Origin of the sequence: Nocardia donostiensis (genome assembly GCF_002081715.1) — a bacterium.
GTDB lineage: Bacteria > Actinomycetota > Actinomycetes > Mycobacteriales > Mycobacteriaceae > Nocardia > Nocardia donostiensis.
In genome coordinates this window covers 1-57,671 of record NZ_MUKP01000023.1, presented here as the reverse complement: position 1 = coordinate 57,671, position 57,671 = coordinate 1, and the positions used below count along the sequence as shown (strand labels likewise).

Annotated in this window: 47 protein-coding genes (1 of these 47 running past the window's edge); 20 read left to right on the top strand and 27 right to left on the bottom strand. The window is 67.2% G+C overall.

The genetic code is table 11. The annotated features are described in order from the left end of the window. Positions 1-1,919, bottom strand: partial view of a leucine--tRNA ligase gene (gene leuS, locus B0T44_RS16390; RefSeq protein ID WP_077120573.1) — the 5' portion only. The gene continues 913 nt to the left of window position 1, outside the view; the window shows 1,919 of its 2,832 coding nt (coding positions 1-1,919); it begins with the start codon at positions 1,917-1,919; its stop codon lies beyond the left edge, outside the window. 218 nt (positions 1,920-2,137) lie between these two features. Here leuS and B0T44_RS16385 point away from each other — a divergent pair, with 218 nt between their 5' ends. Next, the gene (locus B0T44_RS16385) at positions 2,138-2,548 is read left to right on the top strand and encodes an SdpI family protein (RefSeq protein WP_077120488.1); all 411 of its coding nucleotides are present in this window, start codon (positions 2,138-2,140) and stop codon (positions 2,546-2,548) included. Between the two features lie 4 nt (positions 2,549-2,552). Here the strand turns inward: B0T44_RS16385 and B0T44_RS16380 are convergent, their stop codons facing one another. The 4 genes from B0T44_RS16380 to B0T44_RS16365 all read right to left on the bottom strand — a co-directional run bounded on the left by B0T44_RS16380 (position 2,553) and on the right by B0T44_RS16365 (position 6,855). Beyond that, the gene (locus B0T44_RS16380; RefSeq protein WP_081512209.1) at positions 2,553-3,602 is read right to left on the bottom strand and encodes a 3-oxoacyl-[acyl-carrier-protein] synthase III C-terminal domain-containing protein; all 1,050 of its coding nucleotides are present in this window, start codon (positions 3,600-3,602) and stop codon (positions 2,553-2,555) included. Further along, positions 3,602-4,255, bottom strand: a complete 654-nt coding sequence (locus B0T44_RS16375; protein ID WP_077120484.1) for a DUF8713 domain-containing protein — start codon at positions 4,253-4,255, stop codon at positions 3,602-3,604. Before B0T44_RS16375 ends, B0T44_RS16380 begins: the two co-directional genes overlap by 1 nt. Beyond that, positions 4,252-5,952: a thiamine pyrophosphate-binding protein gene (locus tag B0T44_RS16370; RefSeq protein WP_077120482.1), complete on the bottom strand. Its 1,701-nt coding sequence runs from the start codon at positions 5,950-5,952 to the stop codon at positions 4,252-4,254. Before B0T44_RS16370 ends, B0T44_RS16375 begins: the two co-directional genes overlap by 4 nt. Before the next feature lie 252 nt (positions 5,953-6,204). Then, entirely contained in the window at positions 6,205-6,855 is a 651-nt protein-coding gene (locus B0T44_RS16365) for a YqgE/AlgH family protein (protein WP_077120480.1), read from the bottom strand. 124 nt (positions 6,856-6,979) lie between these two features. Between B0T44_RS16365 and B0T44_RS16360 the strand changes: the two genes are divergently transcribed. Then, a complete protein-coding gene (locus B0T44_RS16360; protein ID WP_077120478.1) occupies positions 6,980-7,741 on the top strand; it encodes a lysophospholipid acyltransferase family protein in 762 nt (253 codons plus the stop codon). A 1-nt stretch (position 7,742) separates the two neighbouring features. Here B0T44_RS16360 and B0T44_RS16355 read toward each other — a convergent pair whose 3' ends face one another. Continuing rightward, the gene (locus tag B0T44_RS16355) at positions 7,743-8,054 is read right to left on the bottom strand and encodes a GNAT family N-acetyltransferase (RefSeq protein ID WP_077120476.1); all 312 of its coding nucleotides are present in this window, start codon (positions 8,052-8,054) and stop codon (positions 7,743-7,745) included. 119 nt (positions 8,055-8,173) lie between these two features. Here B0T44_RS16355 and B0T44_RS16350 point away from each other — a divergent pair, with 119 nt between their 5' ends. Both B0T44_RS16350 and B0T44_RS16345 read left to right on the top strand, forming a co-directional pair. Next, positions 8,174-9,757 carry an alpha/beta hydrolase gene (locus B0T44_RS16350; RefSeq protein WP_254854236.1) on the top strand — a complete coding sequence of 528 codons (1,584 nt, stop codon included), beginning with the start codon at positions 8,174-8,176 and terminating at the stop codon, positions 9,755-9,757. Positions 9,758-10,101: 344 nt separating this feature from the next. Further along, the gene (locus B0T44_RS16345) at positions 10,102-11,223 is read left to right on the top strand and encodes a glycerate kinase (protein ID WP_077120474.1); all 1,122 of its coding nucleotides are present in this window, start codon (positions 10,102-10,104) and stop codon (positions 11,221-11,223) included. A gap of 232 nt (positions 11,224-11,455) precedes the next feature. Here the strand turns inward: B0T44_RS16345 and B0T44_RS16335 are convergent, their stop codons facing one another. Next, entirely contained in the window at positions 11,456-11,806 is a 351-nt protein-coding gene (locus B0T44_RS16335; protein ID WP_077120472.1) for a winged helix-turn-helix transcriptional regulator, read from the bottom strand. A 146-nt stretch (positions 11,807-11,952) separates the two neighbouring features. Between B0T44_RS16335 and B0T44_RS16330 the strand changes: the two genes are divergently transcribed. Next, positions 11,953-12,831 (top strand): NAD(P)-dependent oxidoreductase, encoded by an 879-nt coding sequence (locus B0T44_RS16330; RefSeq protein ID WP_077120470.1) that lies wholly within the window; start codon positions 11,953-11,955, stop codon positions 12,829-12,831. Between the two features lie 217 nt (positions 12,832-13,048). Further along, entirely contained in the window at positions 13,049-13,861 is an 813-nt protein-coding gene (locus tag B0T44_RS16325) for an ArsR/SmtB family transcription factor (RefSeq protein ID WP_077120468.1), read from the top strand. Positions 13,862-13,921: 60 nt separating this feature from the next. Here the strand turns inward: B0T44_RS16325 and B0T44_RS16320 are convergent, their stop codons facing one another. The 4 genes from B0T44_RS16320 to B0T44_RS16305 all read right to left on the bottom strand — a co-directional run bounded on the left by B0T44_RS16320 (position 13,922) and on the right by B0T44_RS16305 (position 17,225). After that, positions 13,922-14,677: a hypothetical protein gene (locus tag B0T44_RS16320; RefSeq protein ID WP_077120466.1), complete on the bottom strand. Its 756-nt coding sequence runs from the start codon at positions 14,675-14,677 to the stop codon at positions 13,922-13,924. 505 nt (positions 14,678-15,182) lie between these two features. Next, positions 15,183-16,283 (bottom strand): zinc-binding dehydrogenase, encoded by a 1,101-nt coding sequence (locus B0T44_RS16315; RefSeq protein WP_077120464.1) that lies wholly within the window; start codon positions 16,281-16,283, stop codon positions 15,183-15,185. A 133-nt stretch (positions 16,284-16,416) separates the two neighbouring features. Further along, on the bottom strand, positions 16,417-16,764 hold the full coding sequence (locus B0T44_RS16310; protein ID WP_077120462.1) for a DoxX family protein: 348 nt from the start codon (positions 16,762-16,764) through the stop codon (positions 16,417-16,419). Positions 16,765-16,865: 101 nt separating this feature from the next. Further along, positions 16,866-17,225, bottom strand: a complete 360-nt coding sequence (locus B0T44_RS16305) for an Rv2640c family ArsR-like transcriptional regulator (RefSeq protein ID WP_077120460.1) — start codon at positions 17,223-17,225, stop codon at positions 16,866-16,868. 98 nt (positions 17,226-17,323) lie between these two features. On the opposite strand from B0T44_RS16305, the gene B0T44_RS16300 reads away from it, so the two are divergent. Then, complete coding sequence (locus tag B0T44_RS16300; protein ID WP_077120458.1) at positions 17,324-17,809, top strand: ArsI/CadI family heavy metal resistance metalloenzyme; 486 nt, start codon at positions 17,324-17,326, stop codon at positions 17,807-17,809. Between the two features lie 306 nt (positions 17,810-18,115). Further along, positions 18,116-18,562, top strand: a complete 447-nt coding sequence (locus B0T44_RS16295) for a nitroreductase/quinone reductase family protein (RefSeq protein WP_077120569.1) — start codon at positions 18,116-18,118, stop codon at positions 18,560-18,562. 31 nt (positions 18,563-18,593) lie between these two features. Here the strand turns inward: B0T44_RS16295 and aroQ are convergent, their stop codons facing one another. Continuing rightward, on the bottom strand, positions 18,594-19,067 hold the full coding sequence (gene aroQ, locus B0T44_RS16290) for a type II 3-dehydroquinate dehydratase (protein WP_077120456.1): 474 nt from the start codon (positions 19,065-19,067) through the stop codon (positions 18,594-18,596). Positions 19,068-19,387: 320 nt separating this feature from the next. Here aroQ and B0T44_RS16285 point away from each other — a divergent pair, with 320 nt between their 5' ends. Continuing rightward, positions 19,388-21,064: an NTF2-like N-terminal transpeptidase domain-containing protein gene (locus B0T44_RS16285; RefSeq protein WP_077120567.1), complete on the top strand. Its 1,677-nt coding sequence runs from the start codon at positions 19,388-19,390 to the stop codon at positions 21,062-21,064. Positions 21,065-21,076: 12 nt separating this feature from the next. On the opposite strand, the gene B0T44_RS16280 is transcribed toward B0T44_RS16285, so the two are convergent. From B0T44_RS16280 to B0T44_RS16270, 3 genes are all read right to left on the bottom strand, one after another. Beyond that, the gene (locus tag B0T44_RS16280; protein WP_077120453.1) at positions 21,077-21,445 is read right to left on the bottom strand and encodes a DUF3054 domain-containing protein; all 369 of its coding nucleotides are present in this window, start codon (positions 21,443-21,445) and stop codon (positions 21,077-21,079) included. Positions 21,446-21,541: 96 nt separating this feature from the next. Next, complete coding sequence (locus B0T44_RS16275; RefSeq protein WP_077120451.1) at positions 21,542-22,630, bottom strand: lysylphosphatidylglycerol synthase transmembrane domain-containing protein; 1,089 nt, start codon at positions 22,628-22,630, stop codon at positions 21,542-21,544. Positions 22,631-22,637: 7 nt separating this feature from the next. Beyond that, positions 22,638-24,161: an adenylate/guanylate cyclase domain-containing protein gene (locus tag B0T44_RS16270; protein ID WP_077120565.1), complete on the bottom strand. Its 1,524-nt coding sequence runs from the start codon at positions 24,159-24,161 to the stop codon at positions 22,638-22,640. Between the two features lie 100 nt (positions 24,162-24,261). Between B0T44_RS16270 and B0T44_RS16265 the strand changes: the two genes are divergently transcribed. After that, positions 24,262-25,503, top strand: coding sequence for an AI-2E family transporter (locus B0T44_RS16265; RefSeq protein ID WP_077120449.1), 1,242 nt, complete (start codon positions 24,262-24,264; stop codon positions 25,501-25,503). 145 nt (positions 25,504-25,648) lie between these two features. After that, on the top strand, positions 25,649-26,308 hold the full coding sequence (locus tag B0T44_RS16260; protein WP_139347970.1) for a DUF1707 SHOCT-like domain-containing protein: 660 nt from the start codon (positions 25,649-25,651) through the stop codon (positions 26,306-26,308). A gap of 15 nt (positions 26,309-26,323) precedes the next feature. On the opposite strand, the gene B0T44_RS16255 is transcribed toward B0T44_RS16260, so the two are convergent. The 4 genes from B0T44_RS16255 to B0T44_RS16240 all read right to left on the bottom strand — a co-directional run bounded on the left by B0T44_RS16255 (position 26,324) and on the right by B0T44_RS16240 (position 32,835). Then, on the bottom strand, positions 26,324-29,830 hold the full coding sequence (locus tag B0T44_RS16255; RefSeq protein ID WP_077120445.1) for an MMPL family transporter: 3,507 nt from the start codon (positions 29,828-29,830) through the stop codon (positions 26,324-26,326). After that, a complete protein-coding gene (locus tag B0T44_RS16250) occupies positions 29,830-30,558 on the bottom strand; it encodes an NYN domain-containing protein (protein WP_175648116.1) in 729 nt (242 codons plus the stop codon). The genes B0T44_RS16255 and B0T44_RS16250 overlap by 1 nt, the downstream gene beginning before the upstream one ends. After that, a complete protein-coding gene (gene trmB, locus B0T44_RS16245) occupies positions 30,558-31,274 on the bottom strand; it encodes a tRNA (guanosine(46)-N7)-methyltransferase TrmB (RefSeq protein ID WP_438269027.1) in 717 nt (238 codons plus the stop codon). Before trmB ends, B0T44_RS16250 begins: the two co-directional genes overlap by 1 nt. 196 nt (positions 31,275-31,470) lie before the next feature. Beyond that, entirely contained in the window at positions 31,471-32,835 is a 1,365-nt protein-coding gene (locus B0T44_RS16240) for a lipase family protein (RefSeq protein ID WP_081512206.1), read from the bottom strand. 189 nt (positions 32,836-33,024) lie between these two features. Between B0T44_RS16240 and B0T44_RS16230 the strand changes: the two genes are divergently transcribed. From B0T44_RS16230 to B0T44_RS16210, 5 genes are all read left to right on the top strand, one after another. Beyond that, positions 33,025-33,807, top strand: a complete 783-nt coding sequence (locus tag B0T44_RS16230; RefSeq protein ID WP_077120438.1) for an SDR family oxidoreductase — start codon at positions 33,025-33,027, stop codon at positions 33,805-33,807. Positions 33,808-33,877: 70 nt separating this feature from the next. Continuing rightward, entirely contained in the window at positions 33,878-35,014 is a 1,137-nt protein-coding gene (locus B0T44_RS16225) for a hypothetical protein (RefSeq protein ID WP_077120437.1), read from the top strand. 238 nt (positions 35,015-35,252) lie between these two features. Continuing rightward, complete coding sequence (locus B0T44_RS16220) at positions 35,253-36,743, top strand: amino acid adenylation domain-containing protein (protein ID WP_081512219.1); 1,491 nt, start codon at positions 35,253-35,255, stop codon at positions 36,741-36,743. A gap of 279 nt (positions 36,744-37,022) precedes the next feature. Further along, on the top strand, positions 37,023-38,864 hold the full coding sequence (locus B0T44_RS16215; protein ID WP_077120435.1) for a phosphoenolpyruvate carboxykinase (GTP): 1,842 nt from the start codon (positions 37,023-37,025) through the stop codon (positions 38,862-38,864). 283 nt (positions 38,865-39,147) lie between these two features. Further along, on the top strand, positions 39,148-39,363 hold the full coding sequence (locus B0T44_RS16210; RefSeq protein WP_077120433.1) for a hypothetical protein: 216 nt from the start codon (positions 39,148-39,150) through the stop codon (positions 39,361-39,363). 30 nt (positions 39,364-39,393) lie between these two features. On the opposite strand, the gene B0T44_RS16205 is transcribed toward B0T44_RS16210, so the two are convergent. Then, positions 39,394-40,839: an aldehyde dehydrogenase gene (locus B0T44_RS16205; RefSeq protein ID WP_077120431.1), complete on the bottom strand. Its 1,446-nt coding sequence runs from the start codon at positions 40,837-40,839 to the stop codon at positions 39,394-39,396. A 208-nt stretch (positions 40,840-41,047) separates the two neighbouring features. Here B0T44_RS16205 and B0T44_RS16200 point away from each other — a divergent pair, with 208 nt between their 5' ends. Beyond that, a complete protein-coding gene (locus tag B0T44_RS16200) occupies positions 41,048-41,341 on the top strand; it encodes a hypothetical protein (protein ID WP_077120557.1) in 294 nt (97 codons plus the stop codon). 5 nt (positions 41,342-41,346) lie between these two features. Here B0T44_RS16200 and B0T44_RS16195 read toward each other — a convergent pair whose 3' ends face one another. Beyond that, on the bottom strand, positions 41,347-42,069 hold the full coding sequence (locus B0T44_RS16195) for a class I SAM-dependent methyltransferase (protein ID WP_077120555.1): 723 nt from the start codon (positions 42,067-42,069) through the stop codon (positions 41,347-41,349). Positions 42,070-42,591: 522 nt separating this feature from the next. On the opposite strand from B0T44_RS16195, the gene B0T44_RS16190 reads away from it, so the two are divergent. Continuing rightward, positions 42,592-43,758 carry a glycosyltransferase family 4 protein gene (locus tag B0T44_RS16190; protein ID WP_077120429.1) on the top strand — a complete coding sequence of 389 codons (1,167 nt, stop codon included), beginning with the start codon at positions 42,592-42,594 and terminating at the stop codon, positions 43,756-43,758. 66 nt (positions 43,759-43,824) lie between these two features. On the opposite strand, the gene B0T44_RS16185 is transcribed toward B0T44_RS16190, so the two are convergent. Then, on the bottom strand, positions 43,825-45,843 hold the full coding sequence (locus tag B0T44_RS16185) for an MmpA family trehalose lipid delivery protein (RefSeq protein ID WP_176219224.1): 2,019 nt from the start codon (positions 45,841-45,843) through the stop codon (positions 43,825-43,827). 71 nt (positions 45,844-45,914) lie between these two features. On the opposite strand from B0T44_RS16185, the gene B0T44_RS16180 reads away from it, so the two are divergent. Then, positions 45,915-47,402, top strand: a complete 1,488-nt coding sequence (locus tag B0T44_RS16180) for a polysaccharide biosynthesis protein (RefSeq protein ID WP_245839677.1) — start codon at positions 45,915-45,917, stop codon at positions 47,400-47,402. A gap of 364 nt (positions 47,403-47,766) precedes the next feature. On the opposite strand, the gene pgfA is transcribed toward B0T44_RS16180, so the two are convergent. Then, positions 47,767-48,927, bottom strand: coding sequence for a cell envelope lipid trafficking protein PgfA (pgfA, locus tag B0T44_RS16175; RefSeq protein ID WP_077121913.1), 1,161 nt, complete (start codon positions 48,925-48,927; stop codon positions 47,767-47,769). A gap of 222 nt (positions 48,928-49,149) precedes the next feature. On the opposite strand from pgfA, the gene B0T44_RS16170 reads away from it, so the two are divergent. Next, a complete protein-coding gene (locus tag B0T44_RS16170) occupies positions 49,150-50,337 on the top strand; it encodes an acyltransferase family protein (protein ID WP_081512204.1) in 1,188 nt (395 codons plus the stop codon). 186 nt (positions 50,338-50,523) lie between these two features. Here B0T44_RS16170 and B0T44_RS16165 read toward each other — a convergent pair whose 3' ends face one another. The 4 genes from B0T44_RS16165 to B0T44_RS16150 form a co-directional block, all read right to left on the bottom strand. Next, positions 50,524-54,720 carry an alpha-(1->3)-arabinofuranosyltransferase gene (locus B0T44_RS16165; RefSeq protein WP_081512216.1) on the bottom strand — a complete coding sequence of 1,399 codons (4,197 nt, stop codon included), beginning with the start codon at positions 54,718-54,720 and terminating at the stop codon, positions 50,524-50,526. A 352-nt stretch (positions 54,721-55,072) separates the two neighbouring features. Continuing rightward, on the bottom strand, positions 55,073-55,243 hold the full coding sequence (locus B0T44_RS16160) for a DUF2613 domain-containing protein (RefSeq protein ID WP_077120553.1): 171 nt from the start codon (positions 55,241-55,243) through the stop codon (positions 55,073-55,075). A 117-nt stretch (positions 55,244-55,360) separates the two neighbouring features. Continuing rightward, the gene (locus B0T44_RS16155) at positions 55,361-56,395 is read right to left on the bottom strand and encodes an isochorismate synthase (RefSeq protein WP_245839679.1); all 1,035 of its coding nucleotides are present in this window, start codon (positions 56,393-56,395) and stop codon (positions 55,361-55,363) included. A gap of 576 nt (positions 56,396-56,971) precedes the next feature. Next, on the bottom strand, positions 56,972-57,439 hold the full coding sequence (locus tag B0T44_RS16150; protein WP_077120549.1) for a universal stress protein: 468 nt from the start codon (positions 57,437-57,439) through the stop codon (positions 56,972-56,974). Between the last annotated feature and the right edge of the window lie 232 nt (positions 57,440-57,671).

Genomic DNA, 57,671 nt, shown 5'->3' with positions numbered 1-57,671 from the left:
AGATGCAGCACCGCGTGCTCGACCCCGCCCACATACAGGTCGACACCGCCGGGATCGTCGGCGCCGTGCTCGGCGGGGCGCGGGCCGAGCCAATACCGTTCGTTCTCCGCGGCGCAGAAGGTCTCGGTGTTGGTCGGGTCGGCGTAGCGCAGCTGGTACCAGGAGCTGCCCGCCCAGTTGGGCATGACATTGGTGTCGCGCCGGTAGCGTTTCGGCCCGTCGCCCAGGTCCAGTTCCACATTCACCCAGTCGGTGGCCTTGGCCAGCGGGGGCGACGGTTCGGAGTCGGCGTCGTCGGGGTCGAAGGTGACCGGTGCGAAATCGTCCAGCTCCGGCAGCCGCACCGGCAGCATGGATTCCGGCAGGGCGTGCGGAGTGCCATCTTCGTCGTAGACGATGGGGAACGGCTCGCCCCAGTAGCGTTGGCGGGCGAACAACCAGTCACGCAGCTTGTACTGGACGGTGCCCTCACCGTGGCCGTCGGCTTCCAGCCGCGCGATCACGGTTGCTTTGGCCTCCTCGACCGACAGCCCGTTCAGGTAGTCGGAGTTCACCAGTTCGCCGTCGCCGTTGTAGGCGGCGGTCTCGAGATCACCGCCGGAGATGACTTCGACGATCGGCAGCCCGAACTCGCGCGCGAACTCCCAGTCGCGCTGATCGTGGCCGGGCACCGCCATGATCGCGCCGGTGCCGTAACCACTCAGCACATAGTCGGCGATGAAGATCGGCACCTGCGCGCCGTTGACCGGGTTGGTGGCGTAGCTGCCCAGGAAGACGCCGGTCTTCTCCTTGCTCTCCTGGCGTTCCAGATCCGATTTGGCCACGATCGACCGACGGTAGGCGGCCACGGCTTCCGCGGGGGTCGCGCTGTTGCCGGTCCAGCGCACGTCCAGGTCGGCGGGCCAGGTGGGTGCGGTCAGCTCGTCGACCAGTTCGTGTTCGGGAGCCAGCACCACGTAGGTCGCGCCGAACAGGGTGTCGGGGCGGGTGGTGAACACCTCCAGTTCGTGGCCGTCGGCGGGGAACCGAACCCGCGCGCCACGAGAGCGGCCGATCCAGTTGCGTTGCATCGTCTTGACGTTTTCCGGCCAGTCCACCTGGTCCAGATCGTCGATCAGCCGGTCGGAGTAGGCGGTGATCCGCATCATCCACTGCCACAGGCGTTTCCGGAACACCGGGAAGTTGCCGCGCTCACTGCGCCCGTCGGCGGTGACTTCCTCGTTGGACAGCACGGTTCCCAGCCCGGGGCACCAGTTGACCATCGAATCGGTCTGATACACCAGCCGGTGGGAGTCGATCACAGCACTGCGTTCGGCCGCCGACATCGTTGCCCAGTCCTTGCCGTCGGGCGCGGGCCGGGCACCGGAGGCGAACTGGTTCTCCAGTTCCGAGATGGGGCGCGCCCGGTCGGCTTCCTGGTCGTACCACGCGTTGTAGATGCGCAGGAAGATCCACTGCGTCCACTTGTAGTACTCGGGGTCGGTGGTCGCGAAAGAGCGGCGGGGATCGTGGCCCAGGCCCAGCCGGTCCAGCTGCCGCTGCATGGTGGCGATATTGGCTTCGGTGGTGTCGCGCGGATGCGCGCCCGTCTGCACCGCGTACTGCTCGGCGGGCAGGCCGAACGCGTCGTAGCCAAGGGCGTGCAGCACATTGCGGCCGTGCATGCGGTGGTAGCGGGCGAATACATCGGTGGCGATATAGCCCAGTGGATGACCCACGTGCAGTCCCGCGCCGGACGGGTACGGGAACATGTCCTGCACGAACAGCTTGTCGGCGGGGGTGGCACCGGCCAGCGGGCCGACCGGGTTCGGGGCGTGGAAGGTGCCGCGCTCGTTCCACTGCTGCTGCCACCTGCGTTCGATCCGGGCGGCGAGTTCGGCGGTGTAGCGGTGCGCATATGCCGAAGTGTCACTGGTCACCGAGTCCTGCCCGGCGGTGTCGGTTGCGCGGGTGTCCTGCACGGGCCTGCCTTCTTTGCTGCCGATCCGGAGAGATTACGTCGTCGAACAGGGTAAGACGTACGCGCTGACTAGCCCAAAAAGGGTGTACGGGTCGCGCGGCGTGATCGGCGCCACGAAGTGGGCTTTCACCGGGTGCGGGGCGGTGGGGCCGAACAGCGCTGGGGTAGCCTGCACAGGTGTTCGTTGTCGCTCTTCTGTTGTTCGCGCTGGCGGTCGTGGCCCTGGCGACGGGAGCGCTCGGACTGACCGGCCGCCTACCACGTAACCGTTTCGTCGGCGTGCACACCGAGGCCGCGCTGCGGGACCCGGCAGCCTTCCGCGCCGCGAACCGTGTCGCCGCGCCCACCTCCATCGCCGCGGGCGCCCTGCTGTCCGCCGGTGCGCTGGTCTCCCTCGCCGCCGACGGTGTCGTCGCCGTCCTGGTCGCGGTAGTCGTCGCCGCGATCGCCCTGTTCACTTTGGGCGCCGGAGCCGACGCAGGCGCCCGTGCGGCCGCCGCCATCGCCCCGCCCCCGGAAGATATCGGCGGCTGCGGTCACTCCTGCGGCGCCTGCTCCCTGCGCGATACCTGCCAGCCGGCTACCTGAGCGCTCACCCCGCCGGATCCACCCGGCCCGTCGGCGCTGCCCCCCATCGCACCGCTGCGGCGGCCGCGAAATCACCGGCGTGCGCGAACGCCGACAGCAACACCACCGACCCGTTGCGTAACCGGCCTGCCCGGTTTTCGGTATCGAGGGTCACCGGAATAGCGGCGGCGAACAGATTCCCGCACCGGTCGAAGGTGTCAGGATGCCGTTCCGGCGGCAGTTCGAGCGCGTCGTGCCAGTTGCGCAGGAACATCCGGTTGGGCTGATTGGTGACGAAGTAGTCGATATCGCGGCTCTTCACCCCGATGCGTTCGCATACCGCCGCCGCGACCTCGGGCACCAGGCGGTTGCCACGCGCGAACACCTTCATCACCTTCGATTCGGTGAAATTCACGCAGACCTGCCCCTGGCCGGGCTCCCAGTACCGCCGGTCGCCGCCGAAAGTGGAAAACGACATATCTCCGGCGCATTCGGGATAGGTGCGGCATTCGATATCGAGAATCGGGGCGCTGTCGTCGCGGACCAGCAGCCCGACACCGCAACCGTCGCCGGGAACCGGGGCCTGCGCGAGCTTGCGGATCTCGGGTTGGGTGAACACCGGACCGGCGCAGTTCTGGGTCGCCGCGATCAGCGCGGTACGCGCCCCGGTGGACTGCAGCAGTATCCGGGCCAATGCCATCATGTGCACGAATGCCGCACATCCGCCGTTGTGGATGTCGAACACCCACCCTGGCCGCATACCCAGCCGCCGGGCGACTTCCGGGCCGCAGCCGAGCACCGGGAAGTCCGGCAGCTGGGTATGGGTTATCAGAACGTCGATATCGTCGAAAAGCCCCGCACCGTGCCGGGCGGCCAGCGGCGCGACGGCCTGTTCCACCATGTCCACCGCGGTTTCTCCGCGCCGCACGTGATGGCGAGTGTCGGGTGCACGGAACATCACGTGCCGGGCCATCCGCTCCGAACGCGAGAACCGGGTGAAGTAATCGGTGCCGATCGGTTCGCCGGGTAGGTAGCTCGCCACGTCCACCAGGCTCACCGTGCCCGGATCCGCCATCACCGCATCCAGTCCGGTCTGATCGGCAGCCCGTGCGCGGCACGGTATTCACAGATCGCTTTCAGATTGTCGAGTTCCAGGCGGTGCCCGGCGGCGAACATTTCCCAGAAATCACCGACCCACACCGGCCGTCCCGGCGGCGCGGTCTGCGGATACGGGTTCTGGTCGTAGAACGGGTGCTTGCAGTTGGTCCACAGCACCACCGACCCGGGCTCGTGCACGACGAGCTGCGCGTCGACAACCCGCATCAGGTAGATCATCCACAGGTGCTGTCCCTGATCCCAGGCGCAGTGATAGTCGATGGTCATGGCGTCGGGGTTGGCGACGGTACGGGCGTAGATCTTCGTCGTATCACCGAGCCGGTCGTGCGCCACCCACAGTCCCGGTTCGTCGGTCTCGGTGAAACCGCGCAGGCTGTAGGTCCATTCCTCCAGTGACCTGGTATCAGCCAGATAGTCGAATACTTCGCGGGGCGGTGCGGCGATGTAATCCTGTACGGGGCAGAATTTTCCGTAGATCTGGTCGTGCGGATACACCGACCGCAGCATGTCCATGATGACCGGTGTGGTGGCTTCCCGGTCGGAGTTCTCGATGCGCAGCAGCCCGGGCAGCGCCGGGATATCGCTGAGTGCGGGCAGGGTGCTGGTGGTCACGGTGCGCTCCTCAAAAACGGCGAGAACGGGGGTATTTCGTCGGCAGCACAGTCGACTTCGACCAACGACGGGCCTACACCGCCGAAGGATCCGGCCAGCGCCGCGGCAAGCTGATCCGGTGTGTGCACCGAACGCACCCGCAGTTCGGGGAACATGGCCGCCAGCCCCGCGCCGAGCCGGGCCGGGCGGAACCTGTTGAAGCTGTAGCGGCCCTGGTAATAAAGCTGTTCACGGGACACGCACATGGCGTGGGCGTTGTTGTTGCAGATGACGAAGGTGACCGGCAACCTGTGCTCGACCGCCGTGTGCACCTCCATACCGTGCATATAGAACGCCCCATCGCCTGCGATGACCACCGTGCGCCCACCGGTCGCGAACGCAGCGCCGATCCCGGCCCCGAACGCGTACCCCATGCCGCCCATGCCCAACGCGACCACGAACCGCCCACCACGCGGCACCCGTAGATGATGCACCACCGCGGCGCCGGTGTTCCCCGCGTCGGCGAACACCGCCGTACCAGCGGGCAAGGCGGAACCGATCGCCTCGACCAGGGGCCCGTACCGCACACCGGGACCGTGTGCTTCCGGGACCCGCAGCGAGGTCAGCATGCTGTGTGCCCGGCCGTCGTAATCGGGGTTCGCGGCGTGTGTCGACGCATCGTCCGGCGCTTGCGGCTGGGCGGTCCCGGTGTGCGCCGGATCGAGTTCGGTGGCGAGCCTGCCGAGGCTGTCTCGCAGATCGGTGCAGGTGGCGTGCACGGCCGGCGGATACGGTTGCGCGAGGCCGATACCGGCCACTGTGGTGTCGGCGAGCAGTTCGTCGAGGCCGGTGCGGGCGGTGACCGGCAGCGGGGTGCCCACCAGTAGGCACAGGGTCGCCGAGCGCAGCGCAGCGGTCAGTTCGGGATGCCCCATTGTGCCCGCGACGCCGCAGAACGCCGGGTCACGGTTGTCGTAGGTATCCTTCGCATCCGGCGCGACCCCGACCGCGGCGTCCAGTACGGCGGCCAGCCGGGCCAGTTCGGCGCGGGCGTCGTCCCTGGCTATCTGGTCGCCCGCAATGATCACGATCTTGCCGGTGCGCCTGGCCTCGGCGAGCATCGCGCGTACCCGCGTGTATTCGCTGTCGTCGCACCAGTGCAGTGGTTCGGGCGGCTGGAACGCGGCGACCTCACCCATCGCGGCCTGTTGCACGTTCTTGGGTAGTAAGAGGACGGCGGGTCCGCCGCGTCGCGCGGCACGGACCGCGCGCGCCAGCCGTTCGGGTAGTTCGGCGGCGGATTCCACGCGAGTGCAGTACCGACTGATCGACCCGAACAGCCGGATCGCGTCGATGGCGCCCGATTTACCACTGGAATCCTGGAAGGCGCCGTGCCCTTCCACTGTGGTGGGCGGCTGGCCGACCAGGGCGAGTACCGGGACCCGCGACGCATACGATTCGGCGAGCCCGGCGACGAGATTCATCGCACCACCACCGGAGGTTGCGGCCACAACGCCGAGCCGGGTCGTGATGCGCGCGTACCCGTCGGCCATGGCGGCAGCGGAGAACTCGTGTTTGGCGACCACGCCGGTCAGCAGGCTGTTGTCGAAGATCGCGTCGTAGAGGTCTTCGATATTCGCGCCGTCAACGCCGAAAATATGCCGCACACCGAGGCCTGAGACAGCGCGCGCCAGATAGTCCACCACTGTGCCGCGCATCGACCCTCCTTCCGCCGCTCGCAGCGGTGTATGCAGGTCATACGGTCGTCGCGTACTGTGCGGTTCACTTCCTGGGGTAGTTTCGGTGCGTGCTCGGCGTCGCCGACCGTCCGGCTGTGGTGGGCTCGGCATCTGAGCGCATCGCTTCGCCCGACCGGCGGAGCCCGGATAATCGAACAGCCCTGGTCGCCACGGAAACGCAGCGCGGGTGATGACCTCTCACCGGAGCTGTCCGGCGGGGAACGCGTGCGTTCAGTTGCGTTCGAGTTCGATCGGGTGGGTGGCCAGTAGAGACAGCGGCAGGGGTTGTCTGCGCAGCACCTGCGCCCACAGATCGGTGCGGCGGCCGCTGATCGGGTCGCTGGGCAGCGCGGACACCACGAACCAGTCGTCGTTGTCCAATTCGCTTTCCAACTGACCGAAGGTCCAGCCCGCATAACCGGCGAAAACGCGGATACCTTCCACCAGTTGACCCACCCGGTCCGGGTCGGCATCGAGGTCGACCAGCACCACCCGGCCGTCCACCCGGCGCAGACCGGGCACGCCCTCGATGGACGCGCCGACCCGCACCGTGCCCAGGCACAGCGCCGCATCGCGTTTCACGGGTCCGCCGACGAACAGGGTGCGCGGGGCAGCCACGACATCCGCCCATTGCGGCAGCACATCGTGTACGGCGGTATCGCTCGGCCGGTTCAACACCACGCCGAGGCTGCCTGCCTCGTTGTGTTCGATGATGTAGATGACTGTGCGGCGGAAGGTCGGTTCGACCAGGTCGGTGGAGGACACCAGCAGCGTGCCCGCTCGCACCGTCTGCTCCCCCTGCCGGAAACCACGCTGTCCGGCGTTCGGGTTGTCACCACCGCCACGGGTCTGGCGATCATCCGGGTCTTCTGCGCGTGCCACCTCGTCATCATCGCAGCTATCCGGCCGTCGCGCCGCACTAGTGGCCCGGTCTCCTCGTCGCCGCGACCTGGGCAAGATCAACTCTTCAGACGGTGAGCCCGCTCGGCGCCGTAGAGTCGGCGCCATGGAAGCGCCCGAGGTGCTGCTGGACAACAGCGACGCCGTTTACCAGTTCTACCGTTCCCACCGCCAAAACCGGCTCCAGGCATTCGCCGCGTATGCCCTGCTCGGGCAGCGTTTCCAGCCGCGGGTCAGCTACGCTGACGGCGCGCGGGCACATATCGTCGAGCTGATGCGGCGGCGCACCCCGCTGCTGATCGCGATCAACCATCTGTCCCAGCTCGACCCCTACACCGTTGCCGCCGCCGCGTGGCGTAGCGAACTGCGCCCGATCATCGGGCGGGTACGGGTGCTGGCCAAGGACGAACTTTTCGTCCAGCGCAAACAGCGCCGCCGGATAGACATGATGGGCGGGATTCCGGTCTTCCGCGGCAGCGATCACGGAGTGCGGGCGGTGAACGCGGCCGGGCAGCGGATGATGGATATCTGCGCCGAACGCCTCACCGACGGCGACTGCCTGGCCGTCTTCCCCGAAGGCACCTGCAACGATGTCGATCCGGCCCAGGTGCAGCCGGTCGGCAGTGGGATCGGCCATATCGCGTTCCGGGCGATGAAACTCGGCGCGCAGCCTGCGCTGCTGAGCATGGGGCTCAGCTACGGCCCGCGCCCCGACCCCGCGGTCGAACCGACCAAGGACGAAGCCAAACGGGCCAGCTTCCATGTGGGGATGCCGATCACCGAGTTGCCCGCCCGCCCCGCCGAGATCGCCCGGCTGGTGAAAACCGATCTGCAGTCCGCGCTCGACGCGGCGGTCGCGGCCTACTGAGCTACTGGGGCAGACCCATCCGGTCCCGCGCCCAATGCGGGACCATCGGCAGGTAGTGCGGCCTGGTTTCGATGAAATGGCGCACCATCGAGCACATCGGCAGCGCGCCGAGGCCGTCGCGGCGGGTGTCGTCCAGCGCCGTCTCCACCAGCATCCGTGCGTAGCCCTGTCCTTCGAAGCGCGGGTCGATCTCGGTGTGCACGAAGGCGCGATCGGACGCGGTGTCCTGATATTCGGCGTAGCCGGCGACGGTGCCGTCGACGTGGATCTCGAAGCGTTCCAAGGCGGTGTTGTTGCAGACCTGGGTCGACATGGCTCGACGCTACTCCGGCAGCGCATATTTCGGGTAACTCGCACCCTCGGTGTCGCCGCTCGACTTGCCCGCCGCCGGGGCCGTGCGCAGAATGCTGGGTGGCCGGGGCTGGGCGGGAGGTGACGAATTTGAAGAACCTGCTGCGTCTGTCGCGCATAGCGGCGGCGCTGACGGCCGCGGGGCTGGTCACCGGTTCGCTCGCCGCCGCGCCCGCGCAGGCGGCGCCGGAATTCGGCGCCTGCCCCCAGGGTTCGGTGACCGCGGGCCGGGGTGCGCACTGCGCGGTGATCAGCGTCCCGATGAACTACGCCGAACCGGACGGCCCCCGTATCGAACTCACCGTCAGCAAGATCGCCGCGACGGGGCAGCGGCGCGGTGTCATCTTCGCCAATCCCGGCGGCCCCGGCGCGGATGCCCTCGACTATTGGGCCAACCGCTACCAGCGGCTGCCCGCCGAACTCGCCGCACACTACGACCGGATCGCCGTGCAACCGCGCGGCCTGCGCTGGTCCACGCCGCTGACCTGTGGAACCGGCGACCCCGATAGGGAAGGGCGGCCGGCGTTCGGCAATCGCGCTGCGATGAAGGAAGCCTGCGAAGCCGCCCATCCCGGCTACCTGGAGACCATCACCACCGAAACCACCGCGCGCGATATGGACGCGGTACGCGCCGCGCTCGGCCTGGCGAAGATCAGCTACCTCGGCACGTCCTACGGCACCTATCTGGGCGCGGTGTACGCCTCACTGTTCCCGGACCGGGTGGACCGGATGATCCTGGACTCCAACGTGCACCCCGGCTGGGTGTGGACCGAGGAGTTCGCCCAACAGCAGATCGCAGGCAAACAGCGAATGGACGACCTGTTCGCTTGGATCGCCGAACACCACGACCGATACCGCCTGGGCAGCACCGCTTTGCAGGTGTACCGCAACTGGGTGCGGCTGGTCGTCGACCAGGGCGGCGGTTGGTACGCCAATCTCACCCCGCCGCCCGCCAGCGCAGGCGATCTACCCGGCGAACTGCCCGAACCGTTGGCCGAGATCGTCCGCGACGGGTTCAACGGCAGTGTCGAACAAACCGGCAAACTACAGAACCTGATGCGCGTGCTGGTCACCAGAGGCGCCTCCGAACACGGCCCGCTGCTCGGCGCCACCGCGGTCGCCACCTACACCCGCGCCTACTGGCCCGTGTTCGCCACCGCCATGGCCGAAGCCAACACCGACCCCGCCGATATCGCCCGCCTCCTCGCCATCGAAGGAGCCACCAGCTCCCACCCCACCGGCCGCTTCGTTTTCGCCACCATCACCTGCAACGAGAACGCGACCCCCGCCAGACCGGAGCGGCTGATCACGGCCGCCACCACCCTCGTTTCCGGGGGAAATGCGATGGACGCCCGCGCCGACCTGGTTCGCTCCGGCATCAGCTGCGGCGGCTGGGAACCGGCCACCACTCCGGTCCCGATCAGCGGCGCGGGCCTGCACACCCCGCCACTGCTGCTGCAGAGCCGTCACGACGCGCTGACGAAATACGAGGGCGGTCCCGCTATGGCCGAGGCGCTGGGCGGAACACTGATCACGGTCGAGGGCGGTGATCACGGCACCTTCGGGCGCGGGAACCCGTCGGTGGACGGGCCGGTCATGCAGTATCTGGAAACCGGCGAGGTCAGCGTGCGCAGTGCCGAGCAGGCACCGCTGAACATCCCGTGACATTCCGCGGCCGAGCGTGACCTTGGTACCCGGGTGCGATTGCCATAAGTACGGTCGGGCAGCAGCGATAGGCCGGGAGCCGACCCGCGGCGGTGGTGGTCTTACCGGTGCCGTTGGTGCCGAGTAGGGCGAAGATCCGGGTCGAAGCCGTTCCCGACCGCCCCGGTGGTCTCCGTATTGACGATGCCACCCACGCGCACGGCGAGGCGGAGGCTGCGGGCGTGATGGTGGCCGCGGAGCGGGGCGGACACAGGAACTGGAGTCGGTGGGTTGTCGTGTGTAAGGGTGACAGGCCGAGCCGGGAGGGAGCTGCGAGAACGTATCCGTGGCCGGACAATAGCGCCATGACATCGGCGCCTCGGGTTGTGCTTGCCCCGGACAAGTTCAAGGGCTCGCTGTCGGCTGCCGAGGTTGCGGCGGCGTTGGCGAGGGGGATGCGTCGGGTGCGGCCGGGTATGGGAATCGAGGTGGTTCCGGTCGCCGACGGGGGTGACGGCACCCTGGACGCTTTCGTGACGGCGGGCTGGACTCGGGTGCCGGTGACAGCACCCGGTCCCACCGGTGAACCCGGAACCACCTCGTACGCGCTGCGTGGCGATACCGCGGTGATCGAACTCGCCGCCGTCGTCGGTTTCGCCCGTCTCCCCGGCGGTGTGCCTGACCCGCTCGGCGCCAACACTTTCGGGCTCGGTGTGCTCATCGCCCACGCACTCGACCGGGGAGTGTCACGGATCGTGCTCGGCCTCGGCGGCAGCGCCTCCACCGACGGCGGCAGCGGAATGCTCACCGCCCTCGGTGCCCGGATACTCGACCGGGAAGGAAACGAAATACCTTGCGGTGGTGCGGCTCTGCTCGATGCCGACCGACTGGACCTCAGCGGCCTGCACTCAGGTGTCGCCGCCGCGGAATTCACCCTGGCCTGCGATGTCGGCAATCCGTTGCTCGGGCCGTCCGGCGCGGTCACGGTCTATGCACCGCAGAAGGGCGCTGGGCCGGAGGAACGCGCTGTACTGGAAGCGGCACTGGCGAATTGGGCCAGGATCGCCCACCCGGAGCACGCGACCAGCCCCGGCGCGGGGGCCGCGGGTGGGACCGGGTTCGGCGCACTGGCCGTACTGGGCGCGCGGATGCGCAGCGGTATCGACGTCGTGCTGGAGCTGCTCGATTTCCCCACCCGGCTCGCCGGCGCCATCCTGGCCGTCACCGGCGAGGGCTCCCTGGACGAGCAGACTCTGCACGGCAAAGCCCCGCTCGGCGTCTGCGCCGCCGCCACCAGGGCAAACGTCCCTGTCGCCGCAGTAGCAGGCCGGATACTGCTCACCCCCGAGCAGCTCGAGGACGCCGGGTTCAGCTCGGCCTATTCCCTGACCGACCTGGAGCCCGACCCGATCAGGTGCATAGCCAAGGCCGCCCCGCTGCTGGAGCGGGTCGGCGCGCGCATCGCCGAATCAGTCGATGCAGGATAGGGGTTCGTTCCACTCGGCGTGGCGCAGCGAGGCAGGAAGACACGGTGGCGCAGCCACGCAGGAAGACTCCGCGGCGCAGCACACTCGGCTCGGGCGCAGTTCAGCCGCCTTCTCGGGCGAACGCCTGCGCGGCGGCGAGGCTGTCCTCGTAAACGTGATGCCGGGTGATCAGACCGTTCTCCACGGTGAGGTGCAGCGCGAACGCAGCGCAGACCAGGGCACCCTGACGACGTCAGGAGGCGGCTTTCAGCAGGTCCGCGCGCAGCCGCTGGCGGTGCTTGTCGCCCCATTCCTCCAGCGGGTGTAATGCTTCCGCGAGTTCCCTACCGAGCGGGGTGAGCGAGTATTCCACGCGCGGCGGGATTTCCGGGTACACCTCGCGCCGTACGATGCCTGTGGCTTCCAGATGGCGCAGGTTTTCGGTGAGCACCTTCTCGCTGACCCCGTCCAGCACGCGCCGGATCTGCCCGAACCGTTGCGGCCCTTCGTCCAGCACCCACATCAGGTGCAACCGCCATTTGCCACCGACCACGTCGATCGCCAGCGTCATACCGCATACGTCGTGATCCGTGTCACTCGTCATGGTCGCTGGATCCTCCTGACCTCATTACGGACCTCGGGGTAAGCAACCGCACGCGCGGGTGCGTTCTTGTCGACTCTACCTGCGCGGATGAACATCGTTGACGGCGCCGAAACCTGAACCGTATCCATGAACCGAAGGGGCATCCGATGTCTCAGCAGTACGACAGCCGTTCCGTCACCGTGATCGGTCTCGGCCCGATGGGGCAGGCGATGGTGCGGGCGTTCCTCGCCGCGGGCACCCGGGTCACCGTGTGGAACCGCAGTAGTGCGAAGGTCGACGCGATGGTGGAGTTGGGGGCCGAGCGCGCCGCGACAGTCGCCGAAGCGCTCGACGCCAACGAGGTGATCGTGGTCAGCCTGACCCATTACGCCGCCATGTACGACGTGCTCGGTCAGGCCGTCGACCATCTGCCCGGCAAGGTGATCGCCAACCTGTCCTCGGATTCGCCGGAGAACACCCGCAAGGGTGCAGCCTGGGTGCGGTCGCACGGCGCCCAGTTCCTTTCCGGTGGGTTCATGTCCGTGGGCGACAATATCGAGCATCCCGCGTCGTACCTGTTCTACAGCGGCCCACGCGAGGTCTTCGACGCGCACGCCGAACTCCTGCGCCCGCTGAGTACCCAGGAGTATCTGGGCACCGATGACGGGCTGGCGCAGGTCTTCTATCAGGCGTTGCTGGTCATTTTCCATCCCTGGATGCTCGCCTACGACCAGGCGCTGGCTGTCATCCAGCGTTCCGGTCACGATATCGACCAGTTCCTCCCGTACGCCCAGCGTTCCGCCGAGGCGTTCCCGTTCTTCATGGCCGAGTACGCCAAGTCCGCGAAGAACGGTGGCTGGGGTGATCTGGCGGCTTTCAAGATGATGGACGCGGGCGCGCAACACACCATCGACACGAGCGAAGACGTGGGCGTCGACGCCACCCTGTCGCATACCGCCCAAGCGTGGTGGCGCAAGGCGATCGCGGCGACCGAACAGGAAAACCGGCCTGTTTCGATCTTCGAGCTGATGGGCGGGCGTTCGTGAGCCGGTGACCGTCATCGGCCTCGGGCCGATGGAGCAGGCGCCCCCACTGGCTGCCTGCCTGTGCACCTGTCCGCGGTGCGCAGGCAGGCAGCCTCACGACGCTGCATTGGCTACCCAGTCCTGGTTCGGGTGGGTCGACGGCCTTGACATGCACCCAAATGGCTGCATAGCATTCCTGTTATGCAGCTGCCTGGCTGCATATGCGTGGAGTGGAGATATGGACGAGGTGTTCAAAGCGCTGGCAGACCCCAGCCGGAGGCGGCTACTCGACAGCCTCGAGGCCCGTAACGGGCAGAGCCTGCGTGAACTCTGTTCCGGCCTGGATATGGCCCGCCAGTCCGTCAGCAAACACCTCGCCGTACTCGAAGCGGCCAACCTGATCACCACGCGGCGCAGCGGCCGAGAGAAATTGCACTACCTCAATGCCGAACCCATCAACGCCATCGCCGACCGCTGGATCACCCGCTACCACCGTGCCCGCGTCCGCACCCTCGCCGACCTCAAACAAGCCCTGGAGGCACCGATGAGCAGCACCGATTTCGTCTACACCACCTACATCAAGACCACCCCCGAGCAGCTGTGGCAGGCTCTCACCGACCCCGCGTTCACCGCTCGCTACTGGGGCGCGACCTTCGAAACGGACTGGCAGCCAGGCTCTCCCATGGTGTGGCGGGAACGCGACTGGACGAGCGCCGACCCCGAACAGGTCGTCTTGACGGCGGATCCGCCCCGCACCCTGTCCTACACCTGGCACACCTTCAGCCCCGAACACGCCGAAACCTTCGGCATGGACCCCGAACTGGGCCGCGCCTGGGCAGCCGAACCCAGGTCCAAAGTCACCTTCGAACTCGAACCGGTCGGCGAACTGGTCAAACTCACCGTCGTCCACGACGGTTTCCCCTCGGGTAGCAAGGTCCGCGAAGCCATCCAGGGCGGCTGGCCCGCGATCCTGGTCAACCTCAAAGCCCTCCTGGAAACCGGCGAAACCCTCCCCGAACTCGCCCCCGAGGAATGGCAGCCGACCGCCTAGTCAAGCATTCGCCCCCCAGCCGCGGCCATCTCGTACTCCTATAGAAAGGTCGGCTCTTCGTCATCGCGGCCCAGGAAGGTATGGCACAGGAGGGTATTCCGGTAGCTCTGTATTTTCCTTTGCCACTTGCTCCTCGAGTTCTTTCAAAGAAGATATTTCTTTCGAAGGGCCATGTGAGCCGGTAAAATTCTCATCCCAGTAGCTCCTGAGATGCTGTTCATAGAACGGCAACCAGTCTTCCCACAAGTGAGACGCTTCAGCGACGAAATCTCGGGCTTGGTCCCGGGTGAACCCGCTGAATTGTCTTTCGTACAGGGAAGTGATGAGCTCGTGGGGAGCGCCAATATCCGGGCCGCCGTTTTCGATGATCTCATGCCGTACTTGAGCTTGTACGAACTCGGCTTCCACTTCACGCTGAAATAGTTCAGGTAGGCTGCGCTCCAGCCAGTGTGCGTAGCTCTCGCTGTCGACGGGAGGATCGATGTCTCCCATATATTTCCCCGGATATGCGTGTCCCACTTCATGCGCGAGTACAGCCATGATCTTTTCAGGGTTTCCTTTGAGGTTGTCACTGATCAGAATCTTCTTCTGTTCCCAATGCGTGAGGCCGTTCATGTTTCCCTCAAGGGGGGTGTACGCAATGAACCAGCCATCGGCCCGTAATTTCGCGACTTCTTCTCGGAGAAAAGGGGACAAGGCGATGTACTCATCGACAGTGGGCCCGAGTCCGGAAAGATATTCCTCGGTCGACACCTCGTTAAGGGAATCGCCGCCCACGCTCAGGAGGATCCCGGCGGCGGCAGCAGATAGGGTCACGCGTGGGAACCTGCGATCCTGTTGCTCCAGGCTCCTGGCAGAGTACCGGGCAGTGCTGTTGATCTCCTTGTATTTTCCGGAAAGAAAAGACGTTCCCCTGGTGAGAGTTTCGGAAATTCGTGCAGCGAAATCAAGAAATAACTTTGATTGCAACCTTTTCCCCCATGTTACGAAGCAATTATAAGTCTCATATGCGAAATCCCTCGTATCTTCCTCCGCCCATGTGAGGTACCTTACCATCCGTTACGGTTTCTTCGGGACTGTCACTAACGACGACGAGGGGATTAGGCCGGAGAAGCCCAGTAGCGAGTTCATCTCGGAAAAGTAATACGGTGCGGTCGGCAACCCCGCCGGCCGAGTCTGAACTGGGAGTATTTGCCAATGAAAAGATAGCGTCATACCCTCTTTATCTTCGCGATATGCGGCGCTGTGCGCCAACCGTTATCGATGGTCGGGAAAACGCAGGAGGGAACGTGTTGAGTGCTCGCTCGGCTCGCCTATGCGGTCAGTCGGCCATCTCGATGATGGCCCGTCCAACGATCTCCCCACGCGCCAGCGCCTGGTAGGCGGCGTCGGCTTCGTCGAGCGAATAGCGGCGGGTGATCACGTGTTCGGGGTGGACGGTGCCTGCTGCGACCATCCGCAACAGGGCGGGCATATCGGTGCGGGCTTTGGCGCCGTAGGAGCCGTGGATCTGTAGTTTGCGTCGGACCAGCCGGGCCAGGTCTAGGGAACCAGGGGTGCCGGCGGGGGCGATGCCGACGACAACGGCGCGGCCGCCGTCGTCGAGGATGTCGAGGGCGGTTGCGAATGTTGCGGCGCTGCCGAGGGCTTCGAAGGCTACGTTGACGCCGTGGCCGTGGGTGAGTTCACGCACTCGCGCTACGGCGTCCTCGGTGCGCGAGTTGATTGTGTGGGTGGCGCCGAGTTCGGATACCGCCGCGAGCTTTTCGTCGCTGATATCGATGGCGATGATCTGTGCGACGCCTGCGGCCGCCGCGAATTGCACGATGGAGGATCCGACACCGCCCGCTGCGACCACTGCGATCCGGTCGCCGAGAGTCAACTCGGCGGTGTTGATCGCGCCGAGTGCGGTGAACGAACTGCACCCCAGAATCGACACCGCCTCCAGCCCGACGCCTTCGGGAACGGTGAACACATCGGTGGCGGGCACCACGCAGTATTCCGCGAGCCCGCCCATCGAATACATGGCCAGCGGGGAACCGTCGGCCCGCGCCAGCCTGCTTTGGCCGTCGTAGAGGGTGCCGCCGAGCCGGTTGTAGGCGAAGAACTTCTCGCACAGGTCTTCCATCCCGCGCACACAGTGCCGGCAATCCCCGCACGGCATGATGAAACTGCACACCACGCTGTCGCCGACTGCGACATTGCCGACGCCCTCGCCGACCTCGGCGACCACCCCGGAAACCTCGTGCCCGAGCACCGCCGGAGCCGGAAACGCGACCTCGGATTTCAGCACATGCAGGTCGGTATGGCACACCCCGCACGCCGACACCCGCACCAGCACTTCACCTCGTCGCGGCGCCGGTTTCGGGATGTCCTCGATAACCAACTCGGGTCCGTTTCCGTTGAACACCGCCGCCCTCACGAGCCTCTCCTCCTGCAGTCTGCTCCGGCACACCGCGCTGTCTCGCTCCGCTACGCGCCAGCCGTGGCTTCCTATGTTCACACCGTCTCAGAATCGGGCCGTGCCGGCGGCGGTTCGGCCAACTCGCTCGAGTTCACGCGCCGAGCCCCAGGCCAGCCGCGACAACTACCGGCCCCAGGTAGAGCAGCGGGAACGGGATATGCGAATACGCCCGCGCCCGCAGCACCGTGATCACCGCGCCGAGGAAGTACAGCACCAGCCCGATCGTCGCCAGCACCCCGATCAGCGGCCAGAACAAGCCCACCACCAACCCCACCGCACCGGCCGCCTTGGCCACCCCCAACCACGGCCACCACGACTCCGGCACCCCGTACTCGGTCAACGCCTCCACGACCCATGAGGCGCGCATGAAGACAGCGGCCGCCGAATACCCCACCCAGGCGGCGGCCAGGACCGTGACTACTACGTATGCAATCGACATTGCCGAACTCCTCGTCTGTATCTGCAACTTCACTGAGATGACGGAGTTCGGCAGCCGACTGTGACATCGAGCAGTAGCCGTAAGCGGTGGCTCTTGCCAACTCACGTGCAGCAGTTCGGGTCGAGCACCACGCACAGCGCGCTGAGCGCATCCCGGCGTACCCGGTGGTGGATGTTCATCCCGCGGCGTTCGGATTCGATCAGTCCGGCTTTCTTGAGTTGCCCGAGGTGATGGCTGACTGTGGATTCTGCCAGTCCGATGGTGGCGGCGAGGTCGCCGGTGGTTTCTTCGCCGCGGGGGGTGGTGAGCAGCAGGGACATGAGTTTGACGCGCATCGGGTCGGCGATGGCTTTGAGGCGCAGCGCTACTTCGAGGGCGGCGGCGTCGTCGACCGGGCCTGCGGCGACAGGGGCGCAGCAGACGGGGGCTGACATGTCGATCACGGGCAGGGTCTTCGGCATGAAATCGAGACTACCCAATCTCTTGACATATGTCGAAAAGGTGCAAGGCTCGTGACTGTCAGTAATTCGATATATGTCTCACAAGTGGAGGTGCTGCCATGTCCCGCGTTCAGCTCGCCCTCAACGTCGACGACCTCGAACAGGCGGTTCGGTTCTACTCGACGCTGTTCGACACCGAACCGGCCAAGCGGAAGCCGGGGTATGCGAACTTCGCCATCGCCGAGCCGCCACTGAAGCTGGTGTTGCTGGAGAACCCGGGAAAGGGCGGCAGCATCAACCACCTCGGCGTCGAGGTCGAATCCTCGGAGAAGGTGCACTCGGAAATTGCCCGGCTGACGGAAGCGGGGATGTTCGCTCAGGAGGAAATGGGGACAACCTGCTGCTTCGCCGCCCAGGACAAGGCGTGGGTCACCGCACCCGACGCCGAGAAGTGGGAGGTGTACACCGTCCTCGCCGATAGCGAAACCTTCGGTAGCGCACCACAACCCGTGAGCCTTGCCGACGAGAAGCCGGTGGCGTGTTGTGGCTCGACCGAAGAAGTCGCGGCCGAGGGCGCGTGCTGCGGCACGGCGGCGGCGCGGTAGGGGTGTCTGCTGGGCGGGCCCGCGATGGGTGTGTTCGCGGGCCTGTTGCCTATCGGTCGCATGACGTCCTGGTGGGCCGCTGCATGATGCGGTCGGCGTCGTCGTGTATGTGGGACCGCAAGGGGAGCAACAGTTCTGGGCGATGCCTGACTTGGGGGCGGGTGGCTGTTTTCCGTGAAACTCGATGGCAGCGGGTATGTGGCCGTTGAGTTCGGTAGTCAAAACAAGAGCACTGCTCTTGACTCCGTGCTGTGCACATGCGATAGTTGCTCACAACAGAGAGCAGTGCTCACAAAGGAGATGGAAATGGCCGCCCCCAACCGCTACCTGCGCCCCACCGGCATCGACCCGATCATGAGCAGGTTCATGAACCTGCTGCCGAAGCTGGGCATCAGCGTGTTCGGTTCGCGACTGCTCGCGGTGCGGGGCCGCACCAGCGGTGAGTGGCGGACCACCATGGTGAACGTGATGACCGACGCGGACAGCGCGAAATACCTGGTCGCGCCGCGCGGACACACCCAGTGGGTGCGGAATCTGCGGGTCGCCGGAGGGGGTGAGCTGCGGTTGGGGCGCAAGGTGGAGACGTTCACCGCGACCGAGGTGGCCGACGCCGACAAGCTGCCGTTGCTGCGAGATTACCTGCGGCGCTGGGGCTGGGAGGTCAACCGGTTCTTCGAAGGGGTGACGAAGGATTCGCCCGATGCCGAACTAGCCGCCATCGCACCGGGTGTTCCGGTCTTCCGTATCAGCTGAATTCCCAATCGTATTCGCGGCTGCCGCGTTATCAGGTAGCCAATTGCTCGCGGTGGAGCAGGAATTCGATAGCTGCCGCATAACCATAGACGCCCAGCCCGGCGATCACCGCTGTCGCGATAGGTGAGATGAAGGAATGGTGCCGGAATTCCTCGCGGGCGTGCACGTTACTGATGTGCACTTCGACTATCGGAACCTGCGGGATCACCAACGCGTCACGTAACGCCACCGATGTGTGGGTGAGCCCGCCGGGATTGATCACGATCGCCGATTCCGTGCCGTACGCCCGGTGAATGCGGTCGATCAACTCGCCCTCGGAGTTGGACTGGAAGTCGGTGATCTGCCGCCCGTACCCGGCCGCGGTCTTACGGCACAGTTCGATCACATCACCGAGTGTCTCCGAGCCGTACACCTCGGGCTGGCGGGTGCCGAGCATGTTCAGGTTTGGTCCGTTCAATACCAGGATCGGACCGCCCGCGAGGCGCGGGCCAGCGGTTTCGGCCATGCAGGCAACTTTACCGACGCCCTACTCGCGGCCCGGTTACCTGTCGGCGGCGCGGGCATACTGCGAGCGTCTCGAGTCCGGCACGACTTCCGCGGTAACGCCGCGTCAGGGCGAAACGATCGGTAGCGTGGCGGCGGCTTCGGAAGCTTCGCGACGACCGGCAGTTGATCATGGTCGGTTGTCGTTGCGCAGGAGGATTCGGGCACAATTACAAACGTTCGGCGTCGGTATGGTTCCGGCTTTGCGACGCGTCGCGAACAGCAATTTTTCCAGGTACGGTGGTCTTGTTACTGGAGTGACAAGAGTGAAGAGTGGGCGACATGGATGTGAGGGGATCCCGCCGCTTTCGCTTCCGGGGCGCAGTGGCCCTCACGGGGGTGGCGGCTTTGGTCATCGCAATGGGGTCGTGCGGTTCGAACGAGGAACCGACCGGGCCCGAAGCCGTGGTAGATCGCTTCACCGAACTCCTCGACGACGGCGACTATGCTGCCGCCGCCGAGCTCACCTCCTACCCGAGCGCCGCCTCGGCAACATTGAAGCAAATGTTCGAAGGGCTCGACTCCGGCGAAGTCGACTACGAGAAAACCCAGTTCATCGGGCTCGACCCGGAATCGGGCATTTTCACTATGAACGTCGACTGGAGCTTCGGCGAGAACAAGACCTGGACGTACAGCCGCGAGGGCACCGTCCGCAAACTCGCGATCGGCTGGCGCATCTCCTGGGACCCAGCCGTCGTCCTGCCGGAGCTGAACCATAACCGCACCGTGGAACTGGTGCGCACCACCCCGAACCCGCCACCCCGGGTGGTCGACAACGTCGGCGCTCCGTTGATGACTCAGCAGACCATCAACGTGATCAAACTCGACCCGGCGCGCATACCCGACCAGGTCGCCTCCACCGAGGCACTGGCCGACGCTATCGAACCCGTCGCGCCGCTGATCACCGGATCATCGTTGCGCGAGGAACTGGCATCGTCCGACGGTAAACCCATCGTCGCGGTGAGCCTGCGCGAAGGCGATTTCGCGATCCTGGAACCGCGGATGGCGCCCATACCCGGCGTGGTGATGGAGAAGGAGCCGCGGCTCATCACGGTCGACCGCCGCGTAGGGTCGCCACTGCTGGACGCCATGCACGAGGTGTGGCAGGACAGCCAAGAGCGGCATTCCGGTTGGGCCGTACAACTGTTCGAGAACGGGCGTTTCGTCACCCAGCTGGCCGGTGCGCAGGGCCCCGCCGGACCGGATATCGCCGGAACCATGGATCAACGCCTGCAGCGCGCCATGGCGGAGGCGGTGGTCAGCGTAGGCACCGCGGCCTCCATCGTCGCGATCCAGCCGTCCACCGGCGCTGTGGTCGCGGCCGCGCAGAACAACTACTCCAGCGCGCACGGTCCGGTCGCTTTCACCGGCTTGTACCCGGTCGGCGGCGCCATCGACCTGTTCCGCGCCGCCGCAGCAGCCGCAAAAGGCAAAGCCGAACGCGACGTTTCGGTGCAGGAAGCCGCCGAGGCCGCGGCGATGCTGGGTGTCGGTGTCGACTTCCGGGTGCCCGGCCTGGACGAGGTGACCGGCCGGTTGGCGGTCGCGGGCCGCAGCGCTGAACAGGTCAGTCAGGGCGGCGGGGCAGATGCGGTGCAGGCCAGCCCGTTCGGGATGGCCATCGCCGCCGCCGCGATCGCTCGCGGGGCGGTGCCGCCGCCGATGATCGAACGTGGCCGCCCCAGCGAAACCGATGCTGCGCTGGAACCGCTGCCTGCCCCGGTCACCGACCGTTTGCGCACCATGATGCGCGATGCGATGAAGGATCCCCGGTTCGCGACCCTGCGGATGTACCGCGATGTCACCGGATTCACCGCGAAGGCAGGCGAGGACGGCTGGCTGATCGTCACCATGGGCGATCTGGCGTTCGCCATCCACATCAAACAGATGGATGGCGGCGACGCGGCGGTCAAGATGGCTTCGCGGATGCTGCGCGCCCTGGCCGCCCCGGAACCGTGAGTGCGCGGGAGGTCAGTTGAGCGCCCGGATGGCGGTCCGCCAGCCGAGCAGGAAGAACGCGAGTACCGCGCCCGCAACCAGGAAGAAACTGAACGCCGTGCCCTGACCGCTGACCACCCGCAGCAGCATCCCGGCGATCACCGTCGTCACCCAGATAACGACGCCCGTCGGCCACAACCGCGTCCCGTCGAACGGTGCATCACCGCCGCGCCGGCGATCCAGCACTATGGCGATCACCCAACCCAGCGCCAACCCCGCCGCGAACGGCCACACCGTGTACAGCAATCCGGCGAGCACTGCCTCCTCATGACTGCGCCTGCCGATCATGCAGAACACAACCACCAGCAGCAGGTCCACCGCGATCGGCGCAATCTTCTTCACGCGCGCCAGCCTAGTTCCTGATCACACCCCCGGAGCGAAGCCTGAAGCACACCTCAAAGCACACCCCGGAGCGAAGGCGGAGGTACGCCCGTACGCTCATACCAATCGCTCGAATTCCTTTTCGTATTCGTCGTCGTCGGCCTGGCGTTTGCGGAACAGGAACGCGAAAACGATCCAGCCGACGATCGCGACCAGAATGAAACTCACCATGCGGTACACGAACGCTGCAGCGACTGCTTGGAAGGCGGGCAGCCCTGCGGCAGCCGTCAGACCGTAGATGAGGGTGGCATCCACATAAACGATGCCGCCTGGCGCGAACGGAATGGACCCGACGGCCTTGCCTGCGGCGAATGCGATGAGCAGACCCGCCCAGCGCGGATCGCCGCCGATCGCATAACAGGCCGCGCCAAGGCATGCGACATCGGCGAGCCGGTGGACGATCGCCCATCCGGTCACTCGGACACCGTCGCGACGTCCCATATCGACCGATTCCAGCTGGGTCAGCAGTTCGGCGATCTTGCCTGCACCGAAATCGGCGGGACGTTTACGTACCCGATTGAACACTGCGAGCCCACGGTGCAGCAGCTTTTCCAAGGACCCTGGGTTGCTGGCGATATAGTTGCCCGCCCACACCAGGGCGGCGACCGCAGCCAAGGACAGGACGAGTTTCACCGGCCCCACCCGGCTGCCGGCGAGCAGGGCACCGGTGACACCGAGCAGCGCGAGTCCGGCAGCGGAGACGACACCGGAGAACACCAGTTGCCAGGAGGCGACGATCGGGTTCGCGCCCCATTTACGGGTCTGCCGGTAGGTGAACGCGGTGGAGAAAACCTGCCCGGCGGGCAGGGTCACCGACATGGCGGTGGCGCCGTAGACAACAGAAACCGATTTACGTTGACTCACCGCGACGCCGCCGGTGCGCAACAGTTGTTTTTGCACCCGGCCGAATCCGCTCATCGACATCGCCTGCAGGGTTATGCAGGCGGCAACCCACCCCCAGTGGATTTCGGTGAGTTTGCGCCACGATTCGTGCAGCCGGGGCCATAGGTAGATGCCCTCGCCGATCAGCAATATCAGCAGCGCCACGCCGGCGACCCATTTGATCCACCAGAATTTTCCGCGCCGGTTTTCGGCCTGCGAAAACGACACAGCCGACTTGGTGTTGTCGGTGTCGTCGTCGGCCATCACGCGCTCAGCCTAACGAATGGGCCTGCTGATCGTCCGTGCCGTCGATCACGTCTGTGGCTTCCTCGCGCGGCCAGGACAACCGGGTTTTCCTGCGGCGCCCGCGCAATTGCACCTCGTCGCCGGACTCCCAATGCCGCTGTTCGCTTTCCTCGGCGAAATACAGTGCCGAACCGGAAGCGAGCACGCGCCCAGGCTGGTCTTTGGCGAGTTCGGTGAGTCGGGACGCCTCGTTCACGGGGTCACCGATCACCGTGTATTCGAAACGGTTGGCCGCGCCGATATTGCCCGCGACCGCCAGCCCCGCCGACACACCGATGCCGATATCCAGCCCGGGCACCTCGCGCAGTGCCCGACGCAGGTCGCGGGCGGCGGCCAGCGCGGCGGTGGGAGCGTCCGGCCGGTCCAGCGGCGCACCGAAGATCGCCAGCGCGGCATCGCCGACGAACTTGTTGACAAAACCGTTGTGCCGGTCGATCACATCGACCACCACCCGGAAGAACTCGTTGAGCAGGCTGACCACCTCGGTGGGCGGGTGTTCGGCTGCGGTCGCGGTCGAGCCGACCATATCGACGAACAGCACCGCCACGAACCGGGTCTCCCCGCCCAGTTCCGTGCCGTAGTCGAGGGCGCGTTGGGCGACATCGGCGCCGACGTGCTGACCGAACAGTTCCTGCAGCTGCTGCCGGGTGGCGGCCTCCTCCATCATCCTGTTGAAGCCGACCTGCAGCAGGCCGATCTCGCTACCGTCGAACACCTCGACCTGCACGTCCCGCGCACCCTCCTGCACCCGGTTGATGGCCTGGCTGAGCTGGCGCACCGGGTCGGAGATACTGGACGCGGTGAGCATCGACAGCGCCAGCGCCTGCATGATCACCACTCCGCACAGCAGCAGGATCGAGATGGCCAGCGACTGCGCCGAGAACTTCACCTCGGAGGAGATCTGGGTGACGCACAGCAGCACGATGGCGATGGTTGGCGCGAATGTCCCCATACCCCAGGTCATCGCCATCCGGGTGCCGACACCGGGTGTGAGGGTGTGGTCGAAGGTGCCCGCGGTGAGCGCTTCGGCGGCGACTGGGCGCAGGATCCGCTCGCCGAGCATGTAGGTGAAGCCGAACACGAGGGTGGCGGCCATACATTCGGTGACGATCACGGCACCGGCCAGCGCGGGAGTTTCCACGATGATCAACGAGGCCAGCACCGCGCCGCCGACCAGCCATAACGCCAGATGCAGGATGGCCTGCCGCAGCGGAGCGTGCAGCGCCGCCATCTGCTCCTGGCGGCTCGGCGGCCCGCCGCGTACCTGCCAGCGCATCACTGGACGCAACATCAGCGCCGAGGCGAGCACACTGAGCAGACCCCCGGTGACGAACACGACCCCCGGGATGAGCAGTCCGATGCGGCGGGTACCGGGTACGTCGCCTTCCGGAACCGGCAGCCCGTATTGAATAAATGCCCACACCAGCACCGCGCCGAACGCGTTGGCCAGCAACATCGAGGTGAGATAGAGCGGCCAGCGCGTATGCATGGTCTGTTTGACCGCTTCCAAGGGCGCTGACACGATCACTAATCTAGCGTCCGAAGCTTGCGCCCCTGTGTGCCCGGGTTCGGCCGATAGGCTATCGGAGGTGAGCGAGCCGAAACCGACGGCGGCCGACGCCGTACATCCGATTGTGCGCACGACAGCGGAATGGGCGTGGCGACTGCTGGTCATTTTCGCCTTCGCGCTGGTGCTCGCCATGGTGGTGCAGCGGCTCGCGACAGTGGTCATCCCGTTGGCGATCGCCCTGCTTGCTGCCGCGCTGCTGGCGCCGCTGGTGGATTGGCTGCAGCGGCGCGGGGTGCCGCGGGCGCTCGGGGTTTTCGTGGTGCTGGTCGGCTCGCTCGGCCTGGTCGCCGGGACCTTGACCTTCGTTGTTGAACAGTTCGTGGTCGGGGTGCCGCAGCTGTCCGACGAGGTCACCGCGAGCATCCACAAAACTCAGGACTGGCTGATCAACGGCCCGATGCATCTGAGCGACGAACAGATCCGCACCGCGGGCGACACCATCGTCAAAACCATCGAATCCAATCAGGACGCGCTGACCAGCGGAGCGCTGACCACCGCAACGATGATCGGGCATATCCTCACCGGCACTTTCCTGACCCTGTTCATCTTGATCTTCTTCATCTACAGCGGGGACCAGATCTGGCATTTCGTCACCCGGATCGTGCCCGCCGCGCACCGCGAGCGGGTGCGTATCGCCGGTGAGCTGGGGTTCGGGTCGCTGGTGGGTTTCGTGCGGGCGACGGTCGCGGTGGCCGCGGTGGACGCGATCGGTATCGGTGCCGGGCTGGCGATCCTGGGTGTCCCGCTGGCGCTGCCGTTGGCTTCGCTGGTGTTCATCAGCGCGTTCATCCCCATTATCGGCGCTTTCCTCGCCGGGTTCGTCGCGGTGTTCATCGCACTGGTGACCAAGGGTTTCGTGACCGCGCTGATCGTGCTTGGCATCATTATCGCGGTGATGCAGCTGGAAGGGCATGTGCTGCAACCACTGCTGCTCGGGCGGGCGGTGAGTATCCACCCGCTGGCTGTCGTGCTCGCGATCACCACCGGTGTGGTGGTGGGCGGTATCGCGGGCGGCCTGCTCGCGGTGCCGTTCGTTGCGGTGATGAACACGGCGATCCGTTCGCTGCTCGCCGCCAACCCCGAAGAACTGTTCGGGCAGCTGCGCGACGACGCGGAAAGGGGCCTGTACACCGCCGAACCGGACGAGCCCGAACCGGGGCGGTTCGATATCGCAGCGAAGGTCAGCGAGTTGGGGGAACAGCAACGCCCCGTTATCGAGGCCGGAACGAACCCGGACGAGAACACCTCACCGAAGAACTGACAGCAGAAGCTACCTAGCTAGGGAGGCCGGTTCCGGGCGGTATCCGGGTTCGCCCTGATGCGGACACGTGACTCTGCTCGGTAATCTCGAACACATGGGCGGCCCCGATTCGGTTTCAGATGGCGTCGGAGGTGTCGGTTACGGCATAGGTGATCGCGACCTACGTGTTTCCGACGCTGAACGTGAACACGTCGGCGAGCTGCTGCAGCGTGCCGTCGGTTTGGGCATGCTCTCCCTGGGGGAGTTCACCGAGCGGATGGACACCGCGCTCGCCGCAAAAACCCGAGGCGAGCTGAACTCGGTACTGATCGACCTACCGGGTGTGCGGTTGGTCGGCGAACCGGTGACACCCCGCCCCCCGTACCACCACCCCCACGTCCCGCATTCGCGAACGCAGCCAGGGGCCGCCGCCGCGGCCGCGATGGGGGCAGTCGTCCCCGGTGCGGTGCTTCGTGGCCGGGTATCGAGTATCGCCCGCCGCGGCCCCTGGCAGGTTCCGCCCGTGCTGCGGGTCAACAGTGTGGCCTCGACTGTGACCCTCGATTTCACGGCCGCGATGATGACTACGCAGGTGGTCGAAATTCAGGTCGACGACTATGCCAGCACGCTGACCCTGATCGTGCCCACCGAGGCCACCGTTGACCTCAACGGTGTGGACCTGGTCGGTGGCAGCGCCAACAACAAGGTCCACACCGGGCCGCCGATCGGGCCGTTGCATCTGGTCGTGCACGGCCGGGTCCGCTTCGGGTCGGTTATCGCGAAGCATCCGTTCATGGCGCAGTGGCGCAAGCTCCTTGGCCCCTGAGCCAAGGAGCGGGCGTCACTCCTGTTCGCGGCGGCGCAGCAGTTCGTTGACGCTCACCGTGCGGCCGTCGTTCGAGTGATGCCTGCCTTCGTCTGCGCTGGGCGGCGTGACGCGGCGCCGGGACGAACGTAGTTCGGCCATCCAGTTCTCGATGCTGTTGCGGTTGTCCTGGTCGGCGGTGGTCTGCTCCGGTTGTTCCTGCGGCTGCTCCGCATACTGCGGCTCCGAATACCGCGGCGTTTGCGGTTCCGACGCCGGTGGGGCGGGCCGCTCGGCGGGGCGGGTGACCGGCTCCGGGTCGGGCTGCTGAGCCTGGAGGGGAGTTGTCGCCGCGCGGGGGGTGGAGATCCGCGGCATCAGCGGGCGGGGCATCGGCGCGGAAGCCTGACCGTCCGCCTCAGGTGTATGGCCCGGGTTCGGCGACGGGGCGTTGCGTTGGCCGGGTGCGTTGTAAGGCGGGGCAGCCGACGGGGTCCGAGGACCGGATTCGGGTGCCGCCGAGGGGTTGCGTTGGCCGGGGGAATCGAACGACGGCGGTGTGTGCGGTGCGCTCCGCCGCCCGGAAGGGTCGAAGTCCTGCGGCGCGGGAGGCCGGTGTTCGTCGAGAACCGGGCGAGGGGCCGACATCTGGGTATTTCCGGCCGAACCCGCCGAGGTTCGCAGGCGCAGCGACGTGCCGGGGGCGTTGCCCTGATCCGCAGATTCCGGTGCACCGGTCGCTTCGGTGCTGTGGGAGGCGCCCGATATGCGGCCGGGCGTCGCGGTGCCGTGATCAGCAGCCCGGCCTGCATCGGAATCGGCGCCGAGCCGGAACAGACCGGTCGGCGACTGACGGGACGAGCCGGTCACCTGTCCGTTGCCTGCCGCGCTGCCACCGGGGTTCGCCGCAGATCCGCCAGGAGCGTGCGAGCCCGAATTTCCGGTCGGACCCGCGGGCGGGCGCTGAGCAGGCCGCGGACCGCGCGGGGGCGCGACGGGTTCTGACCTGCCTTGCGGCGGGGTCGGCCCGGAGTCGGGCCTGCCCCGCGGCGGCGTAGCCCCTGATCCGCCCGGCGGGTTGGCGCGGGGGCGGGTCGGGTCCGGTGAGGTCGGCATCGGCTGCGCCGGGTTGCTGACCGCGCGCGGCCGCCGGGGAGGCCCGGCAGGTGGCGGTGTGGCCGGGGAACTCGACGGGGCAGACGGTTTTTTGGGAACCGCATTCAGGTGCGCAGTCGGCGCTTCGGCTTCGATCTCCTGAACGGTCCGCGGCCGGTGCGGGGTCTTGCGCTGTTTGTTCGTGGGCAGCGCGGGCATCTGCATTGTCACCGGGTCGGTGACCGGTGTGGTCTTGACCAGGTCCACCACATCGCCCTTGGTGGGGCGCTCGTCGTCGAGGATCGGTTCGCCGAGCCCGATCTTGCGCTGCACCTTCTTCATCCACTCGGGCGCCCACCAGCAGTCGTCGCCCAGCAGTTTCATTGTGGCGGGCACCAGCAGCATGCGCAGGATGGTGGCGTCGATGAACAGTGCCGCGATCATGCCGTAGGCGATGTACTGCATCATCACCAGATCGGAGAACGCGAACGCGCCGGTGACCACGAGCAGGATCAGCGCGGCGGCGGTGATGATACGACCGGTGTGCGCGGTGCCGATGCGTACTGCCTCGGTGGTGGACGCGCCTTGGGCGCGAGCCTCCACCATGCGCGAGAGCAGGAACACCTCGTAGTCGGTGGACAGGCCGTAGATGATGGCGATGATCAGCACCAGCACCGGCGACATGATCGGCTGCGGAGTGAAGTTCAGCAGCGTCGCGCCGTGGCCGTCGATGAAGATCCAGGTCAGGATGCCCAGCGTCGAGCCGAGGCCCAGCGCGCTCATCAGCGCGGCCTTGATCGGCAGCACCAGCGAACCGAACGTCAGGAACATCAGCAGCGTGGTGACGAACACCACCAGCGCGATCATCAGTGGTATGCGTTCGACCAGCGCGTCGATACTGTCCTGCTGGATCGCGGGCTGTCCGCCGACCAGCATCCGGACGCCGTCGGGAACGTCGAGCGACCGCAGATAGTCGATGGTGGCGTCGGCTTCATCCGAGTCGACCAGCGTTGCGGTGGTCCGGAACACGTCGGGCTGTTCGATCGAACGTGACGGCACCGCGAACTTGCCCGCCAAACCGGGAGCCTTATCGGCTTCCCTCCACACCTTGGCGATCGCATTGGTGTCATCGGAGACGAAGACCAGCTCGATCGGGTCGGATTTGCGCAGCGGGAAGATCTCGTCGAAATTCTCCTGCGCCAGCCGGGTTACATTGTCCGGCGGCAGATAGCGTTCGTTGATCCCGCCGAAGGCCAGGTTCTTGACCGGGATGATCAACAGCAGCAACAGGATACTGATCGGGATCGCGATCTTGAGCGGATGCTGCATCACCCAGCGGGTGCAGCGGCCCCAGATGCTGTTCTCCACCTCTTCGGCGGATTTGGTTTTGCGGAACCGCTTGAGCCCGAGCATGTCCACCCGCGGCCCGAGGATGCCCAGCATCGCGGGGAGCACGGTGATCGAGGCCAGCGCCGCGAGCGTAACGGTCGCGATGGTGCCGTAGGCCACCGATTTCAGGAAGCCCTGCGGGAACAGCAGAATGCCGCCGAGACTGGCGATGATCATGGTCGCGGAGAACACGACCGTCCGCCCCGCCGTCATCACCGAACGCCGAACGGCCGCCGGAGTGTCGTAGCCTTCGGCGAGCTCTTCGCGGAACCGGCTGACGATGAACAGGCCGTAGTCGATGGCCAGACCTAGACCGATCATCGACACGACGCCGGAGACGAACGAGTTCACCTCGGTGAAGTTCGTCAGGATCATGATGATCCCGTTGGCCCCGAGCACGGTCAGACCACCGACGATCAACGGCAACGCCGCCGCGACGATACCGCCGAAGATGAAGAACAGCAGCACGCCCACCGCGGGGATGGCCAGCAGCTCCATGCGCTTCTGGTCGTCGGCCATGGTGTCGTTCAACGTGCCTGCGACCGCCTGCAGCCCCGCGACCTGCACGTCTACGCCGTCGATGTAGAAGACGTCCTTGACGGCGCGGAAGTTGCGCACCATCTCGGTGTCGTTGTCGCCGACGATCGCAATGGAGGCGAAGGTGTGCTTCTGGTCCTTCGAACCGAACGTCGAGGGCGCGGCCGGGCCGGTGTCGGTGGCCCAATAAGCGCCGTTGACCTTTGCGATCTGGTCCGGGTACTCGCGCGGCAGCCGGTTCAGGTTTTCGACGATCTTGTCCCGGAACTCCGGGTCGTGGATCGTTTTGCCCTCCGGCGCGGTGTACAGCACGATCACGTCACTGTCGTGATTGCGCCCATAGGCCGCGTCGGCGATCCGCGCGGCCTGCGCCGATTCGGAGGTCGGGTCGTCCCACCCGCTGGAGCTGAGATGGTCGCCGAGTCCGAAGCCGTAGCCACCGAGACCGAGCAGAGCCGCAACGACCACACCGATAACGGCGAAGCGCAGCCGGTAGACCAGATCGCCCCAGCGGGTGAACACTAAGCGACTCCTTGTGCGGGGCGAGAGGTGAGCAGCGCCGACAGCGGCCGGAACGGCTGCAGCCAGGCGCCCTCGTCGGGCAGCGAATCGAGGCTCACCCTGGGCAGCGGTTCACGGAACACGCCCGGGATGTCCTCGAGATCGACGAACTCGAGCGTATCGGATGACACCGCCCAGCTCGCATGCTCGCGAAATCCGAGCACCTGAACGGGTACTCCGGCGGCGGCCAGCTGTTCGAGCGGTTCCCGGAACGCCTGCCCATCGGCGGAGGCGACCATGATCCCGGCCAGACCCGCGCCGCGGCTGCGCAGCGCGATATGGGCGAGCATATCCGAGTCGACGTCGGAGTCCTCGTCGATCTTGGGTTTGGCGAAGACCGCGTAACCGACATTGCGTAACGCCTCGACCCATGGCCGCACCACATCGGCAGTACCGGGCGCGATATTGGTGAACACGGTTGCTTCCGGTTCCACTCGCTGCCGTTCACCGACCGAGAGTTCGGCGGTGCGGGCCAGCAGCCAGCGGCCGAGAGCGTCGAAGCGCGGCCGGTAGGCGGCGGTCGGCCTGCCGCCGAGGATGGCGCCGAGGCCCATATCCAGATTCGGAGCGTCCCATACCAGCAGCACCCGCCGCAGATCCGATGTTCCCCCGGTCACCACCTCGGTATCCGGCTCCTGCAGCCCGCCGGCAACATCGCCGGCGGCTGGGGCCATCTCACTGACGCTCATCATTCGATCTTGCCCCATATGAACTCGTTGATGGCGCTGCCTGCGAGATGTGCCTTGCTCTCGAATTTCGTCACAGGACGCTCGAAACCGATCGGGGCGGTGCCGTGGTGCTCGGCGCTCACCCCTCTCATAGGCTCATTAGCCTCATTGACCTCGTTGAGGTCGGTCAGCAGGGGTTCCGCGGCGCCTACCTCCGCGATGTGATCGGCGTAACCCGCATGGTCGGTCGCGATATGCAGCACACCACCGGGCCGCAGCCGGTTGGCGATCAGCGCGACCGTGGCCGGCTGCAACAGCCGGCGCTTGTGGTGGCGTGCCTTGGGCCACGGGTCGGGAAAGAACACCCGGACGCCGGTCAGCGACTCCTCGGCAATCATATTTTCCAGCACATCTACCGCATCGCCGCGCAGCAGCCGAATGTTGCTGATCTGCTCGCGTTCGATTTGCTGCACCAACTGCGCCAGGCCCGGCTGGTACACCTCGATGCCGATCAGATTCAGCTGCGGCTCGGCCTGTGCCATCGCCGCCGTTGCGGTCCCTGTACCGCAGCCGATCTCGATGACCAGCGGAGCGTCCCTGCCGAACCAGGCCGCGGCGTCGAGCGGTTCGTCGGCGACTTCCCTGCCGACCAGCGGCCAGGTGCGATCCCAGGATTTCTGCTGATTGGGGGTGAGTGCGCCGCGCCGGGACCGGAAACTGGTCACCCGTGGGTACAGGCGGGAACCGGTCTCGGTTCGCCGACCGTTATCCGGAGCCGAGGTGGTGGACGGTGAGCCCGGAACTGACTCGGCAGTATTGTTCGCGGCGTCGTTCACGCCGACCATTGTCCAGCATTCGGCGATATGCGCCGAACGGGACCGCCGTAACCGCCCCAGCACTGGAGGTCGTCTCCCGTGCATCCGGCCATAGGATTCACGCGGCGCGGTCCTGTGCCGCCTCGGTCACGGGAGCGGGTTGCGCCCGCAGCGGCCTGCCCAGGGTGACCAGCGTGGCGGTGGTGGCCATTTCCAGTAGTCCGCGCATTCCGGCCGCCGACGCCGCCACCGACCAGACCGTGCGATCTGTCGTTTCCTCCGCGCGCTGCCCGGTCAGCCGGTCGGCCAGCCAGTTCAGGCTGAACGGTGTGGCCAGCGGCAGCAGGCTGAAATGTTCGCTGAGCCGGTCTCGCACATAACTCACGGTCGCGCCGCCGCGGCGGTAGCGCCGCACCTGCTCGTCGACCCCGTCGATATGGATGATCTGGTCGTGTATCGGCTGGACCACCAGCAGCGGGCACGACGGCGCCGTATTGCCCAGCCGCAGTTCGTCCAGCATCGCTTGCAGATCCGGTGCGGCCAGCACCTCCTCGAGCGGGCGCACCAAGTAGTCGTCCATCTTCTTGTTGGCCAGGCCGATGATGGCGGCGAGCGTGGTCGACCGTTCGGCACGGGCGATGAACTCGTGCCCTGCGGCGGTGAGCTCGTTCTGAATGACCGCCCCGAGCGCCGGATAAATACGACGCAGCGCGGCGATCACGATAGCGGGCAGTCCGGCGAAATGGCCGCCGTTGAGCCGGACGAACACCGCACCGGGATCGCCGACCGGCGCGCCGAGTACCGCGCCGACGATATTCAGCTCCGGGGCGTAGGTCGGTGCCATCTCCACCAGCCAAGAACTGGCCATCCCGCCGCCGGAATAGCCCCAGACCGCGACCGGTGTGCGCGGGGTGAGCCCAAGCGGGCCGAAGGCGAGCGCGGCGCGGATACCGTCGAGCGCGCGGTATCCGGGTTCGCGCGGGGCGCCGAAATTACCGCGCCTGCCTTCGTGGTCGGCGATGCTCACGGCCCAGCCGCGGCGCAATGCGTTGGCGACGAGCAGCCATTCCAGCTGGGTGATCGAGCCGAATGCTCGTGCACCGTGACGCAAGGCGTAAGAGGGGGAGCAGCGTTCGGCCACCGCATCCATCGCGGACTGAAACGCCAGCAGTGGGCGGGATTCGGCCGGGTCCGCGCCGTGCGGGAGCAGCACGGTGGTGACCGCCGCCTCCGGGGTGCCGTGCAGGTCGCAGCTGCGGTACAGCAGTTGCCAGGCCGATACCTGCTGCGGGATCAGACCGAACAGCGCGATATCGACCTTCCTGGTGCGCAGGATCGTGCCTGCGGGCAGTGCAGCGAACTCGGCGGGCGGATGCAGGAACGGATCATGGCTGGGCAGCAGTGGCCTCGCGGCCGAGGCGGTGGTGCCGGTCGGTCCAACCAGCTCGGTCAAATATGTGCGCGCGCGGCAATCAGCGGTCATCGACCCTCCTCGTCGAGGCCCGATGCGCAGTTCCCGGGCACTACCAACGGCCGTGCCTGCCCATGCTCCAAGACAAGCTGCGCACCGTCGGTGTGCTGGCCGTCGGGACAGGTTAGGTGAGGCTGCCCGGTCTGGGAAGCCCTCGCGACGGCCACCGTGGCGGTGTTTCCGGCGATTACACTGCCCGGCATGGGCAGACCCACGGTGTTCATCACGGGCGCGGCGGCCGGGATCGGTCGCGCGACAGCCTTGTATTTCGCTGGGCGGGACTATCTTGTGGGTGCCTATGACATCGATGAGCTCGGCTTGTCCCGGCTCGCGGCCGAGATCACCGGCGCAGGTGGGCAGGTGCGCACCGGGGTTCTCGATGTGACGAACGCCACTCACTGGTCGGAGCGGCTCGCCGAATTCCATGCCGAAACCGGCAGGCTGGACATCCTGGTCAACAACGCAGGCATTCTGCGGGCGGGCCGGTTCGAATCCATCGACCTCGCCGCACATCAGGCGATCATCGACGTCAACTTCACCGGCGTGCTCACCGGAACCCACCTGGCCTTCGCCTACCTGCGCGACACCCCGGGCGCGCAGGTGGTGAATCTGTGTTCGGCGTCGGCAATTTACGGGCAGGCCGAACTCGCCAGCTACGGCGCGACGAAATCGGCGGTCAAAAGCCTCACCGAGGCGTTGGATCTGGAATGGCGACGCCACGATATCCGGGTGATCGCCATCTGGCCGTTGTTCGTGGACACCGCGATGGTGTCCGGTGTGGACACCGGGTCGACGCGCTCACTCGGGGTGCGGTTGATCGCCGACGATGTGGCGGCCGGGATCTGGCAGGCCACCCGTAAACCGTCCCGGTTACCGAAGGTGCACTACGAGATCGGTGCCCAGGCCAAACTATTGGCGGTGGCGGCCAAGTACGCGCCCAACTGGGCGGTGCGGGCCGTGAACAAGCTCGTCACCGGGTCCTGAGCTTTCGGCTCTGCGGCGCGATCGGCCTGGGTTCTGACAGAATGCGGCCGAAAGAAGGGGGTTCGCACCTATGCCGACAGCGACCGGACCGGAGGGGAACATGCTCGAACAACGCGCGCTGATACAGGCAGGCGATCAACTGGACGAGCTGCTGGAAACCTTGCGACGAGGTCCGGGCACGGATCCGCGGATCGGCTACCAGGCAGGGCTGGCCGTGGACCGCTGGCGCACCCCGCCCTATATCCAGGTGACCGGCCGCGCCAGGTCGGGGCGCACCACGGTGCTGCACGCGCTGGCGTTGCTGTCGGCGGTGGAAACCGACCCCATCGACGAGCCGGGTGTCACCGAACCGGAACTCGACGGCGATATCGTCGTCTATGTGCTGGCGGGTGCGCCGTCGCAGGCCGACCGCCGAGTCCTGGGTTCGCTGCCGCGCGAACGCACCATCGTGGTGTTGAACAAGGCCGACGCCATCGGTGCACGCTGGGCCGATGCGGTCGCGGCCGCCGATCAGTACGCCCGCGAGTTGCGTTTGCCCACGCTGCCGGTGGTGGCCTCGCTGGCGGTGCGGACCAGGGCGGGCGCGGTGGCCGAGGAGGATATGGCAACGCTGCGTAGGCATGCCGACGCCGACCCGTCGTTCACGATCTCGCCTGAGCTGTTCACCTCCGCTGCGGCGGGCCCGGATGTCGCCGAACGACAGCAGCTGCTGGACCGCTGGGAGCTGTACGGGGTGAGCTGCGCACTCACCGCGGTACGCCACAAACCGGATATCACCGCCCAGGCTGTACTGCAGATCCTGCATTCCGCCAGCGCTATCGACCCGCTGCACCGGCAACTGCATCGCCGCTACGAGCAGGTCTCGGCCCTGCGCGGCGGAGAACTGCTCGACGAGCTCACCAGGCTGGCCGCGCGTGCCGTGCCGGGCGACGGCGGCCGTGCCAGGGATGTGCTCGAGGATTACCTCAACGGTGACGACGCCTTGTGGACCGGTCTGTGCGCCGGACTGGCCCGCCCCGAAGTTGCCCACCTGGCCGCAGGCTACCCCTCACCCGCTCCCGCTGACGCCGACGACGCCCTGGCCAGGGCGGTGCGCTGGCGTGCGGTCGTCTCCAGTGATATGCCCACGGCGGCCCGCCGCGCCGCCGTCCGGGTGCACAACGGGTACGTCCGGCTATGGGAGCGCATGAGCAGTGTCGGTCTCTGATCCTCTACGCCCCGTCACCAGCGACTCGACGTCACCAACGTCGTCCGCCGCCGAACCGTCATCGGCAGGGGAGCTGCCGGTTCCTGCTGCATCGGCATCGATCCCAGCAAGTTCGGATACTGGGCCACCAACGGTAGGGGTGCCGCAGGCGGGCAGTGGCTCGGTGCCGACCGCTGCGCTCTGGGCCGAGCCGCTGTCCCCAGGCGGGGCGAAGCCGACTGATACGGCTGGTGCGCAGGTGGCTGGCCGGGAATTGCCAGCGGAGTTGCTGGCGGTGGTATCCCGCTGGAATCCGCAGGGAATGGCGCTGCTGCGAGCTATGAATACGGAAAGCGACGGTGCGGCGGTTCTGCTGATCGGGCCAGACGACGCGAACACCACCCTGTTGCGCACCGAGCTGGCGCGGTTCGAACCGCGGGTACCGCTCGGCAACCCGGTACTGGAGCCGGCCCTGGCAGTGCAGACCACAGCACCGCCGGGAGCGGATGCGGCGGTGGCGCTGGTCCTGCTCGATGCGGGAACAACGCTGGGCGCCGACGATCTCGCGATGCTGCGCAGGCTGCGCGGCGACGGTATCCGGGTGCTGCTTGCGATGAACGGAACCCACGCCCACCAGGACTGGCGCGCGGTCCGCGACCATGATCTGGCCCTGCTCGCCGCCGACGGCGCGGGGGATCTGGATATCGTGCCGGTCTCCGCGCGGCTGGCGGCGGCAGCGCGTAACTCCGGCGATTCCGCCCTGCTCGACAGCTCCGGGCTCGGGCTGCTGCATGCGGCGCTGATCGCCGCGATCGGCACGGCCGATAGTAAGGAAAGCAGGCGTGCGGTGGTGGCCACCCGTGTCGTCGACGAGACCAGGAAGCGGATCACCGAGCAGGTCGCGGTCTTGCGTTCCGGCGCGGAAGCGGCGCAGCTGCGGGAGGAACGGGCGAAGCTGCTGGCCGGGCGTGACGGTGGCCAGGCCACCGCCATGTCCACCCTGCGCGGTCAGCTGCACCTGGCTCGGGTGGATTTGATGACCGCGGTGGGCGGGCACGTGCGTGGCCTGCACACCGTGGCGCGGGCCGAACTCGATCGCCTCGACCGGTCGGAGCTGGGCGACTATCCCGACCGGCTACAGCAAGCGGTGGCCGAGTTGACTGTCGCTGTCGACGACGAGATCGAGCGACGGCTCGTCGAACTGGCCACCCGGGTCGGGCGGCCCCCGGAGGAAACGGGACCGGTGCGCCGCGATTCGGCGCCCCGGGTCGGCCCGGACCCGGAGGCGAGGCCGCGCGGTGTCGAAGATCACCTCATGATCGCCCTCGGCGCATCGGCCGGTGTCGGTCTGGGGCGTTTGGTCGTCTCCCCGCTCGCGCTCGTCCCCGCCCTCGATGTGGCGAGCGTGCCGGTGGCGCTGCTGCTGGGCGCGGGCGTAGCGGCCTGGGTGGTGCGGGCGCGCGGGCAGCTGGCCGACCGCAACCATCTGCGGCAGTGGGTGGCCGACGCGTTGGCGAATGTGAAGGCCGAACTCGAGCAGCGCGCGGCGACTGCGCTGGTGGAAGCGGAAACGATGCTGGCCGATCGGCTGGTGCGCGCGGGGGCCGAGCACCGGGTGGAAGCCGACCGGAAAGCGGCCGAATTGGAGACTCGGATTCGGCGTATCGCTGCCGAACAACCCGGCCGGCTCGCCGCCTGTCAGCGCGATATGGCAACCATCGATCACTGGCTCCCGGCTGGGGTGCAATAGACGGGGCGCACGCGACCGAGGCGCAATTGCCGAGGCCCGCTCGGACACCCTCATCGATGGGGAACCCGGTTCCTTATCGGCCGTCATATCGCGTTAACCTCTAAGCAGGAACCTGGGCGTCCGCTTCGCCCTGTGCATCGCCGCGGGCGCGGCGGTCACTAGCCGGGCCGTAGCGGGTGCCATCCCGCCAACGGTGGCGCTCGGTGTGTTCGCGCTGGTCATGGGCCCATAGGCCAGGGCGGAGGTACCGCAGAACCGCCCATCTCCAGGAGAGTTTTCATGAGCAGCTCGAGCACAGCGACCATTCCCGGTCTTCGTGGATCCGACGGCACCGCGCCGACCGCACACAGCGAACTGCTCGCCTGGGTTCAGGAGGTCGCTGAGCTCACTCAGCCGGAACGGGTGGTCTGGGCCGACGGTTCCGACGAAGAGTGGGACCGGTTGACCGACCGGTTGGTGCAAGCGGGCACCTTCAAGAAGCTCAACGAGAAGAAGAAGCCGAACTCCTTCCTCGCCCTGTCCGACCCCTCCGACGTCGCGCGCGTCGAATCGCGCACCTTCATCTGCTCGAAGAGCGAAGCCGACGCTGGGCCGACCAACAATTGGGTCGACCCGGACGAAATGCGTGCCACCATGACCGAGCTGTACCGGGGCTCGATGAAGGGCCGCACCATGTACGTGGTGCCGTTCTGCATGGGTCCGCTCGGCGCCGAGGATCCCAAGCTCGGCGTGGAGATCACCGACTCGGAGTATGTGGTGGTCTCGATGCGGGTGATGACCCGGATGGGTGCGGCCGCGCTGGAGAAGCTGGGTACCGACCGCCCGTTCGTGAAGGCGCTGCATTCGGTGGGCGCGCCGCTGGACGAAGGCCAGGCCGATGTCCCGTGGCCGTGCAGCGACACCAAATACATCACTCACTTCCCCGAGGACCGCGAGATCTGGAGCTACGGTTCTGGTTACGGCGGCAACGCACTGCTCGGCAAGAAGTGCTACTCGCTGCGGATCGCCTCGGCGATGGCCCACGATGAGGGCTGGCTGGCCGAGCACATGCTGATCCTCAAGCTGATCTCCCCGGAGAACAAGGCCTACTACATTGCCGCCGCGTTCCCCAGCGCCTGCGGTAAGACCAACCTGGCGATGATCCAGCCCACCATTCCCGGCTGGCGGGCCGAGACGCTGGGTGACGATATCGCCTGGATGCGGTTCGGTAAGGACGGCCGCTTGTACGCGGTGAACCCCGAGTTCGGTTTCTTCGGCGTTGCACCTGGCACCAACTACAGCTCCAACCCGAACGCGATGGCCACCGTGGAGGCGGGCAACACCGTCTATACCAATGTCGCGCTCACCGACGACAACGACGTCTGGTGGGAGGGCTTGGAGGGCGAGCCCGAACATCTGATCGACTGGAAGGGCAACGACTGGGTCCGGCGCGAAACCGAGACGCTGGCCGCGCACCCGAACTCCCGCTACTGCACCCCGATGTCGCAGTGCCCGATCCTGGCGCCGGAATGGGACGACCCGCAGGGTGTGCCGATTTCGGCGATCCTGTTCGGCGGTCGCCGCAAGACCACCGTCCCGCTGGTCACCGAGTCCTTCGACTGGCAGCACGGCGTGTTCATGGGCGCCACACTGTCGTCGGAGCAGACCGCCGCGGCCGAGGGCAAGGTGGGCACTGTGCGCCGCGATCCGATGGCGATGCTGCCGTTCATGGGCTACCACGTCGGCGACTACATGAACCACTGGATCAACGTCGGTAAGAGCGCCGACGCGGGCAAGCTGCCGAAGATCTTCTACGTCAACTGGTTCCGCCGTGGTGCCGACGGCCGCTTCCTGTGGCCCGGTTTCGGCGAGAACTCCCGCGTGCTGGAGTGGATCGTCGGCCGGATCGAAGGCACTGCAGGGGCCGAGGGCACCGCGGTGGGTAATGTGCCGACCGCCCGTCAGCTCGATCTGGACGGCTTGGATGTCGATCCGGCCGATGTGGACGAGGCGCTGAAGGTCGATCCTGCGGAGTGGCGCGAGGAGATCCCGCTGATCGAGGAGTGGTTCGAGTTCGTCGGCGATAAACTGCCCTCCGGCGTGCGTGACGAATTCGAGGCGCTGAAACAGCGGCTCAACTGATTGCACACATGAGCGGTATCGCTTGGGCCCGGTGGGGTCCGGGCGATACCGTTCGTATCATCCGGCGCTTCGCGGGTGCTCGGGCGAGTCTTCGGGTATCGTTCGGTATACGAAGATGAGCCCTGGGGTGGTCTTATGCTTTACCCGTTCTATACCTCACAACGTTCGAACAGTTCGATTGCCACAAGTTAACTGATCGACTGTCCTGCTTCCCTGGTCGCCTCGTCGGCCGCGCTGATCCGCTGCCGCCGCCGCGACCACCGCGTGAGAGGTGGTTGGAGCAATGGCCGATAAGAACACCGAGACCCTCGCCGCAGCGGTTCCTGGAGCCACCGAGGCTGTGGGGTTGGCGGGACCGCCCGCGAGCACGCCGCTGCGGCGTGTCGCCGGGCGACTGCAATCGGTGCTACCGCGAGGTTGGTGCGTCGAGGTGGTGGACGGGCCGGAGCGCGGCCGCGGCTCCCAGCCGATTCTGCGGGTACTGGTACCCGCAGAATAACTGGGAACCGCGGCTTTTCGTTTACCGGGCCTACTCCGCCCAGCCGAGCGGCATGAGCACCGACTTGGGCTCGCAGAACGACTCCAGGCCTTCCGGGCCGTTCTCCCGGCCGAGCCCGGAGTTCTTGTAGCCGCCGAAGGGGGAACCCGCGTCGAACGCATACCAGTTGATCGCGTAGGTGCCGGTGCGGATTCGTGCCGCGATCCGCGCGCCCTCCTCGACATCGCTGGTCCATACCGAGCCCGCCAGGCCGTACTGTGAATCATTGGCGATGGCAACAGCATCGTCGACGGTGTCGTAGGGGATCACCGACAGCACCGGGCCGAAGATCTCCTCCTGGGCGATGGCCGACGAGTTGTCCACCTCGGCGAAGATCGTCGGTTCGAGGTACCAGCCGCGGTCCAGGTCTGCGGGCCTGCCGCCGCCGAGTACCAGGCGCGCGCCCTCGGCCTTGCCCTTCGCGATATACCCCTCGACCCGCTCGCGCTGCTGTTCGGAGATGAGCGGGCCGAGTTGCACCGAAGGATCGGTGGGATCACCGGTTTTCATGGTGCGCACATGCTCGACGAGGGCGTCGAGTATTTCGCTGTAGTGACTGCGCGGGGCCAGGATCCGAGTCTGCGCGACACAACCCTGACCGCTGTTCATCAATGCGGAGAAAGCGAGTGTGGGGATGCTTGCCGCGATATCCATATCGGGCAAAGCGATCGCCGCCGATTTACCGCCGAGTTCCAGCGAAACGCTCTTGAGCTGTTCGGTGGCCAGCGCACCGATCCGCCTGCCGACGGCGGTGCTGCCGGTGAAGGTCAATTTGTCGACACCTGGGTGCGTGACCAGGTATTCGGCGACGGCTGCCTCGGCGGGAAGTACGGAGAGCACGCCTTCGGGAAGCCCGGCCTCGGTGCAGATATCGGCGAGTTTATTGGTGGTCAGCGGTGTCAGCGGTGACGGTTTGAGCACCACTGAACACCCGGCCAGCAGGGCGGGCGCGAGTTTGTTGACGGCGAGGAAAAGTGGCACGTTCCATGCGGTGACCGCGGCGACGACGCCGAGCGGTTCGCGCGATACCCGGGTGGTGCCGAAGGTGCCGACGCGAGTTTCGTTCCAGTGGAAGGTTTTTGCCAGGCCTGCGTAATAGTCGAGGGCGGCGACCGCGGGGATCTGGTTCAGTGTGGCGGCGAACATGCTCGGCGCGCCCATTTCCGCGGTCAGTGTCGCCATCAGATCGGCGGAGCGTTCTTCGATGAGGCGGGCGATGCGGGTGAGGACCTGTGCGCGTTCCTCCGGCGGGGTGGACGGCCACGGGCCGGAATCGAAGGCCGTGCGGGCGGCCGCGACCGCGGCATCGACATCGGCGCGATCGACCGCGGGCACGCTGCCCACCGTGTCGATCGTGGCCGGTGAGATGACCTGGATGCGCTCGTTGGTGGCGGGCGCGGTCCAACGGCCGCCGATGAACAGGCTGTCGTAATGCATGAGAACACGTTACAGTTTTGCCGACCGGTTGTCTGTAACACGTTTCAGTTACCGGCCTTCATATCACTTGACCAGTCTGAATCCCGACCTCTCGGTTCGCTTTTCGTCGAACGCACTATTGCGTTCGGTTGCTGAACAGGGGATGCTTGTAGCTGCAATTCAGCTCGCTCGCTCCATCGAACCGAAACCGCGATTGGAAGAGGCGTTCATGGCGGTGCAAGTGATCGGCCGGTCGTTGATGACCAGCGACCAGACCGAGCATCAAGCGAAATCTGTCGGCAGTGGTGGTTGGGTGGTGTCGTTCCTACCCGGCCGGACCCTGACCATCGAGCAGGCCACGGCCGCTATGCAGGCCGCCGAAGCCGTTGCGATAGTGCGGAATCTAGCCGACTTGGTCGGCCTGACCGCCCTGGAGACGGTCGGTCTGGCCATTCAGGAATCACCGTGGCAGAAGCAGCGGGCGCTCACCAGGGACAGCTGGCTCGCCCGGCTCGCGCGCTGACACCGCTAAGGCTTGACGGCAACCACAACAAGATTGCTGACCAGTAGCTCACGGATCACGGGAACGCGAACCAGCCACCAGGCCCAACGCGGGTGATAACGCGGGAACACCGTATGCACCCGCGCGGGAGTCCGCTCGGCCCACCGCAGGCCGTCGGCAGCGCGGACCGCGAACATCGACACCCCGAACCGGTTCTTCGGCTCCCGTCCGTGCTTGCGCCGATATCTGCGCGCCGCGTAGTCGCCGCCCAAGTAATGCCACGGTCCCGTTTCGTGACCCCCGAACGGGCCGAGCCACACCGTGTACGACAGCACGATCAGACCACCGGGTCGAGTAACCCGCACCATCTCGTCGGCCATCGTCCACGGCTGCGGCACATGCTCGGCCACATTGGACGAAAAGCAGATGTCCACGGCGTTGTCACGGAACGGCAACGCCATCCCGGACCCACGCACCGCCCCCGGCACCGACAGTCCCGCGGCATGCAGCTCCGAGGGGTCCGGCTCCACCGGGATATAGCGTGCGCCCGCGGCCGCGAACTCGTCGGCGAAATAACCAGGGCCGCCACCCACATCCAGCACGGTCACCCCGTCGAGTCCGCGGCCGGTGACCTCTGTGTAGAAGTCGCTGAGCATTTCCGCGCTGTCGCGCGCCAGTCCGCCGTAGAACACGGCCGGATCGGTCTGCTCGTATCGGAAACTTCCCAGCAGACGCAGCGACCGCCGCAAGGTCGCGCGTCGCGAAAACCGAGCCCGGGGCCACCATCGGGCGGCGCTCGTATCCGAGTGCTTCCGGTCGGCGGCAGCTCGCTCCGGGATCTTCTGGTCTGCCGTGATCGGTGAATCGGTCGTGTGCGGGTCCGGTACCTCGGTTGCGTTCCGGGGCCCCGATCCGGCTCGCCCCCCGGAAACGCCCGAGTACGCGCTGTCGGGCGCCAACTGGTCCACTGACGATCCATCCGCTCTGAGCACGGCGCCGAGTCTCGCATAACTCGCCGAACCGATCCCTCTCGCACTCGGCGCGTCCCGCCGCCGGACACGCCGAGCGCCGGTGCGGTCGCATCCTGCGGGTACTGGGTGATCGGCACCGGAAATGCACGAAGCCGCCAGCTGAAGACGAGAAGTGTGACGTGTCACGGCCGGTCAGCGGCCGAAGCAGCCGGTAGTCACCGTGTTGGACGGGTGAGCGGGTTAGGGTGTACCGCGATGTACACGTCCCGACGCGGGCCCGACGACCGGAGAAGCCCTACCGTGCGCGAAGTCCTACTGCTCTGCTGGCGTGACACCGGGCACCCGCAGGGCGGCGGCAGCGAACGGTATCTGGAGCAGGTGGGGGCTCAGCTCGCCGCGCAGGGCATCAAAGTGACGCTGCGCACGGCGCACTACCCGGGTGCGGCCAAACGTGAGCGCGTGGACGGTATCGATATCAGCCGCGCCGGCGGCCGGTACTCGGTGTACCCGCGAGCGCTTGCGGCGATCGCGCTCGGACGACTCGGTATCGGTTCGCTGCGCGGGGTGCGGCCGGACGTGGTGATCGATACGCAGAACGGCATCCCCTTCTTCGCCAGGGCGGTGTCCGCCGCACCGTCGGTGGTGCTGGTGCATCACGGGCACCGTGAGCAGTGGCCGGTGGCGGGCAAGCTGGTCGGGCAGATCGGCTGGTGGATCGAATCGCGCCTGTCACCCCGGGTGCACCGGCACAACCAGTACCTGACCGTTTCGCTGCCGTCCGCGGAGGAGCTGGCCACCCTCGGCGTCGACCGTTCCCGCATCGCGGTTGTGCGTAACGGGGCCGAACCGGTCCCGGCAGGCGCGCCGACCGGTTCCACCGAAGACCGTACCGCCGAACCACGCATCGTGGTGCTCTCGCGGCTGGTCCCGCACAAGCAGATCGAAGACGCGCTGACCGCCGTCGCCCGGCTGCGCCACCGTATCCCCGGGCTGCGCCTCGACGTGATCGGTGACGGCTGGTGGGCCGACAACCTGAAAGCAGAGGCCCGCACGCTCGGTATCGCCGACGCGGTGACCTTCCACGGATATGTCGGTGAGCAGCGCAAACACGAACTCCTCGCCCGCGCCTGGGTGCATGTACTGCCGTCGCGTAAGGAAGGCTGGGGTCTCGCCGTGATCGAGGCCGCCCAGCACGGTGTCCCGACCGTCGGCTACCGCTCTTCCCGCGGTCTCACCGACTCCATCATCGACGGCGTCACCGGAGCGCTCGTCGACGATGTCGATCAACTCGCCGTCACCGTCGGCGAACTGCTCGACGATTCGGCCGGCCGCGCCATCATGGGCGAAAAGGCGCGTTCCCGCGCCCGCGAATTCTCTTGGGAGCACACTGCTTCCGGTGTGCACCAGGTCCTGGACGCAGCCGCGAACGGTGAGCACATCAGCGGGCTCATCGCGCCGGGGATATAGCGGCGTACCCGGGCCGCGGTTCACCTGCGATCGGGCAACCCTTTCCGTTCGACCGGCCGTCCCCCTTCAGCGAATTCCGCTCTGTCTGCGGTGGATCAGGGTCAGGGCCGGTGCGAGCAGCAGCACTCCCCACAGCAGATGGGCCGCGATGACGAGCAGACGATGCTGGGCGGAAGGCCGGGAGACGACCCCGGGAACGCGGTACAGCGCCAGCTCCGAGGTGGTGTGCACCGGTTCGAGCTGGGCGAGGGTGCGCTCGGCGTCGCCGAGCGGTCCCGGCGTGGTGCGTTCCACCAGTACCCAGCCGACGCCGAGCCGGGCCAGTTCATCGGCCGGGCCACCGGCAAGCAACAGATCCTCCACCCTGCCTGCGCGGGCACCCTCACCATTGACTATGCGCCCACGCACCGGAAGCTCCCCGGTCTGCAGCACATCCCGCGGCAGCATGCGCGGGGCCGGGTCGAGCACCGGCGCGACACCTGAATACGGGAATTTCCGGAACATCCCGCCCGGCAGCACCGCGATATCGCCCGGCCCGTCGATTCGTTCGACAACCTCCTGCCACGCGCCCGGATAACGCACCGCCCGCACCTGACCACCCACCCCCCACGCCAGATCGAGCAGCGGCACCACCAACAGCGCGATCAGCACGACCGCTATCCCGACGAGAGCACCGCCGCCAGAACCCGAACCAGCCGCTCCCGCGCAGGAGGTGCCCGTTCCCGCCGAACAGGCGCTCTGCTCGTCGTCTGGACCGGCACCCGCACAGTCAGCGCGAAGCGGCCGGCTCGCCGTATCGGTGCCATCGGTGATCGGTTGGCTGCTGCCGTCGTGATGTGCGCTGGTGGTGTGCTGTGTCTCCGCACGGCGTGGGTCGGTGCCGGTGCCGGGATCGTTTACGGCGGGGTTCGTATCGATACGGGCTGTGGGGGTGGCGTTGCGGGCGGGAGCGTCGGCTTCGTTGAGCAGCGGGCGGTGGGTATCGAGCCAAGAAGCGAGGGTGCGGCAAGCGGCTGCCGCGCACAGGGCGTAGGCGGGCATGGCCAGGGCAACGTACTTCTGGGTGTCGCGGAGCAGACCCGCGCCCGGTATGTGCACAACCAACCACTCCAGGGCGGCGGTCCCCCAGGCGGTGGCACCGAAGGCGGGGAACATGATCGCGATTGCGGCGATGAGCAGCAGGGTACGGCGGGTTCGGGTATGCACGGCATCGGCGTCTCCGGTTGCCACGGCGCGTACTCCGAGCCCGACGATCAGCAACAGCAGGGCCGTTGCGGCTGTTGCGAGCAGGGTGGTTCGGGAAACGGGGACCGCGTCGGCGTTCCAGATACCGCCCAAACCGGCGAGACTGCCGATCGTGGCCAGGCCCGGTTCAGCGCGTGCGGCGAATGCTGTGATACCGGCGGGATCAGAGGGTTCGGCGCCCACACCCGACACGGCGGTGGCGATCAGCCACGGCGCGCAGGCTGCGACCAGCAGCGCCGCCGCCACCGCGAATGCCCGCCTGCCGACCAAAGCCAGCGCGAGCACCCCGGCCAGCAGCGCACCAGTCGGCGTCAGCCCCGCCGCCGCGAAACACCCCGCCAGCGCCGCCGCCGCTCCCGGCCGCCGCTCCCGCAGTCGGGTCGCGGCGAGCGCGGTCCACGGCAGCGCGGCATAGCCGGTGAGCAGACTCCAGTGGCCCTGTAGCAGCCGTTCGGCGATATAGGGGTTCCACAGCGCGACGGTGGTGGCGACAAGTTGAGCAGCGAGCGGGGCGCGAAGCAGCTCCCGGGCCAGCACCGCAGCGCCGTAACCCGCCGCCCACAGCGCGGTCAGCAGTATCGCCTTCACCAGCACACCACCGTCCACGAGCGGGGACAGCGCGGCCAGCAGGGCGTCCTGCGGTACAGCGCGTGGCGCCGCGTCACCGAGCCCAAGGGCGGTATCGGTCGGATAGGAGCGTGGTGTGCTGACCGCGTCACGGAGCAGCAGATAGCCGGGAGCGAGCAGCGGCGCGGTGATGAGCAGCGTAAGCAGCGCGCTGTAACCGGCCGGTATCCATGTCCACCTCCGGCCGGACGGGCCCGTACCACGCACGCTCACGTCTGTGCACCCTACGTTCCGGTGTGTCCAGCCGGGGGCGGACCTGCGTGTGCGGCTGCCGAGGTGGAACTATGGCGGACGTGCCTGCTGTTCGTCGCCTGCCCGTTGTGGCGGACCTGACCTTGGTGACGGCGGGCGCGATGACCGCGAACGTCGCCGGATACCTGCTGCAACTGCTCGCCGGACGCTGGCTCGGCGTCGCAGGATACAGCGAGTTCGCGAGCCTGCTTGCGGTGCAGCTGCTGTGCGCGGTGCCCGCGCTGGCCCTGCAGAACGTCGTCGCCCGGGAACTGGTGCATGGTGCGAGCCCGGCAGCGTTACGCGGCCTCGGCCTGCGGTGCGCGTTGATCGTGGCCGCGGTCGCGGCCGTGTTGATCCCGCTGGTGACCGTGGTGCTCGATGTGGGACCGGCGGCCTGTGCTGCGGCCTTGGCAGCCGCGCCTGCGCTGGTGGTGCTGTCCGGGGAACAGGGCGTATTGCAGGGGGGCCGCCGGTTCCGCGGGCTCGCCATCGTCTTGGGCACGGCAGGTGTGGCCCGCGTCGCTCCGGCGCTCGCTGTGCTCGCCCTCGGTGGTGGGGCGGCTCCGGCGCTGTGGGCGGCCGCGGCGGGGATCGCGGGCGCGGCGCTCGTCGCGCGGCGGGTCGCCGGTTCGTCCACCGAGCTGACATCGGGCAGTCGAGGCTTCACCGCATGTATCGATAGCGGTGCACCGGAAGACGCGGCGGCAGGTGCTGCCTGCGCGGGTGAACATCCGGATATCGGTGTGCCGTCGGATGCCGACGGGCCGCGCAGAGATGATACGGGGGGCGAATCCGGGCCAGAGATGTTCGATCCGAGCCCCGTCGGGGGTGCTGCGGGGCTGAGCCCTGACCCCGCGCGTACCGTCACCCCCGGTGATCCGGGCGGGGCCGGGGAGCTCCGGCGCACCGAAATCGGCGCCGGTTTCTCGGGGGTGTTCGCTGTATTGCTGGCGGCCCAGGTGCAGGCGGCGTTGATGGCGTTGTCGTCGGCGGATCTGATCGTGGTGCGGATCGTGCTGGACGAGGCCGACGCGAGCCGGTACGCGCTCGGGACGATCGCTGCGAAGATCGCGTTCTGGCTGCCGCAGGCGGTGGGGGTTGTGCTGTACCCCAGGATGGCCCAACCGGCGTCGTCAGCGGGTGCGATCCGGTCGGCGTTGGGGGTGCTGTCGGGGATCGGGGTGCTCGCGGTGGCAGGCGCCGCCGTCGCTGCACCCTTGGCGCCCCTGTTCGCGGGGCAGGACTATGCGCCGGTCCAGGGACTACTCTGGCTGTTCGCGCTGCACGGCGCGGTACTCGCGGTGCTGCAGGGGGCACTGCTGTCCGCCATCGCGGTCGACCGCACCGCCCTGGCCTGGCTCGCCTGGACCGGCTTGTTCGTGGAGGTCACCCTCATGCTGACCGTCGCGCGCAGCATCCCGTCCCTGATCGGCACCGCCGCCTCGGTCGCCGCCGTCACCACGATCCTTGTCGCCGCGATCGTCGTCCGCGCCGCCGCCGTGACCAGGCAAAAGTCGATCACCGGATTGCCCGGATGAATCCCATCGCCCACGCCATGGTCCGGCAATGATTTGCCGGACCTGATGTCTGCAGGGCCTTCACGGTATCTCGATGGGTGGCTGGGTTTTGATGCCCGCGCAAGGTACGCGGTGCCTGGGTGGGTTACCGGGGGTGCCGGCTCGCGCAAGGTTCACGGTGTCTCGGTGGATCGTTGGGACTCGAGGCTGATACCCACCCAGGATTCGCGAAACCGGTAGGTGTCGTTCCCTGCTCAGCTGTGATCGGTCGCGCTCACGGCTGAAGAAGCTCGGTGTGGGCTGCGCTGCCCGGAAAAGAGTTCGGCTCCCCGGCGATCACCGGGGAGCCGAACTCGCTGGTTGCTACTCGCGTGCGGCGAGCGGATCAGGGTTGCTTCGGGAGCTTGATCGTCTCCGTCGGCGCATCCGCGTTCGCGTCACCGCGGCGGGGGCCGGTCTGCGTCCTGGCGGAACCGCCGGGGCGCGTGGACGGTGTGCTGCCGCGGCCTGCCGGGGCGGGAGTTCCGCTGCCGCGGATGCCGAGCGCGATGCCCGCGATCAGCGCGAGCACACCGACGATGCCGAGGATGATCGGCACGGTCCGGCCGAACAGCGACAGGGTGTCGATATTGTCCTTGGCGATGGCCAGCTGCGATTCGATGGTGTTCTCATCGAAAACCAGGTTCGCTTTCAGCGCCGTGACCTCGGGCTTTTCGCCGTTGCGAGCGTAGTAGAGGTGAATCTGCTCGCCGCCGTCGACAACGGTGCCGGTCTGCGGCTCCACCCACACGTCACGGACATTGGTGTACCAGCGAGTCATGGTGACGTCCTCGTCACCGCCTTCGACGCCCCACTTGGCGGCAGGCAGAGTCAGCCGGTGCGTGGGCGCCTGCACGACCTCCCACAAGTTGGTGACCGGCACCTCCTGCCGGAAGTGGTAAACCGGGGTGCCCTGGATCTCGGTCTCTTCGACGAACTCGATCGGGTAGGTCGCGCGCGCGGTCCGGTCGAAGTACGGGTAGTCCTTCTTCTCGGTCCCGATCGGGAAGCGGTACTGCAGGCCCTCCCGGTGCAGCGGCTCGGCGACGCTTTCGCCCTTGCGGTTCACCGTCATGGAGATGGAGCCGTTCGGGGACTCGTCGACCGGCATGCCCGTCTTACGGTCGATGGTGACGCGGTCGATTTCCGCCGTCAGCAGGCCGGTGTCGCCCTGCTTGTCGATGCGGCGCAGCGTGGTTCCGGCCTGGATGGTCATTTTCTCGGCGTCGGAGGGCTCCTCCACGGTCACGAAGCGCTGGAAGACCAGCGGAACATCGGTGTCGACCTTCGCCGACCCCTCCGGCGAGGTCAGTGACTTGGAGTCGAGAACGAGACTGTCCTCGCCTTCCTTATTGGTTGCCACCGTGGTGATCTCGAGGTCGAGAGGAGTCTTCGCCATTTTGCTGATCGTGTAGGTGGGGATCATCAGCGCGGCGACGATCAGCAACGCGCCGAGGCCCACGAGCAGGCAGGCAACCGTCCTTCTGGTACCGGCACTCAGTGCCATGCAAAGTCTCCTCGTCGTAGAGCACAGGTCGTTCCGCGGGTGCGGCGGGCAGCCCGCGGCACCGTGAGCCCCGACACTAACAGCCTGGTGGCACACCACGCCTCGGTGAGGCCGGAATCGACCGGAAAATCGCCCGAGTCTAACTCTAAAAGTGAAACGACGGTTCCTCATGACGTGATCCGGTGCCCTTTTTGTGCGGGGACGAGTGCAAGACTGGACCCGATGACCGCGACTCCGACCACGGCTGCGGCCGCCACTCCCGGCGCCCCGGCCGCACTGACCACCGCCCCGATCCGGCCGCGGGCGTTCCTGCCCGCGCTGGAGGGAATGCGTGGGATGGCTGCGCTCGGTGTGCTGTTGACCCATGTCGCGTTCCAGACCGGTACGACCGGGGTCCCGGTGATCGGCCGCATGCTGGAACGGTTCGATATGGCGGTCGCGGTGTTCTTCGCGCTGTCCGGGTTCCTGCTGTGGCGCCCGCATGCGGCGGCCGCGCGCGACGCAGGAACCGCCCCGAAGCTCGGCTACTACCTGCGTCACCGCGCGGCCCGGATTCTGCCCGCGTACTGGGTGGTGGTGTGCGCGGTGCTGATCCTGTTGCCGACCGCGGCCGATACCGCCGGTTTCCAGGTATGGCTGTCCAATCTGGCGCTGCTGCAGGTATTCATCCCTTTGACACTGACCGATGGCCTCACCCAGATGTGGAGCCTCTCGGTGGAGGTGGCCTTCTATCTGGTGTTGCCGTTGCTGGCGTTCGCGATGGTGTGGTTGCGGGGCGGCAGGGCGAGCGCCCGGGTACCGGCGGTGCTCATATTCGGGTTGGCGTGGTTGAGCTGGAATCTGATTCCGGTGCCCACGCCCGAAGCGATCCATTCCGACAACTGGCTGCCCGGTTATCTGCCGTGGTTCGCGGGCGGAATGTTGCTGGCCGAGCTGATTTTTACCGGTGAAGGCCCCACCCGCTGGCGGCGGATACTCGGCAATCAACCGCTGATGTGGAGTATCGCGGTGGTTGCGTTCTTGGTCTCGTCGACCGACCTGGGTGGGGTGGCCGGGCTGACCAGGGCACAGCCGTGGCAGTACGTGGCGAAGATGGGGCTCGGCGCGATCATCGGTTTCGCGCTGCTCGCGCCGCTGGTGCTGGGTGGCTCAGGTAAACCGCACCGCTGGCTGGAATCACCGGTGGCATTGGCGATCGGACGCTGGTCCTACGGCATCTTCATCTGGCATCTTGCGGTGTTGTCGGTGATGTTCCCGGTGTTCGGGATCCTGCCGTTCCACGGCAATTTCCTGAAAGTACTGGTGTTGACCGTAGCCTTCACGCTGCCCATCGCCGCCGCCAGCTATGCGCTTATCGAGGAGCCGTGCCGGCGGTTCGCCCGCAAGTTCGACCGGCCCCGGCAGCACTGATTCGTCCGGCCTTGGGCGGACGGCTCCCGCGGGGACCGAGGTCTGCGTTTGCAGGCAGCATGTTCGCGGCGTCGCCGTCGGCCATCACCGTTGCGGAGCCGGCCGGGAAGCCGCGTTTTCGACGGTGGCCGGTTCGTCGGTCTCGTCGCCTCCGAACCCGATGACTAGCCCGCAGCTCAGGCGTGTTCAGCGGCGGCGCGGTAGCACGGCCAGCCCGACGGCAATGACGGCGATCAACGCGGGCACCTGCGCCCACAGTGAGTCGCCCATATAACTGCCCGGCGCCCGCCACGGCCCGGTGGACAGTGCGGCTGCCGACAACGCGGTACCTGCTCCGGCGACCACCACCAATGCGGTGCGCGGGATACGCGCAACGAAACGCAGCGCCGCAAGCCCCGCGCCCATGAGCGCAATACCGACCGGGCCTGCGATGAGACCGGCCGCGGCGGCGATGCCGAGCGCGCCGAGCCAGCGGCTGCCCCAGGTCACCGGCGCGGGCCCGGCCTGGACGGGATTTCCGCGGCGAGGGATAGCCAAGGCGATCAGCGGTAGCAGCAGCAACAGGCCGCCGAAGATCGCGAGCCGGTACCAGCGGTCGATCGGGAACGAGACGGTTACCGGTTCGGTGACGCCGGGCGGTAGCAGCCAACCCTGCTGCCAGCCGTCGACCACCACGGGCTCCAGTGTTCGCCCGTCCGCGGTTTCGGCGTGCCAGCCGATATTGGTGCTGAGCGGCAGTACGAGCAGGCGAGAGCCGTCCGGCTGCTGGGGGGCAGGCAGGTCGGCGGTGTTCTGCAGCCGCAACCGGTCGACGAAGAACAGCTCTGACGGCGCGACGAGTACATCCACCCGCCCGGCGGGCAGGTCGACCGGGACGCTGTCGTCGGCTGCGCCGGTCGGCCCCGTCGGCTGCGGTCCCGTCTCGTCGGTTGGGGCCGGGCCGAGATCGGCGCAGGCACGGGCAGGCACGGGGGCACCGGTGCGCAGTTCCTCGGCCGTCGCGGTGACACTGGTGCGGATGACCCGCCCGCCCACCGCGATGGTCGGCCCGGCGTCGCAGCCGATGGTGATCAGCCGGTCGGGTGGGGCGGGAGCCGGATAGCCGGGCCCGAGCACAGTCACTTCGGCGAGCCCGGCGGGTTGGGGCTGGTTGTAGCCGAGCGCCGTGCGGTCCAGCACCGGACGCCAGCCCAGGACAGTGAGTTCGATCCGGTCGGTCATCGTGGGGTGCAGCGACAGTCGCGACACCGCATGCGGGTCGTCGAGCGCGCGTACCTGCGGTCCGTCGCCCAGGTTCACCGCGACCAGGGTCGGCGCGGCGGGCAACTTACCCAGTGACGGTGTCAACTCTAGCCCGTCGACCAGCGCAGGCTCCGGCAGTTCGATGGCGAGGGTCGGTTTGTCGCCGGTCAGATCGCGCACCGTGTCCTCCGGCGCGGTCCAGCTGGTGCGCGGATCGCCATCGGTGGCGGCGAACGCGGAACCGCGCAGCTCGCCGACATCGGACGCGCCGCGCGCGGCGGGACGGCTGTGGTCGGTGAGCAGGGCTTCCAACGCGGGCCCCTGCCTGGTGCGCACAGTCAGCTCCGGCGTCACCGTGACGGGATCGGGCACGGTCAGGGTGCGTTGGAACGGCCCGAGCTCCTCCGGGGCCAGCGCCAGGCCCTTACCGCAGCGCACCCGGTCGGGGGCGTCGAAACAGGCGCTGCGGCCGGGGAATTCCTGACCCAGATCCCAGGCGCGCACCGGTGCACCCTGCGGCGGCGGTGGCACGACGGTGCGGTGCCGGATATCGACCTGTACGGGCATATCGCGCACGGTGTAGTCGTGCAGGCTCAGTTCGCTGATCCCGAATTGGCCGCCGCGGGTGCCGCGTTCGGTGCGTATCGCGGTGATGGTGACCCAGTCGGTCGAACCGGCAGGCAGCGACACCGACACAGACTCGCCGGGTTCACTGATCCTGGTGGAGACACTGCCGTTGGCGGTGCGCACCTCGACCCATTTGATCGGGTCGCCGATGGCGGCGGGGCTGGTGGTCAGGCGCAGCAGTCCGGAACTGAGCGGCCGGTCCAGGTCGAGTCGCAGCCATTGGCCGAGTGCGCGTTGGCCGCCGTTGCTGATCCAGCTGGTCGCCGGGTCGCCGTCGACCGCAGCTGCCGTCGAATTACCTGGAGCGACACCGCCGATCTGGGTGGCGTCGGACGACGAACTGGACGCGGTGATCGTTGCCCCCGACCATTCGCCGCGTACGAGTTCGGCGCCGGGAACGGCGTAATCGGGTACCAGGTTATGGGTGCGGCGGGCATCGTCGGGGGCGCGCAGCGCCGAATTGTGGTTGTCCACCTTGCCGAAGTCGGTTTCCCGGTCCATCGGGGTATCGGTGACCGTTACGGGTCCGGTCGGCAACCCGGCCGCAGCGGCATCGGCGGCGAGCAGGGTGGGTTCGTGGGAGGTGCGCGGGTCGCGATGCAGGCGTTCCAGCACTTCCGGGCCGCCCTGCACCACCGGAACGGAGTCCAGCGGGGCGGTGTAGGCGCCGGGGAAGGATTCGGGCGCGCCGGTCCCGCTGTGCACCTGCGCCGGGTCGCCGGGGGTAGGTGCTTCGACACGGTAGATCTCCACCGCCGGATACGCAGGCCGCAGATCGGCGTCGGCGACCAGATCCTCGGCGATAACACTCGGTTCGATCGGCCCGCCGAACTCGGCCACTTTGCGCAGCCCGGGTGAATTGTCGAGAGCCTGATGGGCCAACATCGGCCGAGTGGAGCGCGAGGTTTCCGGGTCCAGGTCGTTGCGCAACACCAGCACACCGATGCCCTGCCCGGCCAGCGCCGGTGCCAGCCCGTCCGACGGCCTGCCGTCGGCGATCAATCGCTGCGCCGAATCCATTGCGCGGATGGTGCCGGGCGGGTTCAACGGCACGGCGTCGCGCACCGCCCACGGCGTGCTCGCCAATGCCTGCAACGGCTCGTCGCGGGTCAGGCCCCACACCTGACTGCCGAACGGCGCGCCTGGCACCACCAGCGCGCGGGTGTCGCCTGCATGGTCACGCAACCAGTCCGCGGTCTGCTGCCAGTAGACGGGTACACGGTCATAGGCGCCGCGCGGAGCAAGTTTCCCGGTCCAGGCCAATGCGGTGGACAGCGCGAGCGCGGTCAGGAGCACGGCGGCGACGGCCACCTTGCGGTCGCGTTCGGGATGGGCGAACGCCGACCGCCACTGCGGCAGCGGCACGGAGGCAGGCAGCGGGACCCGCGCCAGCAGATGTGCCAGCCCGAGCACGAGCGGGATACGGATCAGCGGCTCGAGTTTGTGCACATTGCGCAGCGGCGCTCCGCTGGAATCCAGGAAAACGCGCACCGATTCGGCGAACGGCCCCCCCAACTGCCCCACATATCCCGCGCAGATCCCGACCAGACCGACACACAGGATCAGCGCCAGCCGCCCCCGGCCCGGCATGGACCGCATGGCCAGGCCCGCCATGCCCGCCGCCGCGATCAGCCCGGTTGCGAGCACCGCCGCGGGCTGGGTGACCAGCACAGCTCCCGCGATCCGTTCCGGCGAGACGAACGGCGTCCAACTATCGGTGCCGCGCAGCACCTCGGCCAGGGAAGCCCACTGCGTGGTAACTCCGGACGATTCGATGTAGTCGAGGAACGGCGGGCTCACCCGTCCGAGCAGCAGCAACGGAACCGCCCACCAGCAGGTGGCCAACACAAGCAGCGGCACCCACGCCCTGGTGAACCGCCACCATTCGCGGTTCGGTCGATACGACGCCCACCACAGCAGGGCGGGCAGGAACGCGGCCACGGTGGCGACCGCGTTCACCGCGCCCATCAACGCCACCGCCACCGCGCTGCCCGCAGGGGAGCGAGCTCCGCCGCGTCGGCTGCGATAGGTGGGATAGGCGGTGGCGAGCGCGACCGGGGCCAGCAGCACCCAGGGCGCCAGCATCATCGGCAGCGTTTCCGACGAGATCGAGCCGAGCGTGGTCAGCACCCGTGGCGACAGCGCGTAGGCGACGCCCGCGACAACCCGCGAGCCCCGGCTGCCGATGCCGAGGGTTTCGCACAGTTTGACAATCCCCCAGAACCCGGCCAGCAGCAGCAACGCCCACCAGATCCGCTGGGTCACCCAGCCGGGGAGGCCCAGCAGGTTCCCGAGGGAAAAGAAGGCGCCGTGCGGGAAAAAGTACCCGTATGCCTGGTTCTGCACCTGCCCCATCGGAGCTTGGCTGCTCCACAAGTGCGCTGCGCGCGCCAGGAAGCCGAGCGGGTTTTCGGTGAGATCGTATTTGGTGTCGGCGACTGTCAGCCCGGGTGCCTGCAGAAAAGTGAGGAGGAAGGCGACCAGAACGGAACCGGCGACCCATGCCCTGCCCAGCGGAGCGGTGCCTGATTCGGCAGTGCTTCCCCGTGACGTAGTTGTGTGCGTGCCGCGGGAAGCCGGTTTCGAGACTTGTTCGGGCCCCGCGTTCGGCTCGTGCCGAGGGGGCGGCTGTTCACCTGAGTGCGCGTCGGCTCCCTGTGAAGGCGCGTGTGGCCGGTCCGGTGCGGTGCCCGCTGCCCCCGCCGAACCAGGTCGGAAGCCGCCGTTGGTTTGCGGGGGCGCCCCGTGCCTGCCCTCGCTCGGTAGACCGGCTGGAGTGGAACGTTCCTCGGGCACCGTGATCAGTTACTCGTTATCCGCGCCTGCAAGCGCGGGCGCGGACAGTCCGGGTGGATCGGGGCGTGGATCAGCGGCTGCCGTACTCGACGCTGTTGAGCAGCGAGGAATCGGCGTCGCCGCTGCGGTCGATATCCGGACGCGTGTTCTGCTGCAGGGACGCCGTGATAACGAACACCGCGATCGCGCCGAGCACGGCGCCGCCAACCGCACTCGCAACACCAGGAACAGCAAACTTCATCGCGGAACTCCAATACGTCGATGCAGGCTTCAGATTCCCGGCCAACCTAGCAGCAGTGCACCCACATCGGTATGAATAGGCCGTCGTTCACTATGTCGCATCAGGAAAACCTCCCGGTCAGGCCGACGGGATCGAACAATGCAGGCTGCCGAGCAACGTCCGCAGCTTCGCGGTCGTCTCGTCCAATTCCGCCCGCGGATCCGACGCCGCGACGATCCCGCCCCCCGCGAATGCACGCAGCGAACACCTGTCGGCACTCAACTCAGCACTGCGAATCGCCACCACCCACACGCCGTCACCAGCGCCGTCGCACCAGCCGACAGCCCCGCCGTAGAACCCACGATCCTCTTCCATCGCGGTGATGGTGTCCAGCGCCACCGCGGTGGGAGTCCCGCAGACCGCGGGCGTGGGATGCAGCAGCAGCGCCAAGTCGAGGGCGCTGACAGCACGATCCCGCAGCACCCCACGGATCGGGGTGGCCAGATGCCAGACATCCTGCGTACTGACCAGCTCCGGCCGCTGCGGGATCGACAACCGGGAACAAACCGGACCGAGACGTTCTCGGATCCAGTCGATGACGAACGCGTGCTCGTCCAGGTTCTTGGTACTGGCTGCCAACTTCTCGGCTTGGGCTGCGTCGTCGTCCGGATCGGCCAGCCGGGGCAAGGTACCCGCCAGCGGATGCAGCGTCACCGTACCGCCCGCACGGGCCACCAGCACCTCAGGGCTGGCACCGACAAGTGACTCGCCCGGCCTCCCCGCCGCGGTCAAGTCCACCGCGAAAACATTCGCACGCGGATGCCTGGACAGCAGATATGCGGCGGCAACTTCCGGATCCAACGGATCGTCCGCTTCGGCCACCACCGAACGAGCCGCGACAACCTTGCGCAAGGGCTGTCCCGGATCGTTGAGCAATTCCACCAGCCCCGACACTCGAGCGATATGTTCATCCGGGCCGGGCAGTTCACAAACCACCCGCACGGCGGGCAGCTCCGGCAACGCAGCTGGCCGCCACGCACCAGCAATATGCTCCACCTGCTCCGGCTCGACCAGCGCCGCAGACCGACGCCAATCGAAAGGCAACGCCCCCACCACGGCAGACACCGAACCCTCCCGCAACGCCGCCGCAGCCCGCCGAGGATCATCGAACACCTGCCGAATCCCCTGACCTCGAACCACACTGTCCGCACGAGCCAGTAAGAACACGCTGTAATTTTGGCTGTGACATGGCCGCGCCCCCGGCGCGGGGGGTTTGCGGCCCCCTGGTGGCTCGCGTTTCAGCCCTCGCGACTTGCGCCTTCGGCGCGTGCGCTGCGAGGGCTGAAACGCGAGCCGGGCCGCAAACCGGGCGGGGCTGGTCGGGTGTGAACAGGGGCGGTTGGTTCAGGTCTTGTCCCCTGGGGAGCTATCGGGCGTGCGCTGAGGGGGCTGGAACGAGAGCGGGGTCGTAGACCGGGCGAGGTTGGGGAGTGCCGGAAGCGCTGGATGAGAGCGGACGAAGTGGAAATCTCGGGTGTTCGGCGTGGCGAGAGTGGCCTGACGGAGGCGGGTGCTCAGGCTCTGCCTCAGCGCGGTTCGGCAGTTCTTCCGCTCAACGGTGCCCATCGTGTGGCAGCGGACTATCTGGCTCGTTAGCTGTCCTCACGCGGTGCTGGCGGCGCAGCGTGGGCGTGATGTGATCGTGCCGGGCGGTGATATGCCTGTGCGTGTTCGGGCTGCGGCTCGGGGTTACGTGGCGGGGGGTACGAGGAAGACCGGGCGGTGGCAGTGTTTGAGGACGGCATCGGCGACGCTGCTGTGCAGTAGGGCGCGGATACCGGTGGCGCCGCGGGTGCCTGCGACGATGATGTCGACGTCGAGTTCGTCCGCACAGTCGACGATGGCGTTCCAGATGGTGGAGGTGCATTCGGTGGTGCGTGGTTCGGCGTCGATACCGGCGAGCATGGCCAGATGGACGCCTTCTTTGTTGATTTCCCTGGCCGAGACGTAGGCGACATCTTCGATCTGCTCGTCCGGCACCCACTCCGGTTGCATCACCCCGGAAAGGCCGGCCAGTCGAGCTGTCTGGCGGACCATCGGCTCCCAGGCGGTCAGCACGATGGCGCGGTTCGCGCTCAGGAACCGGCCCGCATAGTCGACGGCTCGCTTCGCGCTCTCGGATCCGTCGTAGGCGATGAGCATCAGATCGCAGGGCACGGTGGCCTCCTGATGGGTCTCCTGGCCGGTTCTCCGGGCGATTTTCAGGTTACTCCCGGGGCAGCCGCGTACCGGTGTTCTCGCATTGGCCCGCGAGGATTACCGTCGACCTCATGCGGAAGACGCCTTTCGTCCTGTTCGCGGTGCTGGCAGCGGTGACGACCGCGTGCTCGGGAGGAGGCAGCCCGAGCACGCCTGGTCCGGAAGGCCCGGCCGGTACCGCCCCCCGGAC

Excerpts from the sequence above, each read along its gene's own strand:
- B0T44_RS16380 (WP_081512209.1), bottom strand. The coding sequence starts at position 3,602 with ATGGCGGATCCGGGCACGGTGAGCCTGGTGGACGTGGCGAGCTACCTA.
- B0T44_RS16370 (WP_077120482.1), bottom strand. The coding sequence starts at position 5,952 with ATGCGCGGCACAGTGGTGGACTATCTGGCGCGCGCTGTCTCAGGCCTC.
- B0T44_RS16360 (WP_077120478.1), top strand. The coding sequence starts at position 6,980 with ATGGAAGCGCCCGAGGTGCTGCTGGACAACAGCGACGCCGTTTACCAG.
- B0T44_RS16355 (WP_077120476.1), bottom strand. The coding sequence starts at position 8,054 with ATGTCGACCCAGGTCTGCAACAACACCGCCTTGGAACGCTTCGAGATC.
- B0T44_RS16345 (WP_077120474.1), top strand. The coding sequence starts at position 10,102 with ATGACATCGGCGCCTCGGGTTGTGCTTGCCCCGGACAAGTTCAAGGGC.
- B0T44_RS16335 (WP_077120472.1), bottom strand. The coding sequence starts at position 11,806 with ATGACGAGTGACACGGATCACGACGTATGCGGTATGACGCTGGCGATC.
- B0T44_RS16330 (WP_077120470.1), top strand. The coding sequence starts at position 11,953 with ATGTCTCAGCAGTACGACAGCCGTTCCGTCACCGTGATCGGTCTCGGC.
- B0T44_RS16325 (WP_077120468.1), top strand. The coding sequence starts at position 13,049 with ATGGACGAGGTGTTCAAAGCGCTGGCAGACCCCAGCCGGAGGCGGCTA.
- B0T44_RS16310 (WP_077120462.1), bottom strand. The coding sequence starts at position 16,764 with ATGTCGATTGCATACGTAGTAGTCACGGTCCTGGCCGCCGCCTGGGTG.
- B0T44_RS16305 (WP_077120460.1), bottom strand. The coding sequence starts at position 17,225 with ATGCCGAAGACCCTGCCCGTGATCGACATGTCAGCCCCCGTCTGCTGC.
- B0T44_RS16300 (WP_077120458.1), top strand. The coding sequence starts at position 17,324 with ATGTCCCGCGTTCAGCTCGCCCTCAACGTCGACGACCTCGAACAGGCG.
- B0T44_RS16295 (WP_077120569.1), top strand. The coding sequence starts at position 18,116 with ATGGCCGCCCCCAACCGCTACCTGCGCCCCACCGGCATCGACCCGATC.
- aroQ (WP_077120456.1), bottom strand. The coding sequence starts at position 19,067 with ATGGCCGAAACCGCTGGCCCGCGCCTCGCGGGCGGTCCGATCCTGGTA.
- B0T44_RS16285 (WP_077120567.1), top strand. The coding sequence starts at position 19,388 with ATGGATGTGAGGGGATCCCGCCGCTTTCGCTTCCGGGGCGCAGTGGCC.
- B0T44_RS16275 (WP_077120451.1), bottom strand. The coding sequence starts at position 22,630 with ATGGCCGACGACGACACCGACAACACCAAGTCGGCTGTGTCGTTTTCG.
- B0T44_RS16270 (WP_077120565.1), bottom strand. The coding sequence starts at position 24,161 with ATGCATACGCGCTGGCCGCTCTATCTCACCTCGATGTTGCTGGCCAAC.
- B0T44_RS16250 (WP_175648116.1), bottom strand. The coding sequence starts at position 30,558 with ATGAGCGTCAGTGAGATGGCCCCAGCCGCCGGCGATGTTGCCGGCGGG.
- B0T44_RS16240 (WP_081512206.1), bottom strand. The coding sequence starts at position 32,835 with ATGACCGCTGATTGCCGCGCGCGCACATATTTGACCGAGCTGGTTGGA.
- B0T44_RS16230 (WP_077120438.1), top strand. The coding sequence starts at position 33,025 with ATGGGCAGACCCACGGTGTTCATCACGGGCGCGGCGGCCGGGATCGGT.
- B0T44_RS16225 (WP_077120437.1), top strand. The coding sequence starts at position 33,878 with ATGCCGACAGCGACCGGACCGGAGGGGAACATGCTCGAACAACGCGCG.
- B0T44_RS16215 (WP_077120435.1), top strand. The coding sequence starts at position 37,023 with ATGAGCAGCTCGAGCACAGCGACCATTCCCGGTCTTCGTGGATCCGAC.
- B0T44_RS16210 (WP_077120433.1), top strand. The coding sequence starts at position 39,148 with ATGGCCGATAAGAACACCGAGACCCTCGCCGCAGCGGTTCCTGGAGCC.
- B0T44_RS16205 (WP_077120431.1), bottom strand. The coding sequence starts at position 40,839 with ATGCATTACGACAGCCTGTTCATCGGCGGCCGTTGGACCGCGCCCGCC.
- B0T44_RS16200 (WP_077120557.1), top strand. The coding sequence starts at position 41,048 with ATGGCGGTGCAAGTGATCGGCCGGTCGTTGATGACCAGCGACCAGACC.
- B0T44_RS16180 (WP_245839677.1), top strand. The coding sequence starts at position 45,915 with ATGGCGGACGTGCCTGCTGTTCGTCGCCTGCCCGTTGTGGCGGACCTG.
- pgfA (WP_077121913.1), bottom strand. The coding sequence starts at position 48,927 with ATGGCACTGAGTGCCGGTACCAGAAGGACGGTTGCCTGCCTGCTCGTG.
- B0T44_RS16170 (WP_081512204.1), top strand. The coding sequence starts at position 49,150 with ATGACCGCGACTCCGACCACGGCTGCGGCCGCCACTCCCGGCGCCCCG.
- B0T44_RS16160 (WP_077120553.1), bottom strand. The coding sequence starts at position 55,243 with ATGAAGTTTGCTGTTCCTGGTGTTGCGAGTGCGGTTGGCGGCGCCGTG.